The organism is Cryobacterium sp. TMT1-62 (assembly GCF_004403145.1).
In the GTDB taxonomy this organism is placed as follows: Bacteria; Actinomycetota; Actinomycetes; order Actinomycetales; family Microbacteriaceae; genus Cryobacterium; species Cryobacterium sandaracinum.
In genome coordinates this window covers 57,672-114,868 of sequence record NZ_SOGZ01000033.1, presented here as the reverse complement: position 1 = coordinate 114,868, position 57,197 = coordinate 57,672, and the positions used below count along the sequence as shown (strand labels likewise).

General features: G+C 66.4%; 52 protein-coding genes (2 of these 52 cut by a window edge). 22 read left to right on the top strand and 30 right to left on the bottom strand.

Features of this window, described 5'->3' with window-relative positions:
- Positions 1-1,736, top strand: the 3' portion of a protein-coding gene (locus E3T34_RS09520; protein WP_166785878.1) for a bifunctional diguanylate cyclase/phosphodiesterase. 604 nt of this gene lie to the left of the window's left edge; only the last 1,736 of its 2,340 coding nucleotides appear in the window; its start codon lies off the left edge, out of view; the stop codon is at positions 1,734-1,736.
- 120 nt (positions 1,737-1,856) lie between these two features.
- Here the strand turns inward: E3T34_RS09520 and E3T34_RS09515 are convergent, their stop codons facing one another.
- Positions 1,857-2,165 carry a hypothetical protein gene (locus E3T34_RS09515; protein ID WP_134342839.1) on the bottom strand — a complete coding sequence of 103 codons (309 nt, stop codon included), beginning with the start codon at positions 2,163-2,165 and terminating at the stop codon, positions 1,857-1,859.
- A 101-nt stretch (positions 2,166-2,266) separates the two neighbouring features.
- On the opposite strand from E3T34_RS09515, the gene E3T34_RS09510 reads away from it, so the two are divergent.
- The gene (locus E3T34_RS09510; RefSeq protein ID WP_104099239.1) at positions 2,267-5,110 is read left to right on the top strand and encodes a cation-translocating P-type ATPase; all 2,844 of its coding nucleotides are present in this window, start codon (positions 2,267-2,269) and stop codon (positions 5,108-5,110) included.
- Positions 5,111-5,173: 63 nt separating this feature from the next.
- Positions 5,174-5,674, top strand: a complete 501-nt coding sequence (locus E3T34_RS09505) for a DUF6328 family protein (RefSeq protein WP_104099240.1) — start codon at positions 5,174-5,176, stop codon at positions 5,672-5,674.
- 82 nt (positions 5,675-5,756) lie between these two features.
- Here the strand turns inward: E3T34_RS09505 and E3T34_RS09500 are convergent, their stop codons facing one another.
- Positions 5,757-6,422, bottom strand: coding sequence for a thermonuclease family protein (locus E3T34_RS09500; protein WP_134342838.1), 666 nt, complete (start codon positions 6,420-6,422; stop codon positions 5,757-5,759).
- A gap of 228 nt (positions 6,423-6,650) precedes the next feature.
- Positions 6,651-7,598 (bottom strand): DarT ssDNA thymidine ADP-ribosyltransferase family protein, encoded by a 948-nt coding sequence (locus tag E3T34_RS09495; RefSeq protein ID WP_104099242.1) that lies wholly within the window; start codon positions 7,596-7,598, stop codon positions 6,651-6,653.
- A gap of 187 nt (positions 7,599-7,785) precedes the next feature.
- On the opposite strand from E3T34_RS09495, the gene E3T34_RS09490 reads away from it, so the two are divergent.
- Positions 7,786-10,068 (top strand): FdhF/YdeP family oxidoreductase, encoded by a 2,283-nt coding sequence (locus tag E3T34_RS09490; protein ID WP_104099243.1) that lies wholly within the window; start codon positions 7,786-7,788, stop codon positions 10,066-10,068.
- Between the two features lie 138 nt (positions 10,069-10,206).
- Here E3T34_RS09490 and E3T34_RS09485 read toward each other — a convergent pair whose 3' ends face one another.
- Positions 10,207-10,485 (bottom strand): hypothetical protein, encoded by a 279-nt coding sequence (locus E3T34_RS09485; RefSeq protein WP_104099244.1) that lies wholly within the window; start codon positions 10,483-10,485, stop codon positions 10,207-10,209.
- A gap of 539 nt (positions 10,486-11,024) precedes the next feature.
- On the opposite strand from E3T34_RS09485, the gene E3T34_RS09480 reads away from it, so the two are divergent.
- Together E3T34_RS09480 and E3T34_RS09475 are read left to right on the top strand one after the other, a co-directional pair.
- Positions 11,025-12,119, top strand: a complete 1,095-nt coding sequence (locus E3T34_RS09480; RefSeq protein ID WP_104099245.1) for an S-(hydroxymethyl)mycothiol dehydrogenase — start codon at positions 11,025-11,027, stop codon at positions 12,117-12,119.
- Complete coding sequence (locus tag E3T34_RS09475; RefSeq protein ID WP_104099246.1) at positions 12,119-12,748, top strand: MBL fold metallo-hydrolase; 630 nt, start codon at positions 12,119-12,121, stop codon at positions 12,746-12,748. Before E3T34_RS09480 ends, E3T34_RS09475 begins: the two co-directional genes overlap by 1 nt.
- Before the next feature lie 452 nt (positions 12,749-13,200).
- On the opposite strand, the gene E3T34_RS09470 is transcribed toward E3T34_RS09475, so the two are convergent.
- Positions 13,201-18,066, bottom strand: a complete 4,866-nt coding sequence (locus tag E3T34_RS09470; protein WP_134342837.1) for an NAD-glutamate dehydrogenase — start codon at positions 18,064-18,066, stop codon at positions 13,201-13,203.
- 176 nt (positions 18,067-18,242) lie between these two features.
- Between E3T34_RS09470 and E3T34_RS09465 the strand changes: the two genes are divergently transcribed.
- From E3T34_RS09465 to E3T34_RS09460, 3 genes are all read left to right on the top strand, one after another.
- The gene (locus tag E3T34_RS09465; RefSeq protein ID WP_134342836.1) at positions 18,243-19,223 is read left to right on the top strand and encodes an NAD(P)H-quinone oxidoreductase; all 981 of its coding nucleotides are present in this window, start codon (positions 18,243-18,245) and stop codon (positions 19,221-19,223) included.
- A gap of 68 nt (positions 19,224-19,291) precedes the next feature.
- Positions 19,292-19,420, top strand: a complete 129-nt coding sequence (locus E3T34_RS16745; protein WP_255570929.1) for a hypothetical protein — start codon at positions 19,292-19,294, stop codon at positions 19,418-19,420.
- 423 nt (positions 19,421-19,843) lie between these two features.
- Positions 19,844-20,044: a hypothetical protein gene (locus E3T34_RS09460; protein WP_134342835.1), complete on the top strand. Its 201-nt coding sequence runs from the start codon at positions 19,844-19,846 to the stop codon at positions 20,042-20,044.
- A gap of 43 nt (positions 20,045-20,087) precedes the next feature.
- Here the strand turns inward: E3T34_RS09460 and E3T34_RS09455 are convergent, their stop codons facing one another.
- Positions 20,088-20,834, bottom strand: coding sequence for an endonuclease/exonuclease/phosphatase family protein (locus E3T34_RS09455; RefSeq protein ID WP_134342834.1), 747 nt, complete (start codon positions 20,832-20,834; stop codon positions 20,088-20,090).
- A gap of 118 nt (positions 20,835-20,952) precedes the next feature.
- Here E3T34_RS09455 and E3T34_RS09450 point away from each other — a divergent pair, with 118 nt between their 5' ends.
- A complete protein-coding gene (locus tag E3T34_RS09450; RefSeq protein ID WP_241976752.1) occupies positions 20,953-21,543 on the top strand; it encodes an MOSC domain-containing protein in 591 nt (196 codons plus the stop codon).
- Positions 21,544-21,609: 66 nt separating this feature from the next.
- Complete coding sequence (gene heR, locus E3T34_RS09445) at positions 21,610-22,410, top strand: heliorhodopsin HeR (protein ID WP_134342833.1); 801 nt, start codon at positions 21,610-21,612, stop codon at positions 22,408-22,410.
- Between the two features lie 175 nt (positions 22,411-22,585).
- Here the strand turns inward: heR and E3T34_RS09440 are convergent, their stop codons facing one another.
- Positions 22,586-23,419 (bottom strand): alpha/beta fold hydrolase, encoded by an 834-nt coding sequence (locus E3T34_RS09440; protein ID WP_166785877.1) that lies wholly within the window; start codon positions 23,417-23,419, stop codon positions 22,586-22,588.
- A 489-nt stretch (positions 23,420-23,908) separates the two neighbouring features.
- On the opposite strand from E3T34_RS09440, the gene E3T34_RS09435 reads away from it, so the two are divergent.
- Positions 23,909-24,919 (top strand): diacylglycerol kinase family protein, encoded by a 1,011-nt coding sequence (locus tag E3T34_RS09435; RefSeq protein ID WP_134342831.1) that lies wholly within the window; start codon positions 23,909-23,911, stop codon positions 24,917-24,919.
- Positions 24,920-25,074: 155 nt separating this feature from the next.
- On the opposite strand, the gene E3T34_RS09430 is transcribed toward E3T34_RS09435, so the two are convergent.
- From E3T34_RS09430 to E3T34_RS09420, 3 genes are all read right to left on the bottom strand, one after another.
- The gene (locus tag E3T34_RS09430; RefSeq protein WP_166785876.1) at positions 25,075-27,012 is read right to left on the bottom strand and encodes a DUF2207 domain-containing protein; all 1,938 of its coding nucleotides are present in this window, start codon (positions 27,010-27,012) and stop codon (positions 25,075-25,077) included.
- A 215-nt stretch (positions 27,013-27,227) separates the two neighbouring features.
- Entirely contained in the window at positions 27,228-28,157 is a 930-nt protein-coding gene (locus tag E3T34_RS16020) for a hypothetical protein (RefSeq protein ID WP_174722154.1), read from the bottom strand.
- Positions 28,158-28,290: 133 nt separating this feature from the next.
- On the bottom strand, positions 28,291-28,761 hold the full coding sequence (locus tag E3T34_RS09420; RefSeq protein WP_134342829.1) for a hypothetical protein: 471 nt from the start codon (positions 28,759-28,761) through the stop codon (positions 28,291-28,293).
- 291 nt (positions 28,762-29,052) lie between these two features.
- Here E3T34_RS09420 and E3T34_RS09415 point away from each other — a divergent pair, with 291 nt between their 5' ends.
- Positions 29,053-30,438: an LLM class flavin-dependent oxidoreductase gene (locus E3T34_RS09415; protein WP_134342828.1), complete on the top strand. Its 1,386-nt coding sequence runs from the start codon at positions 29,053-29,055 to the stop codon at positions 30,436-30,438.
- Between the two features lie 22 nt (positions 30,439-30,460).
- Here the strand turns inward: E3T34_RS09415 and E3T34_RS15850 are convergent, their stop codons facing one another.
- Positions 30,461-30,613 (bottom strand): hypothetical protein, encoded by a 153-nt coding sequence (locus E3T34_RS15850; RefSeq protein ID WP_166785875.1) that lies wholly within the window; start codon positions 30,611-30,613, stop codon positions 30,461-30,463.
- A gap of 22 nt (positions 30,614-30,635) precedes the next feature.
- Positions 30,636-31,049 (bottom strand): DUF2256 and DUF3253 domain-containing protein, encoded by a 414-nt coding sequence (locus E3T34_RS09410; protein ID WP_134342827.1) that lies wholly within the window; start codon positions 31,047-31,049, stop codon positions 30,636-30,638.
- 303 nt (positions 31,050-31,352) lie between these two features.
- Between E3T34_RS09410 and E3T34_RS15845 the strand changes: the two genes are divergently transcribed.
- Positions 31,353-32,180 (top strand): alpha/beta fold hydrolase, encoded by an 828-nt coding sequence (locus E3T34_RS15845; RefSeq protein ID WP_166784784.1) that lies wholly within the window; start codon positions 31,353-31,355, stop codon positions 32,178-32,180.
- On the top strand, positions 32,177-32,896 hold the full coding sequence (locus E3T34_RS09400) for a triacylglycerol lipase (protein WP_174843134.1): 720 nt from the start codon (positions 32,177-32,179) through the stop codon (positions 32,894-32,896). Before E3T34_RS15845 ends, E3T34_RS09400 begins: the two co-directional genes overlap by 4 nt.
- 114 nt (positions 32,897-33,010) lie before the next feature.
- Here E3T34_RS09400 and E3T34_RS09395 read toward each other — a convergent pair whose 3' ends face one another.
- From E3T34_RS09395 to E3T34_RS09370, 5 genes are all read right to left on the bottom strand, one after another.
- Positions 33,011-34,732 carry an iron ABC transporter permease gene (locus tag E3T34_RS09395; protein ID WP_166785874.1) on the bottom strand — a complete coding sequence of 574 codons (1,722 nt, stop codon included), beginning with the start codon at positions 34,730-34,732 and terminating at the stop codon, positions 33,011-33,013.
- A gap of 36 nt (positions 34,733-34,768) precedes the next feature.
- Positions 34,769-35,782: an ABC transporter ATP-binding protein gene (locus E3T34_RS09390; RefSeq protein ID WP_134342824.1), complete on the bottom strand. Its 1,014-nt coding sequence runs from the start codon at positions 35,780-35,782 to the stop codon at positions 34,769-34,771.
- 24 nt (positions 35,783-35,806) lie between these two features.
- Complete coding sequence (locus tag E3T34_RS09385) at positions 35,807-36,877, bottom strand: extracellular solute-binding protein (RefSeq protein WP_134342823.1); 1,071 nt, start codon at positions 36,875-36,877, stop codon at positions 35,807-35,809.
- A gap of 537 nt (positions 36,878-37,414) precedes the next feature.
- Positions 37,415-37,894: a hypothetical protein gene (locus E3T34_RS09375; protein ID WP_134342821.1), complete on the bottom strand. Its 480-nt coding sequence runs from the start codon at positions 37,892-37,894 to the stop codon at positions 37,415-37,417.
- Positions 37,895-37,921: 27 nt separating this feature from the next.
- Entirely contained in the window at positions 37,922-38,701 is a 780-nt protein-coding gene (locus E3T34_RS09370) for a hypothetical protein (RefSeq protein WP_134342820.1), read from the bottom strand.
- Between the two features lie 133 nt (positions 38,702-38,834).
- Here E3T34_RS09370 and E3T34_RS09365 point away from each other — a divergent pair, with 133 nt between their 5' ends.
- On the top strand, positions 38,835-39,032 hold the full coding sequence (locus E3T34_RS09365; protein WP_134342819.1) for a hypothetical protein: 198 nt from the start codon (positions 38,835-38,837) through the stop codon (positions 39,030-39,032).
- Positions 39,033-39,077: 45 nt separating this feature from the next.
- Here E3T34_RS09365 and E3T34_RS09360 read toward each other — a convergent pair whose 3' ends face one another.
- The 7 genes from E3T34_RS09360 to E3T34_RS09330 form a co-directional block, all read right to left on the bottom strand.
- Entirely contained in the window at positions 39,078-39,539 is a 462-nt protein-coding gene (locus E3T34_RS09360) for a nucleotidyltransferase domain-containing protein (protein WP_134342818.1), read from the bottom strand.
- A gap of 113 nt (positions 39,540-39,652) precedes the next feature.
- On the bottom strand, positions 39,653-39,919 hold the full coding sequence (locus E3T34_RS09355) for a type II toxin-antitoxin system RelE/ParE family toxin (protein WP_255453040.1): 267 nt from the start codon (positions 39,917-39,919) through the stop codon (positions 39,653-39,655).
- A complete protein-coding gene (locus tag E3T34_RS09350) occupies positions 39,916-40,137 on the bottom strand; it encodes a DUF6290 family protein (protein WP_104171445.1) in 222 nt (73 codons plus the stop codon). Before E3T34_RS09350 ends, E3T34_RS09355 begins: the two co-directional genes overlap by 4 nt.
- A 600-nt stretch (positions 40,138-40,737) precedes the next feature.
- Positions 40,738-42,264, bottom strand: coding sequence for a PTS ascorbate transporter subunit IIC (locus tag E3T34_RS09345; protein ID WP_134342817.1), 1,527 nt, complete (start codon positions 42,262-42,264; stop codon positions 40,738-40,740).
- Positions 42,265-42,306: 42 nt separating this feature from the next.
- The gene (locus E3T34_RS09340; RefSeq protein ID WP_134342816.1) at positions 42,307-42,579 is read right to left on the bottom strand and encodes a PTS sugar transporter subunit IIB; all 273 of its coding nucleotides are present in this window, start codon (positions 42,577-42,579) and stop codon (positions 42,307-42,309) included.
- A gap of 64 nt (positions 42,580-42,643) precedes the next feature.
- The gene (locus tag E3T34_RS09335) at positions 42,644-43,102 is read right to left on the bottom strand and encodes a PTS sugar transporter subunit IIA (RefSeq protein ID WP_134342815.1); all 459 of its coding nucleotides are present in this window, start codon (positions 43,100-43,102) and stop codon (positions 42,644-42,646) included.
- A gap of 196 nt (positions 43,103-43,298) precedes the next feature.
- Positions 43,299-44,483, bottom strand: coding sequence for an ROK family protein (locus E3T34_RS09330; RefSeq protein ID WP_134342814.1), 1,185 nt, complete (start codon positions 44,481-44,483; stop codon positions 43,299-43,301).
- Between the two features lie 94 nt (positions 44,484-44,577).
- On the opposite strand from E3T34_RS09330, the gene tkt reads away from it, so the two are divergent.
- The gene (tkt, locus tag E3T34_RS09325) at positions 44,578-46,665 is read left to right on the top strand and encodes a transketolase (RefSeq protein ID WP_134342813.1); all 2,088 of its coding nucleotides are present in this window, start codon (positions 44,578-44,580) and stop codon (positions 46,663-46,665) included.
- A 37-nt stretch (positions 46,666-46,702) separates the two neighbouring features.
- Positions 46,703-47,374 carry a deoxyribose-phosphate aldolase gene (locus E3T34_RS09320; protein ID WP_134342852.1) on the top strand — a complete coding sequence of 224 codons (672 nt, stop codon included), beginning with the start codon at positions 46,703-46,705 and terminating at the stop codon, positions 47,372-47,374.
- On the opposite strand, the gene E3T34_RS09315 is transcribed toward E3T34_RS09320, so the two are convergent.
- Positions 47,342-48,133 (bottom strand): GntR family transcriptional regulator, encoded by a 792-nt coding sequence (locus E3T34_RS09315; RefSeq protein WP_134342812.1) that lies wholly within the window; start codon positions 48,131-48,133, stop codon positions 47,342-47,344. The two genes, E3T34_RS09320 and E3T34_RS09315, sit on opposite strands and share 33 nt — an antisense overlap.
- A gap of 86 nt (positions 48,134-48,219) precedes the next feature.
- Here E3T34_RS09315 and deoD point away from each other — a divergent pair, with 86 nt between their 5' ends.
- Genes deoD through deoC form a run of 3 tightly spaced genes read left to right on the top strand, consistent with a single transcriptional unit; the run spans position 48,220 to position 51,104 of the window.
- A complete protein-coding gene (gene deoD / locus E3T34_RS09310) occupies positions 48,220-48,984 on the top strand; it encodes a purine-nucleoside phosphorylase (RefSeq protein ID WP_241977378.1) in 765 nt (254 codons plus the stop codon).
- A complete protein-coding gene (locus E3T34_RS09305; protein ID WP_134342811.1) occupies positions 48,984-50,390 on the top strand; it encodes an MFS transporter in 1,407 nt (468 codons plus the stop codon). The genes deoD and E3T34_RS09305 overlap by 1 nt, the downstream gene beginning before the upstream one ends.
- Before the next feature lie 9 nt (positions 50,391-50,399).
- Complete coding sequence (gene deoC, locus E3T34_RS09300; protein ID WP_134342810.1) at positions 50,400-51,104, top strand: deoxyribose-phosphate aldolase; 705 nt, start codon at positions 50,400-50,402, stop codon at positions 51,102-51,104.
- A 52-nt stretch (positions 51,105-51,156) separates the two neighbouring features.
- Here the strand turns inward: deoC and E3T34_RS09295 are convergent, their stop codons facing one another.
- On the bottom strand, positions 51,157-52,191 hold the full coding sequence (locus E3T34_RS09295) for an NADPH:quinone reductase (RefSeq protein WP_134342809.1): 1,035 nt from the start codon (positions 52,189-52,191) through the stop codon (positions 51,157-51,159).
- A gap of 131 nt (positions 52,192-52,322) precedes the next feature.
- On the opposite strand from E3T34_RS09295, the gene E3T34_RS09290 reads away from it, so the two are divergent.
- Complete coding sequence (locus E3T34_RS09290) at positions 52,323-53,204, top strand: HNH endonuclease (protein WP_134342808.1); 882 nt, start codon at positions 52,323-52,325, stop codon at positions 53,202-53,204.
- A 48-nt stretch (positions 53,205-53,252) separates the two neighbouring features.
- On the opposite strand, the gene E3T34_RS09285 is transcribed toward E3T34_RS09290, so the two are convergent.
- The 4 genes in view from E3T34_RS09285 to drmA are tightly spaced (at most 34 nt apart) and all read right to left on the bottom strand, a layout consistent with a single transcriptional unit that may run on beyond the window.
- Entirely contained in the window at positions 53,253-53,714 is a 462-nt protein-coding gene (locus E3T34_RS09285) for a very short patch repair endonuclease (RefSeq protein ID WP_134342807.1), read from the bottom strand.
- Between the two features lie 34 nt (positions 53,715-53,748).
- Positions 53,749-54,441, bottom strand: coding sequence for a DISARM system phospholipase D-like protein DrmC (gene drmC, locus E3T34_RS09280; protein ID WP_206750600.1), 693 nt, complete (start codon positions 54,439-54,441; stop codon positions 53,749-53,751).
- Between the two features lie 17 nt (positions 54,442-54,458).
- Positions 54,459-56,564, bottom strand: a complete 2,106-nt coding sequence (gene drmB, locus E3T34_RS09275) for a DUF1998 domain-containing protein (RefSeq protein WP_134342805.1) — start codon at positions 56,562-56,564, stop codon at positions 54,459-54,461.
- Positions 56,561-57,197, bottom strand: the end of a protein-coding gene (gene drmA / locus E3T34_RS09270) for a DISARM system helicase DrmA (protein ID WP_134342804.1). The gene runs 3,116 nt beyond the window's last position; only the last 637 of its 3,753 coding nucleotides appear in the window; the start codon falls outside the window, past its right edge; its stop codon occupies positions 56,561-56,563. Before drmA ends, drmB begins: the two co-directional genes overlap by 4 nt.

The following is a 57,197-nucleotide window of genomic DNA, read 5'->3' as shown; positions in this document are numbered from 1 at the left end:
CGCACGGCCCGGATGCCGGGAAGCGCTGGATGCTCCTCGTCGCCGGCCTGGTGGTCTTCGCCGGCGCCGACACCGTCTTCGCGCTGCAGGGTGACCTGTACACGGTGGGCACCCTGCTCGACGCGACATGGAACATCGGGGTCGTACTGATTGCGCTCTGGGTGGACGGCACCTCCCTCCCGCGCCCGGTGCGGGATCGCAGGGCCACGGCCACAACCGTGTCCGCTCTGGCCGTGCCGATGGTGTCGACGATCGCCGGACTCGGGGTTCTGATCCTCGCCAGCCAGGTCACGGTGTCAAACCTCGCCGTGGCCTTGGCCGGGGCAACCATGGCGCTGGCGGTGGTGCCGCTGGTCGGCCGGCAACGGGTTCTGAACCTGCTGGCGCGAACGGACGACCTCACCGGTCTGCGCAACCGCCGCGCATTCAATGCGGACGTGCCCACCCGCCTGGCAGCGGTCGAGGGCCGGACGTGTGCCCTGCTGCTGCTGGACCTTGACCGGTTCAAGGAGGTCAACGACAGCCTCGGCCATGACGTGGGTGACCGGCTGCTGATCCAGGTCGGCATCCGTTTGAACCGGCAGCTGCGTGCCGGAGACCTCCTGGCCCGCCTCGGCGGCGACGAGTTCGCGATCCTGCTCACGGACTCCGCGCGGGAGGATGCCCTGACGGTGGCCGTCAAACTGCGCGCCGCGCTGGCCGAGCCGTTCATTCTGGAGGGCATCACGCTGCAGACCAGCGCCAGTGTCGGAATCTCCCTCTATCCCGACCAGGGCAAAGACCTGACGGCGCTGCTCCGCAAGGCCGACATGGCCATGTACAAGGCGAAAACGAGCCGCGGTGGCCACCACGTATACGACAGCGACGACGACAGCCACGGCGAGACCCGGCTGCGCACCCTGGCCGAACTGCGCCTCGCTCTCACCGATGAGCAGCTGGTGCTGCACTATCAGCCCAAGGTCGACCTCGGCAGCGGGGCGGTGCGGGGCGTCGAGGCCCTTGTGCGCTGGAACCACCCCGAGCGCGGTCTGCTGCTGCCCGATCAGTTCGTGCCGATCATCGAGGAGGCCGGGCTGATGCACACCCTGACGCAGGTCGTGCTGCGGCAGGCGCTGGACCAGGCCGTGCTCTGGCAGGCGCAGGGGCATCCGCTGACCATCGCCGTGAACCTGTCGGCCAGCTCACTGGTCGACACGGAACTGCCGGACCGGATCGGTGCCATGATCGCCGCCCGCGGTCTGCCCTCGTCGATCCTGGCCCTGGAGATCACCGAGGAATTCCTGCTCAATGACCGGGGCCGGGCCCGAGGCATCCTCACCCGGCTACGCGAGCAAGACATCCGCATCTCCGTCGACGACTTCGGCACCGGCTACAGTTCGCTCGCCTACCTGCGCGATCTGCCCATCGACGAGCTCAAGCTCGACCGATCCTTCGTCTTCCCGATGGCCGGCGATGCCCGAGCCGCGACCCTGGTGTCCTCGACGATTGCGCTGGCCCACAGTCTGGGGCTGCGCATGGTGGCCGAGGGTGTGGACAGCGGCGCCGCCTACGACCAGCTGGTCAGCTTCGGCTGCGACTTCGCGCAGGGCTTCCACCTGTCGCAGCCGCTTTCCGCCGCCGAGCTGGACACCTGGCTCGCCGACCGACGAGTCGCAGATACCGCGTCGGCGCACGCGTGTGAGGTCGCACCCGCCGTGCCGCCCGGTGACCTTGTCGCGGAGCCGGCCGAGGTGTAGACCTCCCCTGCAAAGCGCGCCCTGTTCCCGTGGGGAGACCACCTGGACGCGGATTGGGGATCATCATGACGCGGCGACGTTCACCACTGCGACGGATGCTGGTGGTCCCTCTTCTCCTGATTACGGGTTCGCCCGCTTGCTGGGGAGTGCGATCAGGGTCTGGTCCGGATTGAATTCGACTGGTGGTCGAAGCCAGTAGTCCGTTTCGGTTCGGATGATGCTCCATTGCTGGTTGTGCAGGAGCAGGTGGTGTGGGTGGCAGAGCAGCACTCCGTCGGCGAGGTCGGTGTAGCCGTTGTCGTTCAGCCAGTCGTTGATGTGGTGGGCTTCGCTCCAGGCGGGATCTGTCGCAGTCGACCCAGCGGCATCCGCCGTCGCGAACCCCCATTGGGGAAGGTACGCCGGGACGGACGGGATGCCGAAAGGCACCGACGCAGCACCGACGCAGCGCCGGCCGCGGCCCGGTTCTACACTGGATGGAGCCGCGGGCCAGACCGACCCGGCACTCCCGGAAACGAGGAACCCACCCGATGGACGCGTCTGCTCAATCGGAGAAATCAGCTCAATCGGAAATATCGGACCCGATCGACCGTCTCGCAGTCGATCCCGCCGTTACCGATGCCGCCGAGATCGCCGGCCGGCTCGAGACCGACGCCGCCCGGGGCCTCACCGGCTCCGAAGCCGCGCGTCGCCTCGCGGCCGAGGGCCCGAACGAGCTGCGCAGCGTGCGCCCGGTTCCGTTCTGGCGCCGGATCCTGGCCCAGTTCAACGACCCTCTGATCTACCTGCTGCTGGTCGCCACCGCGGTGTCGCTCGGCGCCTGGCTGATCGAGGGGGCACCCGGCCTGCCCGTGGACGCCATCGTGATCGCCGTGATCGTAGTGCTCAACGCCGTGCTCGGCCTGGTGCAGGAGGCGCGCGCCGACAACGCCGTGGCCGCCCTGTCCACCATGACAGCGGCATCCTCGACCGTCATGCGCGACGGCCTGCTCGCCACCGTGCCCAGCACCGAGCTGGTGCGCGGCGACCTGCTGGTTCTGGGTGAGGGCGACAGCGTGGGGGCGGATGCCCGCCTCACCGAGGCGAGTTCGCTGCGGATCGCGGAGGCCTCCCTCACCGGCGAAAGCGAGGCCGTCACCAAGAACCCGCGCACCCTTCCCGCCGCGGCCGCCCTCGGCGATCGCCTGAACATGGTCTTCAAGGGCACCGCCGTCAGCCAGGGCGTCGGCCGCTGCATCGTCACCGGAACCGGCATGAACACCGAGGTCGGCGCCATCGCCACGATGCTTGACCGCACCGAGGCGCACCCCACCCCGCTGCAAACCGAGATCGGCCACATCGGCAAGCTGCTCAGCGTCGTCGTGATCGCGATCGCCACGGTCGTGATGCTCACCATCGTGCTCGTGCAGGGCGTGTCCACGCCCGCCGACTTCGTGACCGTGTTCCTGCTCGGGGTATCCCTCGCGGTCGCAGCCGTTCCCGAGGGGCTGCCGGCAATCCTGTCGGTGATCCTCTCCATCGGGGTACAACGGATGGCGCGGCAGAACGCCGTTGTCAAGAACCTGAAATCCGTGGAGACCCTGGGCTCCGCATCCGTGATCTGCTGCGATAAGACCGGCACACTGACCCGCAACGAGATGACGATCCAGCAGTTGCTGACCGCCTCCGGCCGGGTAGATGTGACCGGGGTGGGCTACCGCCCCGAGGGCGAACTGCGCCAGGGCGCCGAACCGCTCACAGACCCGGCACTCCGCTTTGAGGCCCAGCTGGTGCTGGGCGTCGGTTCCCTCGCCGGCAACGCCCAGCTGACCGAGCAGGACGGCGAGTGGGAGATCCAGGGTGACCCCACGGAGGCCGCGTTCCTGGTGGCCGCGGCCAAACTCGAGGGCACCACCGGGCACATGGCCCGGTTCGAACGTCGGGGTGAGATGCCCTTCACCTCGGAACGCAAGATGATGTCCACCCTGCACCAGGAGACCGGCGACGACAGCCTGCGCATCTTCAGCAAGGGCGCGCCCGACGTGCTCCTCGAGCGCTGCGCCTACGTGCAAGTCGGCGAGACGGTCGTACCTCTGACCGCCGAGCAGCGGCCACGGATGCTTGCCGACATCCAGGCGCTCTCGGCCCAGGCCTTCCGCACCCTGGGTGTCGCCTACCGAGTCGCCGACGAGAACACGGCGCCGCTCGACGAGGCCGACGAGCAGGGCCTGATCTACGCCGGGGTGGTCGGCATCATCGACCCGCCCCGCGCCGAGGTGACGTCAGCCGTCCAGGAAGCCCACCGGGCGGGCGTGCGTGTGATCATGATCACGGGCGATCACCCCGCCACGGCCGCGCGGATCGCGAGTGACCTGGGGATCGTCGAACCGGGGGCGACGGCGCTGGCGGGAGCAGACCTCGACCACCTCGACGAGCCGGGGCTGCGGGAGGCGGTGCGCGACACATCCGTGTTCGCCCGCGTCTCCCCGCGGCACAAGCTGCGGATCGTCGACGCCCTGCAGGCCAACGGCGACATCGTGGCGATGACCGGCGACGGCGTCAACGACGCCCCGGCCCTGAAGTCCGCCGACATCGGCGTGGCCATGGGCATCACGGGCACCGAGGTGACCAAGGAGGCCGCGAAGATGATCCTGGTCGACGACAACTTCGCCACCATCGTCGCCGCGGTGCGGGCCGGCCGGGTCATCCTCGACAACATCAAGAAGTTCCTGCGGTACCTGCTGTCCTCGAACATGGGCGAGGTGCTCACCGTGTTCCTCGGCGTGCTCCTCGCCGGGGCGCTGGGCCTGACCGGCTCCAGCAGCGAGACCGTGGTGCTGCCCCTGCTGATCACCCAGATCCTCTGGATCAACCTGATCACCGACTCCGGCCCTGCCCTGGCGATGGGCGTCGACCCGGAGATCGACGACGTGATGGCCCGCCCCCCGCGCGGGATCAACGACCGTATGATCGACCTGCGCATGTGGGTGGGCATCATGTCGACCGGCCTGGTGATGGCGGTGGTCACCCTCGCCACGATCGACCTGTTCCTGCCCGGCGGGCTGCTGCCGGCGCTGGAACCCGGCACGGACGGCCTCACCGTGGCGCGCACCGCGGGGTTCACCACCCTGGTCTTCGCCCAGCTGTTCAACACACTCAACGCGCGCTCCGAGCTGACCACCGCGTTCCACCGGCTGTTCGTGAACCCGTGGCTGTGGGGGGCGATCCTGCTCGCGATCCTGTTGCAGGTGGCCGTGGTCGAACTCCCGCTCCTGCAGACCGCGTTCGGCACCACCTCGATGGACCCTCTGCACTGGGCCGTCTGCGTGGGCATGGCATCCGTCGTGCTGTGGGTCGAGGAACTGCGCAAGTGGATCCTGAGGGTGCGCGCCTGACCTCTCCCGTTCCGTGCTCGACGCGTGCGATCTCGTTTCCGCAAAGCGCATTACGATCGGGGCATGAGCCTGTCAGGAACACCGGAACCCACCGCGACGGAGCCGGTATCCGCGCCCCGCCGCAACGAAACGGATGTCCAGCGCCTCGACCGCAATTGGCTCTCGCTGTTGCAGGAGCTCAGAGTCACCCAGACGGGCACCCAGATCGTGGGTGGTTTTCTGCTCGCCCTCGCCTTCCAACCGCGGTTCACCGAACTCGACCTGTACCAACTGACCGTGTATCTGATTCTTGTCGCCACGGCCACCACCACCACCGTTCTGGCGCTAGGGCCGGTCAGCCTTCACCGGCTGCTCTTCGGGAAGCATGCGATGAAGCAGATCGTGCGGGTCGCCGACGTGCTCGTGCGGGCCACACTGGTTGGTGTCGCCGTGATCCTCGCCGGCACCACCCTGCTGGTCTTCGACGTGGTGCTGGGCCGAACGGCCGGTCAGGTGGCCGGGGCCGCGGTGCTGCTGGTCATCGCGGCGGTCTGGCTGGTCCTGCCGCGCCGGGCGAAGCGCTGAGGACGACGCGCGGGGGTCGACTGGCGGCGGACGCCTGGCGGCGGACGACGCGCGGGGATATCGGTGGGACGGCTTCGCCGCATCAGCAGGCGCCCCACTGGCCCGCGCCTGCCGTCGTTGCGGCGTCCTCGGCCGTACGCAGCAGCGGGTAGTGCGCGTCGTTCGGCGGGATCATCAGCGACTCGGCGGCGCCGCCGGCGACGAGCTCGTAGTTGACGAATCGCCCGTCCCCGGTCCAGAGATAGAACAGGCTACGGCCGTATCGGTCAGTCGGGTCCTGGTCGGCGGTGACCCAGGTGCGGCTGCCATCGGGGAGGAGCGCCCGCAACTGCTCCGCGGCCTGATCGCCGAAGCATTCGGCGCTGTCCCCCACCTCCGGCGTATCGATTCCGAGCAGTCGTACCTTGACGGCATCCGTCGTCGCCACCAGGGCGTTCGGCTGGTCCGTTCGCAGAAAGAGCGTGTCGCCATCATGCACATGCTCCACGGTCATCGGGACGGCTCCGCTCGGTCGTGCGGGGATGCCGCCGACCGCTGTCTCGACGGTGCCGTCCGCGGCGGTCGCCACCGGGCCGGTGCTCTCGCCGGAGCTCTTGCCGGAACTCTGGCCGGAGCCTTGGCTGGCCGAGCTCAGCATGCTCTCGAACTCGGTCACCAGAAATCCCGACTGCTGGACCCAGGCGAAGCCGAGTACTCCGAGAACGAGAACACCGATCGGCACGCGCGAGCGGCCCTGTCGTCTACCCATTCCCCGAGACTAGGGCAGAGCCAGGCAGGCACACGCCACCCGCCGTGTCTGACGAGTCCGAGGCCCGGGAGCACCTCCGTCCCGAACGAATTCGACGGAGATTTTGCCGGAACCGGCCCCGAAAACTCCGAAAAAGCTGCTTTTCACGAGAATCTCCGTCGAATTGGTTCGACGCCGGACAGGGCAGGCCGGGCACGTGGCGAGAGGGCGCTCCGGACGTCTGACCGGCTAGGGCGCTGCGGTTTCCTCCACGGCGTGGAACCACGGCGGGTACACGACGACCTTGGGCTTGTGCGCCTCGGCGGCGAAAATGCTGCGCACCGCGTCGCGCACCTTGTCGTTGGCGACGCCGACGAGCGTGACCAACTCGAACGGGAACGACTCGGTGACGAGCAGTTCCGCCTCCCGGATCTTCTGCGATTCCTGATCGGCGCGCAGCGAACGCAGCATGCGGTCGGCAGTCTCGGGAGCAGAGCCGAACCTGGTCAGGGCCCCCGCGGCATCCCCGTTGGCCACCGCGACGCTCGCTGCGACGGTTTCCTCGGCGCCGGCCTGGGCGTCGAGGAGCTTCTTGACCGTGCTGACCAGAATGACGAAGTCGTACGTCGGAGAGCGGTGCGCCTCCGGCGACAGGCGCGGGTCGTTGGATTCGGTGAGGAGGCTGTCCCATAGGCGCGCATTGGGCGAGAGGAAGAACGGCACGTAGCAGGCGACGCTCGCGCTGTCGTCTCCGGCGACGAGCGCGGCACGCCGGGCCGCGCGCTGCGGTGCCGACGACAGGTCGACGACCGGCCGGGCGGTCCAGGCGTCGCTCGCGTCGGCAAGCAGGCGCCCGCTGTTCAGGATGCCGGCGAGGTTGCGGATGTGGGTGACGTGGTAGATCCGCTGCTCACCGACGTTGTCGTGGGAGGATTTCGTGCTCCTGACGGGCTTCACGGTGCTGGCGGCCTTGGCGGTGGCCGGCTTCGCGGTAGCGGTCTTCGCGCTCAGGGTGGGGTTGGGTCCGCCCAGGGTGACGGTGCGCGGTGACGGCGAACTGCGAAGCGACGGTGCGCGGCCCGTCGACTTGCTCCGGCTGGCGCGGGTGGCCATGCCGGGCACGATTTCGGGAGCGGCCTTCGGGAAGCAGCTGGCGCAGAGGCCGCCCTCGAGTCCATGGATGCATTCGTCGCTCAAGCTAGAAAAACCTTTCGTGTGCGTGGCCCCCACACTCTTCAAGTCCGATGCTTGAAGACCACATATCAACGGTACGGTCATTTCTGACCTCGTGGTGACCGATGGCGGGATCCGTTCGGCGCATTTCGGCCTGAGGGTGAGTCGCACATGCCTTGTCGGCCCCGGCGAAGGGTGCTACTACCGACGTATGAGCAGCGTTGACGATATCGACGAGGACAAGATCGAGGTCGGCAAGCCCAGGGAATGGGCGGCGGGGGTGCCAGGCGTCACCCATGCACTGGGGCCGGCCTTCCGGCAGATGGGTGTGCCGCGCAGCCTGAAGGCACTGACTGCGATGAACCAGCGGGACGGTTTCGACTGCATGAGCTGCGCCTGGCCGGATCCCGATCGGCGCAAGACGTTCGAGTTCTGCGAGAACGGCGCCAAGGCGGTGACCTGGGAGGCAACGCCGATCAGGATCCCGGCCGAATTCTGGGCCGAGAACCCGATCAGCGAGCTGCTCACGAAGTCGGAGTACTGGCTCGGCATGCAAGGCCGCCTCGTGCAGCCGGTGCACAAGCCGGCCGGGTCCGAGCACTACCGGCCGATCACCTGGGACGACGCGTTCAAGCTGATCGGGGACACCCTCCGCGGACTGGACTCGCCCGACCAGGCGACGTTCTATACGAGCGGCCGCACCTCCAACGAGGCGGCCTTCCTCTACCAGCTGTTCGTGCGCGCGCTCGGCACGAACAACCTGCCGGACTGCTCGAACATGTGCCACGAGTCGACCAGCCACGCGATGGCGGAGACCGTCGGGATCGGCAAGAGCACCGTCACCTACGCCGACTTCGCCCGTGCGGACCTGATCATCATCATGGGGCAGAACCCGGGCAGCAACCATCCGCGGATGCTCACGGCGCTGGAAGAGGCGAAGGAGGCGGGCGCCGCCATCGTCGCCGTCAACCCGCTCTTGGAGGCCGGGCTGATGCGCTACAAGAACCCGCAGAAGGTGCGGGGCGTCGTCGGGGCCGGAACCGTGATGGCCGACCAGTACCTGCAGATCCGGCTCGGCGGCGACATGGCCCTCATGCAGGCCCTCTCCCGACGGGTGCTCGACGCCGAGGCCGCCCGGCCCGGAACCGTGCTCGACCATGCGTTCCTGCGCGAGAATTGTGTCGGGCTGGAGGAGTTGCGCGAGCACCTCGCCCACCAGGATGACGGTGCGGTCCTGGCGGCCACGGGGTTGCGCGCGGCCGAGATCGACGAGCTGGCCGACCGGTATCTGCGGGCGGACCGGGTCATCATCACCTGGGCGATGGGCATCACCCAGCACAAGAAGGCCGTTCCGACAATCCGAGAGATCATCAATCTGCTCCTATTGCGCGGCAACATCGGCAAGCCCGGCGCGGGGGCGTCCCCGATCCGCGGGCATAGCAATGTGCAGGGCGACCGCACCATGGGCATCTGGGAGAAGATGCCACCGGCGTTCCTGGACGCCCTGGAACGAGAATTCGGGTTCGACCCGCCCCGCGTGGACGGCCTGGACAGCGTCGACTCCATTCGCGCCATGCGCGACGGCCTGGTCACGGTCTGGATCGCCCTGGGCGGCAACCTGGTCGGCGCGATATCCGACACCGTCGTCGCCGAGGCCGCAATCCAGAAGACGGTGCTGAGCGTGCAGATCTCCACCAAACTGAACCGGTCCCACGCTGTGGTCGGCGACCAGGCGCTCATCCTGCCGACCCTGGGCCGCACCGAGATCGACCTGCAGGCCACCGGCCCGCAGTTCGTGTCGGTTGAGGACACGGTCTCCGCGGTGCACTCGTCCACCGGCCTACTCCCACCGGTGTCGGATCAGCTGCTCTCCGAGGTGGCCATCGTGTCGCGCCTCGCCCGGGCCGCCCTCGACGGCACCGCCTCGATCGACTGGGCCGGTTTCGAGAGCGACTACGACATCATCCGTGACCACATCTCGCACGTCATTCCGGGCTTCGCCGACTTCAACCAGCGCATCCGCCAGCAGGAAGGTTTCTCCCTGCCCCATGCGCCGCGCGACCTGCGCACCTTCCCGACCCCCAGCGGCAAGGCCCTGCTTACGGTCAACGAACTCGAGCCCCTCGAACGGCCGCCGGGGCGCCTGCTCCTGCAGACGCTGCGCTCGCACGACCAGTTCAACACCACGATCTACAGCCCCAACGACCGCTACCGGGGCATCAAGAACGGCCGCCAGGTCATCTTCGTCAACCCGGAGGATGTCGCGGAGCTGGGTTTGATCAGCGGCATGCTCGTCGATGTGCACAGCGAGTTCAGCGACAACGTCGACCGGGTGCTGCGGCGGTTCCGGCTCGTCGCCTACCCGAGCGCCCGCGGCTGCGCCGCCGCCTACTTCCCCGAGGCCAACGTGCTGGTGCCCCTGGATTCCACCGCGGAGGGCAGCAACACCCCCGTCTCCAAGGCGGTGCTGGTGCGGCTGGAACCCTCGCGCTGACCAGATACACACCCCGACCAGAACGAAAGCAGGGCGCCCGATCCGCTGCGGCCCGGCGGCGGAGGGCCGCACGTCGAAATCGAAGATTGCCGTGGGATGTACACGATAGAGCAGGATTTTCGGGCTGGTCGTCGAGGCTCACCTCGAGTCCGGCCGCGAGGCGGATGGCGACGCGAGGCGGATGGCGCCGCCGCGGGGCGCCGACAGGTGCGTGACGCTCACGGTGCGCGCCATCATCACCGCGCGCAGCACGAGCGGCTGCCAGGTGAAGATCGTGCCACCGAAGTCGAGCACGCCGCTGACCTTGAGCAGCTCCGGCGGCAGGGAGGCGGCCGTGGCCTGCAGCAGAGCCGCGGACGACGACAGCCCGAGCGCCCCCCGATCAGAGGAGGCGTTCACCGGCATCGGGCCGTCCATTGCGGAGATTTTTCTGTGGGAGGTGTCGGAGCGCGTGCTGCCGCGCTGAGCGCATCCGTTGCCGCGCTAGAAAGTACGCAGAATAATCAATTTTCCTAGACATCCGAGTCGAGGTCTGCCTACACTCAAAATTCGCGAATGCCTTTCTCTGGGCTGGGGAACTCGTTTTCAGAATCGAAACTGAGCTCCGAATGAACGACGACAACTTGCTTCCCACGCCGGCCTGCGCTTCCTGCTACGACCCGATGGCGTCGGTCGGCGGCGGCTGGTGGTGCGATCACTGCCAGGAGTTCGCGTAACCGGTCGCGCCTCGGCCGGTCGCGTTCTCGGCCGGTCGCGTGGCTCCGCGCGCGGCATCCGCACCCTGAACCCCTAACGAATTCGACGGAGATTTTGCCTCTACGAGCCTGTTTCGGGCCAAAACGGGTTCTCTCTGGCAAAATCTCCGTCGAATTGGTTGGATAGGGCAGGGCAGGGAGGTTGGGTAGTGTGGTTGGGTTCCACCACCGCCTGTCCGGGCACCAACCCAGAGGAGTCCCATGTCGATCACCGTCAAAGGCGTCATCGCTCGATCGAAGGGCGCGCCGGTGGAGCTTGTCGACATCGTCATCCCCGACCCTGCACCCGGTGAGGTCGTCGTCGACATCGAGACCTGCGGCGTCTGCCACACCGACGTGCACTACCGTGAGGGCGGCATCAACGACGAGTTCCCATTCCTGCTCGGCCACGAGGCCGCCGGCCGGGTCAGCGTCGTCGGCGAGGGCGTCACCCACGTCGCCGTGGGCGACTTCGTCGTGCTGAACTGGCGCGCCGTCTGCGGCGACTGCCGCGCCTGCAAGCGCGCCGAGCCCTGGTACTGTTTCAACACTTTCAACGCCACCCAGAAAATGACCCTCACGGACGGCACCGAGCTCAGCCCCGCCCTCGGCATCGGCGCCTTCGCCGAAAAGACTCTTGTGCACGAGAAACAGTGCACCAAGGTCGACCCTGTCGCCGACCCCGCGGTCGTCGGACTGCTCGGCTGCGGCATCATGGCCGGCATCGGGGCCGCCATGAACACGGGCAACGTGACCAGGGGCGACTCGGTCGCCGTGATCGGATGTGGCGGCGTGGGTAACGCGGCGGTCGTCGGGGCCCGGCTCGCCGGGGCATCCGTCATCATCGCGATCGACCGCGACGCGAAGAAGCTCGCGACCGCCCAGACGCTGGGCGCCACCCACACCATCGACTCAGCCGGCCTCGACGAGGACGGCGTGGTCGCGGCCGTGCAGGCACTGACCGGCGGGTTCGGCGCGGATGTCGTGATCGACGCCGTCGGGCGTCCCGAGACCTGGCGGCAGGCGTTCTACGCCCGCGACCTGGCTGGCACCGTCGTGCTGGTGGGCGTGCCGACCCCCGAGATGATGCTGGAGATCCCGCTGCTCGACGTGTTCGGCCGGGGCGGTTCTCTGAAGTCGTCCTGGTACGGCGACTGCCTGCCGGAGCGCGACTTCCCGATGCTGACCGACCTCTACCTGCAGGGCCGCCTGCCGCTGGACGAGTTCGTCAGTGAACGAATCGGAATCGGGCATATCGAGGAGGCATTCGCGAAGATGGCCCGCGGCGACGTGCTGCGCTCCGTGGTCGTGCTCTGATGACGGCGCGGATCGAACACCTCGTCACCTCGGGCAGCTTCAGCCTCGACGGCGGCACCTGGGACGTGGACAACAACGTCTGGATCGTCGGCGACGACGACGAGTGCGTTGTGGTCGACGCGGCCCACGACGTCGACGCCATCCTCGCCGCGGTTGGCGACCGCAAGCTGGTGGGCATCCTCTGCACGCACGCGCACGACGACCACATCGGTGCCGTCGCCGGGGTGCAGGCCGCGCACACCGCGCCGACCTACCTCCACCCCGACGACATGATGCTGTGGGACCGGGTCTACCCGGATGCCCCGCCGAGCCGTCCGCTCGAGAACGGCCAGCGCATCCGGGTGGCCGGTATTGAACTCGAGGTGCTGCACACGCCGGGGCATTCTCCCGGCGCCGTCTGCTTCTATGCGCCCGCGCTCGGCACGGTCTTTAGCGGCGACACCTTGTTCCATGGCGGACCCGGCGCGACCGGCCGGTCGTTCAGCGACTTCCCCACGATCCTCGCCTCGATCAAAGGCAAGCTGCTGATGCTCCCGGCGAGCACCGTCGTGCTCACCGGCCATGGCGAGTCGACGACAATCGGCGCCGAGGCCGGGCACCTGGATGAATGGATCGCCCGCGGCCACTAGAGCGTGACCCCGGAAGACTAGCCGGGAAATCCGTCGAGCGGCGCCGCCGATGTGGTCAGAATCCGTTTCTGGCGGCACGGACTGTGGCTAACTCAGGAGATCCCCGCACGCCGGGGACGCCCACCGCGTGATGCCGCGGCACGTGTGCGGCCAAGAGGCATTGCGTTGTCAGATCTCCTGAGTCAGCCACACTGCGGCGGAGGCTGGTTCGGGACACCGGCTGCCCGCGGGCGACCCTGACCGGGCTCAGGCACCCGTCGGTTCGGGCCATCCCCTGTGGCTAATTCAGGAGATCCCCGTGCCCGGCCGGCACCCGCCTCGTGATTCCGCGGCCGATGCCGGCCCACACTCATCAGGCTCGCCATTCTCCTGAGTTAGCCTCAAACGGCCGGTGGCAGCAGGCAGTAATAGTGGGCAGCAGCGCGCAGCGACGGATGTCCGCAGCCGGCAGGTCAGCGGCGCACGATCGAGCGCAGCAGCCGCACAACCACGGACAGGGACGCCATGTCGTCCTGACCGAGGGCGTTGACCTCCTCGAACACGCTGCGAGCCCGTCCTAACTGTTCCGCGTTGAGCGCCTCCCAGGCGAGCAGTCGGGCGTCGGCGTGGCCGGCATGTGTTTCCTTCAGCACCGCCCGCGTCATATCGGCGACCGTCGAGTACAGGTCGTCGCGGAGGGCGGCGCGGGCCAGGGCCTGCCAGCGGTCCTTGCGCGGCAGCACGGTGATGCGCTCCAGCAGGTTGTCCACCCCGAACCGGTCGTAGACCGTGTAGTAGACGCCGGCGACGTCGGCCAGAGGCTCATCGACCTGCGCGGAGATCTGCGCCACATCCAGCAGGGCGAAGGCCTCGAAGAGTTCGGCCCACCGGCGACCGAGGTTCTCCGGAACGCCCCACTCCTGGGCGGTCTCCAGCAGGGACTGCACGCGTTTGAGGTCGCCGCCCTTGAGGTAATCCTCCAGGTGGGCGCGCATCAGGTCCATCTGCGGTTTGTACTGGGCCACCACCTCGCCCACCGGTCGCGACGCCCCCTGGTTGACCTGCCAGCGCACGGCCCGGTCGAGCAGGCGACGGATGTCCAGGTGGATCGACGTCCAGTGCTTGGTCGGGAACGACGACGGCAGGGCGTTGACCTCGGCCACGAGCACGTCGATTTCGAAGATCTCCCGCAGCGCGACGAAGGCTTTCGCGACCGTGGCCTGGTTCGCCGAGGTCTCCTCCATAGCCCGGAACGCGAAGGTCACGCCGCCGAGGTTGATCATGTCGTTCGCGACGACGGTGGCGATGATCTCGCGGCGCAGCGGATGCGTGTCGAGCTCGGCATCGAAGCGCTCGGACAGCTGCACCGGAAAGTACCGGCGCAGGGTTCGGCCGAACCAGGGGTCGTCGGGCAGGTCACTGTCCCGCAGCGTGGTCGCCAGATCGATCTTGGCGTAGGCCGCCAGCACGGACAGCTCGGGTGAGGTCAGGCCCTGGCCCGTTTCAAGGCGCTCCCGCAGCGTCGCCGTGGTGGGCAGCGCCTCCAACTCGCGCTTGAGGTCGCCCGAGGCCTCCTGCCAGTCCATCAGCCGTTCGTAGCTGGGGCTCCAGGTGGTCACCTTCGCCCGGTCGTTGAGCAGCAGGATGTTCTGGTCGACATTGTCTTCCAGCACCAGCCGCGCCACCTCGTCAGACATGGAAGCAAGGAACTCCGACCGCTCCGACTCGGCCAACTTGCCGGCGGCCACCATCCGGTCGACGAAGATCTTGATGTTGACCTCGTGGTCGGAGCAGTCCACCCCGGCGGAATTGTCGATCGCGTCGGTGTTCAGGATCACGCCGGTGAGGGCCGCCTCGATCCGCCCGAGCTGGGTCATCCCGAGGTTGCCGCCCTCGCCGACGACCTTGACCCGCAGATCCCGGCCGTCGACCCGGATGGCGTCGTTCGCTTTGTCGCCGACCTGCGCGGCCGTCTCGCTGCTGGCCTTCACATAGGTGCCGATGCCGCCGTTATAGAGCAGGTCGGCCGGGGCGGCCAGGATGGCGCGGAGCAGTTCCGGCGGGCTCAGCCGCACCGTCCCGTCCGGCAGCCCGAGTGCGGTGCGCACCTCGGCGGAGATCGGCACCACCTTGGCCTGGCGCGGGAAGACCCCGCCGCCGGCACTGATCAGGCTGGTGTCGTAGTCCGCCCACGACGACCGTGGCAGGGCGAAGAGGCGCGCTCGTTCCTGGAAGGAGCGCGCGGCATCCGGATTCGGGTCCAGGAAAATGTGCCGGTGGTCGAAGGCCGCCAGCAGACGGATGTGCTCCGAGAGCAGCATGCCGTTGCCGAAGACGTCGCCGGACATGTCGCCCACGCCGACGACCGTGAAGTCCTCGGCCTGCGTATCGACGCCCAGTTCGCTGAAGTGGCGCTTGACCGACTCCCATGCGCCGCGGGCGGTGATACCCATTGCCTTGTGGTCGTAGCCGATCGAGCCGCCGGAGGCGAACGCGTCGCCCATCCAGAAACCGTATTCGGCGGCGACGCCGTTGGCGATGTCGGAGAAGGTGGCCGTGCCCTTGTCAGCCGCGACGACCAGGTAGGAATCGTCGTCGTCGTGGCGCACCACCCGGGCGGGCGGCACGAGCCGCTCCCCCTCCGCCGTGGTCACCAGGTTGTCGGTGAGGTCGAGCAGCCCCCGGATGAAGGTCTTGTAGCTCCCGATGCCCTCGGCCATCCAGGCCGCGCGGTCCAGCGCCGGATCGGGCAGCTGCTTGGCGAAGAACCCGCCCTTGGCGCCGGTCGGCACGATCACCGCGTTCTTGACCGTCTGCGCCTTGACCAGGCCGAGCACCTCCGTGCGGAAGTCCTCCCGCCGGTCCGACCAGCGCAGCCCGCCGCGGGCCACCTTGCCGAAGCGGAGGTGTACGCCCTCCACCCGCGGGGAGTACACCCAGATCTCGTACTTCGGCCGCGGGAACGGCAACAGCTCGATCGTGGTCGGGTCGAGCTTGATGCTCAGGTAGGGCTTGTCCTGGAAGAAGTTCGTGCGCAGCGACGACTCGATCAGGTTGATCAGGGTGCGCAGCACCCGGTCGGCGTCGAGCGTGGTGACCGCTTCCATGGCCGCCGTCAGCTCATCCTTGACCTGCAGGCTGCGACGGATGCGCTCCGGCTCGGCCAATTCCGGATCGAACCGGGCCTCGAAGAGCGCCACCAGCCCTCGGGTGACGGCCGGATTTGCCAGCAGGGTATCGGCGATGAAGCCGTAGGAGTTGGTGTTTCCGGCCTGGCGCAGGTACTTGGCGTAGCTGCGCAGGATGACGACCCGGTGCCAGGGCATGCCCTCCCGCAGCACCAGTCGGTCGAGGCCGTCCGATTCGATGGCCCCGCTGACGGCGGCGCCGAAGGAGTCGGCCAGGAGTGCGCCGGTCGCGACCGGGTCCACACCCTCGGGGTAGCTCAAGCCCAGGTCGTAGAGGTAGAACGCGCGGCCGTCGGCGGTCTCGATCTCGAAGGGCACCTCGTCGAGCACCTCGATGCCGAGGTTCTGCAGGAACGGCAGGATCTGGCTCAGGCTCTTGGGCTCCATCATGTAGAGCTTGATCCGGGCATCCTCCGCCGTGACGCCGCGTCCTGCGGTGCTTCCGTCGTCGGCGTCGATGACCGTGTCACCGGCGCCCGTGCCGGTCGGAAGATACACGTTCAGCGCCGGCCGGATCGGCCCGGTCCCGGCGGCCGCCGCCGCGGCGGCGGCCGCGGCGCCGGCCTCGAATCGCCCGATGTCCTGCACGGCCTCCTCGAGCTCGTAATCCACCCGGTAGCTGGCGGGGAACGCCTCCGACCAGAGTTCGGAGAGGCGCTCCGCCTCGTCCAGCGGGTGGCTCTCGCGCAGTTTCTCGCCGATCCCCTCGGGCCAGGACCGCACCGCCATCACCAGCCGGTGCTCCAGCGCGACGGCGTCGACGACGCCGACCGTGTCGTTCTTCTGCAACCGGATGCGGAAGAACAGCCGGGCCAGCGCGGACTCGGTCATCCGGGCCTCGAAGTCGACGGACTCGGCGTGGAAGGTGTCCCGCAGCTCCTTCTCGATCCGCAGCCGCACGGCCGTGGTGTACCGGTCGCGGGGGAAGTAGACCAGCGCGGTCATGAACCGGCCGTAGACATCCGGGCGGAGGAAAAGCCGGGTGCGCCGCCGCTCCTGCAGACGCTGGATGGCCAGCGTGGTGGTGAACAGGGTGGGCACGTCGATCTGGAACAGCTCGTCGCGGGGGTAGGTTTCCAGGATGCCGAGCAGCTCCTTGCCGCTGTGCGACCCTGGCGGGAACCCGGCCTGGTCCATCACGGCGTCGACCTTTTCGCGCAGGATCGGCACGTCCCGCACCGAGCTCGTATACGCCGTGGCGGCGAACAGGCCGATGAAGCGCTGCTCCCCCCGCACGTTGCCGTCCGCATCGAAACTCTTGATCCCGATGTAATCGAAGTACGCCGGGCGATGCACGCTGGAACGCGAGTTCGCCTTGGTGATCACCAGGGCGCTACGCTCGCGCGCCTTGAGCCGGCCGGCATCCGTCAGGTGCTGAATCTGGTGCCCGTCTTCGGTGGAGCGCAGCAGCCCCAGGCCGCTGCGGTCACGGATGCTCAGCACGTCCTCTCCGTCGACGGTCTCCAGGTCGTACTCCCGGTAGCCGAGGAAGGTGAAGTTGTCGCGGTCGAGCCAGCGCAGCAAGTCCTGCGCCTGCTTGATCTCCTGGATGCCCTCGGCGTGGGCGACGTCGCCGAGCGCGTCGGCGATCTCCACGGCCTTCGTTCGCATGGCTTGCCAGTCCTCGTTGGCGGCGCGAACGTCGCCGAGGACCGTGGCCAGCCCGGCGACCAGAGCAGCCCGCGCCTCGTCGTTGGCGGTTTCGATCTCGATCGCGATCCACGACTCGACCTGGGTGACGGTCTCGTCGACGTCACCGGGCCGGGCGCCGTCGCCTCCGTGCACGCGGGTGACGCCGAGGAGCTCGTTGGTGTTCCGGTCGCGGGTCACGACGAGGAGCGGGTGCACTTCGAGGTGGATGGCCGAGTGCTGGCGCACCAGCTCGGCGGTCACCGAGTCAACCAGGAAAGGCATGTCGTCGGTGACGATGTAGACGATGCTGCGGCCGGCTTCGTTCCGGATCTCGATGTTCGGGGTGCTGGGGGTGCGGCTCTGGGCGACCTGCCAATGGTGGACGGCCCGCTCGCGGAGGGTTCCCCCATCGGAGTTCTGCCGGTCTTCCCCGGCCAGGTGCTCGTAGTAGTCGCCCAGGAAAGCGTCGAGTGTGCTGCCTGCCGGTGATTTCCCGGTGCGGGTGGACTCAGACGTCATTGAAATAAGCCTCCATCAGAAAATCTCCGCGTCATTGCGGATCACGTGCGTACGACCCAAGGCATGCAACAGCCACGCCCCTGTCTACCATCGTAGATTCCGTGGCCGGGTTCCACAGACCGAACCACCGCGCAGTCGTGGATCAGTCGCAAAGTGCACGCGCGTAGGCTGACCCGATGCGCGCGATCATCGTAGACACCCCCGGCGGCCCCGATGCCCTCACCCTCACAACGGTGAGCGACCTGCCCGTCGGGGCCAGCGACATCCGGATTCGGGTCGCCGCGGCCGGCGTGAACCGGGCGGATGTCGCGCAGCGGCTGGGCAGCTACCCGTCGCCGGCCGGGGCGCCGCAGTGGCCCGGGCTGGAGGTGTCCGGAGTCGTCAGTGAAGTCGGCGCCGAGGCAAAACGGTTCGCGGTCGGCGACCGGGTGTGTGCCCTGCTGGCCGGCGGCGGCTACGCCACCGAGGCCGTGGTGCACGAAGACCTGGCCCTGCCCGTGCCCGAATCCGTGGACCTCGTCGAGGCGGCGGGCCTGCCGGAGGCGCTGGCCACCGTGTGGTCGAACGTGTTCCTGAGTGCGGGGCTGGCCGCCGGGGAGACGCTGCTCGTGCACGGCGGCGCCAGCGGCATCGGCACCACCGCGATCCAGCTGGGCGTGCTCGCCGGCGCGCGGGTGGCCGCGACGGCCGGCTCAGCCGAGAAGCTGGCGGTGTGCCGCAGCCTGGGCGCGGAGATCCTGATCAACTATCGCGAGCAGGATTTCCCCACCGAAATCCAGGCCGCTACAGAGGGGCGCGGCGCCGACGTGATCCTCGACATCATCGGTGGCTCCTACGCGGCCCGCAACGTGGCGGCACTGGCGGTCGACGGCCGCATCATGGTGATCGCCAACCAGAGCGGCGAGAACGCCGACTTCAATCCGTTCCATCTGATGCAGAAGCGCGGCCGGTACTGGGGTACCACCCTCCGCTCCCGTCCGTTCGAGGAGAAGGCGGCCATCATGCGGGCCCTCAGGACGGATGTCTGGCCCTGGCTCGAGTCCGGCCGCTTCCGCCCGGTGATCGACAGCATTTTCCCGTTCGAGAAGGCCGCCGAGGCACACCGGCGGCTGGAGGCATCCGTTCACGTGGGCAAGATTCTGCTGGTCGGTGATTGAGCCCGTCGGGACTCGGGACTCGGGACTGAAACATGCGCTGGAAAAACAATCTGAAGGGAGGATGAGTTTTGAACAGCATCAGTCTGTTCGTGCCGATCCTGCCCGGCAAGCTCGACGCCTGGAAGCAGTTCACCAGGGAGTCGAACGCGCGCATGGGCGAGCACGCGGAGTCGCGCCGGCGGGCCGGCATCACCTGAGAAACTGGCACACCGAGAGCCAGTGGGTGGCCACGGCTAGTTCCGACACCGAGTGAGGATGCCGCCGTGGGTCCAGAGCTGCTCCACGTTGGTCGGCTTCCACTCTGTCGGCGACCTCCGGCGACACGAGGTCGGCCAGCCATCCGTCCCGAACGAATTCGACGGAGATTCTGCCGAAATCTGCCCTAAACCCAGTCTGGAAGGCGATTTCACCCAAAATCTCCGTCGAATTGGTTCGACGCCGAACCCGGCGCTCGCCCGTGCTGAACAGCGTCCGCGCGGTGCAGTCAGCTCTGCCAATCCGGGAGCGATGCAACCAACCGATTCGGACTCACTAGTTCTGGGCAGGCAAGGCACGGTATGCGCCCCGCGGGCCTGCTACCGTAAACGCTGTCGAATCCCCACCCGATTGGAACCACCCGCATGAAGAACTGGTCCTTCACCACCTGCGCCGTCGCCGGGTTCAGTTTCAGTGCCTTCGGGGTGGCCCTGATCATTCTCAACGCCGTGACGGCCAACGCGTTCCTCACCGTCCTGCTCTGGATGGCGGGCGTGGCCCTCCTGATCGGCGGATCCCTGTCGGTGCGTGCCCACCTGCTCTGGACGCGCGGCGACACCCAGTAGACGGGGCCCCGCCCTCGACGCTCAGTAGTCGAGGCCCCGCCCCTTAGATCGCGAATTCGCCGCCCGGAGCGCGCTCGGTCTCGGCGAGGCTGGCCGGCACATTCGTGGCGTTCACCGACTCGTCGCTGTAGGTGGAAGTGACCAGGATGGGCAGGTGGTCGGAGGTGCCGAGGGGCAGCGTCTCGACACTGTCGATGGTCAGCCCGATGGAGGTTGCCAGGTCGAAATGCCCGCGGAAGAACTTGTAGCGCGTGTACGTTCGGGTGTCGCTCAGGGTGAGGTCGTAGCCGGACTGGGTGATGTGGTCGCCGAGGCGCCCCTTGAAAATCGGGTAGTTGTAGTCGCCCACCATCAGGGTCGGCAGGCCCGGCCCGAGCACGTGCAGTTCTTCGTGCGCGGTGCGGATCTGGTTGCGCCGCAGGGAGTTGAGCGCGGTGAGCGGCGCGGCGTGGAACGAAGCGACGACGATTTCGCGGTGGGCGGCGAGGTCGGTCAATCGGGTGCCGATCAGGCGCTCATGCGCGGGGGTCAGCACGCGGTCGTGCAGTGACTTCTTGAGCGCGAAGGTCTGGGTGCGCTCGTTGGTGAACCGGTCCATGCGATAGTAGATCGCCAGGCCGAGTCGGTTGCGCACAGTGGAGTCGGCGAGGTGCAGGAGACCGATCTCCTCGGGGAGCTCGAGGGTGTCGCATTCCTGCAGACAGAGGACGTCGGGATCGTAGTTCTCGGCCAGGGCGATGAGCTCACCACTGGCGCGATTCTTGCGGAGGTTATAGCTGATGACTTTCACGACTGACCTTTTTCGACTCGACTCGGCTCGCTGAACACCCACCTAGCCTACGTTTGCGACGCAGAAATGCTATATCGGCTGGGTGAATTCTCGGCGGCCCTCATGCGAGACTCGGGGCATGATGCAGGATGCGACGGCCACAGTGACGGCCACAGTGACGGCAACGGTGACGGCCACGGTGGAGTCGGTCAGCCGAGACGAACGGCACGCGTTCAGCAAGCCGACGGTCCCGGACATCCGTTTGATCGCGGGATTCGGGGTGGAGGGCGACGCTCACGCCGGAGCCACGACGCAGCACCGCTACCTGATCGTGAAGGATCCGACCAGGGCGAACCTCACCCAGGTGCACTTCATGCCCGCCGAGCTCTTCGACGAGCTGCGGGGGGCCGGCTTCGAGGTCTCCCCCGGCGAGCTGGGCGAGAATATCACGACCCGCGGGCTGGATCTGTCCGGCCTTCCGCGGGGTGCCCGGCTGCGGCTCGGCACCGACGCGGTCGTGGAGATCACCGGGCTGCGCAACCCGTGCTCACTGATCAACGGGTACCAGAAGGGGCTGATGAAGACGCTGATCGACACGGATGATGCCGGTCAGGTGATCCGCAAGGCGGGGATCATGGGAATCGTCGTCACCGGGGGAAGCGTCGCTCCCGGGGACCCGATTCGGGTGCGGCTGCCGGCCGGGGAACACCTGCCGCTCGGCGTGGTCTGACGCTTGGGTAACGGCAGTCGGCGACCCTGCTAGTCTCGGCCTCACCTGACCTGTGGAGGAGCCCCGATGGCACGCAAGAACTACACCCCCGATCAGAAAATTTCCCGCCTCCGCGTCTACAACATCGTGGCCGGCTCACTGCACCTCGTGCAGGCCCTGGGCTTCGCATACGTGCTCACCCTGCTCAGCACCCAGGTCACCTTTGCCGTCACCGCCGACTATCTGTCTGCTCCTCCCGGCGTGCCGCTGCCGCCCGAGCGGGTGACCCTGTTCGACGTCAACGTGGGCATCGGCGTCGTCTCGTTCCTGGCGCTCTCGGCCTTCTTCCATTTCCTGATCTCGTCGCCGAAATTCTTCCCCCGCTACGCGGCGGGGCTCAAAGCCAACCGAAACTACTTCCGCTGGGTCGAATATTCCCTGAGCTCCTCGATCATGATCTGGCTGATCGCCCAGATCACCGGCATCACCGACATCGCGGCCCTGTTCGCGATCTTCGCCGCCAACGCCGCCATGATCATGTTCGGGGCACTGCAGGAGAAGTACGAGACACCCGGCAACGGCAAGTTCCTGCCCTTCATCTTCGGGTCGATGGTGGGCGTGGTGCCGTGGGTCGTCATCCTGACCTACTTCATCGCCCCCGGCTCGAACACCGAGGCCGCACCGCCGGCTTTCGTCTACGGCATCATTATTTCCCTCTTCCTGTTCTTCAACACGTTCGCCGTCAACCAGGTGCTGCAGTACCGTCAGGTCGGCGGCTGGCGCGACTACCTCCGCGGCGAGCGCGCCTACATCACGCTGAGCCTGGTCGCCAAGACCGCGCTGGCCTGGCAGGTGTTCTCCGGCGCGATCATCCCGGCACTCACCTAGGGCAATCGTTTAGCCGACCAGCTCGGGCCCAAGCTGGTGCCGGGCACGGCAGAAGCACCACCCCCGTGCTTCGAAGCCGGTCCGCAGCGCCACCTCGTAATCGTCCCGGGCGAAGCCAGGGACAGCTGTCGTCTCACCGACGTTCCGGGTCAACAACGACCCCGCCAGGCGACGGCTACAGCGTCGACGGACGAGTGCCCGCAGAGCGCGCACTCGGGGAGTGGGCACCCGTAGCGCGGCCGCCCGCGTCGGAGCCGTCGAGGAACTCGAGGACGTCCGGCAGGAGGCGTGGGTCTGAGATCGCGGCCATGTGCCCCTTGCCGGGGTAGAGGATGAGGCGGGCGTTGGGGATGCGCGCCACCGTCTCGCGGAACAGCTCGGGCGTGTAGAAACCGTCCCGGTCACCACCGATCAGCAGGGTGGGCGCTTCGATCTCGCCGAGCCGGTCGCGCAGGTTGAAGGCGTCTTCGGCGCGAATGGTGGTGATCAGGTCGGGGCTGGCCTTGCCGAACGTGCGGGGTCCGAGCATCCAGCCCATGCCGGCTGCCAGCCGACTCGGGGGCTTGTCGCCGAGGACACTGAACATCTCCCGGCTGGCCTGCCGCGGGCGCCCGGCAAGAACCACTTCAGCGACCCGACGCTGCACCTTCTTGCCGTTTGGCCCCAGGGTGTAGGCCGCGCAGACCACGACGAGACGCTGCACCACATCGGGATGGTCGGCGGCGAGTTGCAGGGCGATGCTCCCGCCGGTCGACGTGCCGATCACGTCGATGGGCCCCGGAAACTCCAGGCGCAGAGCGTCGGCGTAGTCCCGGGCGATGTCGGCCATGCTGGCGTTCGGGTCGAGGCCCGGGCGCGGGGTCAGCCTGAGCACGCGATGCCGGGCCGCCACCGGAGCCAGCATCCGGGTCACAAGCATGCGCTCGACGCCGACCGTCGGTTCAAAGTTCTGGGTGAGGCCCGGGATGGCCACCAGCGGTGAGCCCGTGCCGAACCTCAAATAGGGCATCCCTCCGAGGAGGGTGCCCGTTCGCCGAGCCATGGTGCGCGCATCGGTGACATTCTGTGTTTGTGTCGCGGGGGGCATTGAATTGACCCTTTCGTTTCATCGACGGTTCCGGATGCCGTCAGCCGGCTCCGCGGAGAGCGGTGCGGCAGAGAGTGGTGCGGCAGAGAGCGGTGCGGCAGCGATCGGCCCGGCAGCAACCGGCTCTGGCGTGGCCGGCTGGGCAGAACCGTTGGTGACACTACCCGCGCCGCGGGACCCCCGAAAGCGTCCCGGCAGATTCGGCCGGGGTTCAGGAGAGTCTTCCCACCCTGAAGCGAACGAGAGGAACGTGATTTTCGAGCGAAGTGGTGCCAGCATAAGGAGTGGGTCTGCACCTGGGAAGGGGCGCCCGACTGCGGGGTCGCGTGACAAATGGGCAGCGGCATCCGTCTAGATGAGTGAGAACCCATTGACGGAAGGCACCAGCTTCCACCATCGAACGGACCCCACATGACGAGCACCGATCTGCACCACGACGACCTGACCGATGACGTGAGCGCACCCCGGCTCGCCGCGGTCGTCTACAACCCCATAAAGGTTGACGTCGACGAGCTCCGGGACGCCGTCGAGGCCCAGCAATCGGCCGCCGGTTGGCCGGAGACGCTGTGGTTCGAGACGTCAGCTGAGGACCCGGGGCAGGGACCGGCCCGGAAGGCGATCGAAGCCGGGGCCACCATGATCATCGTGGCCGGCGGCGACGGCACCGTGCGCGCCGTCGCGGAAGCCGTCCACGGCACGGAGTGCGCACTGGCGCTGCTGCCGTCGGGCACCGGCAACCTGCTCGCCCGCAACCTGCAGCTGCCCCTCGCCGACACCGGGCTGGCCCTGCAAGCCGCGTTCGCCGGCCAGGACAAGGTGATCGACGTGTGCCTGATCGACATCGAGCGGGCCGACCGGTCGGTCGACCGGCACGCCTACCTGGTGATGGCCGGGCTCGGCCTCGATGCCAAGATGCTCGCGAACACCGACGACGACCTCAAGGCGAAGGCCGGCTGGCTGGCCTACGTGAAAGCCATGATCGCCGTCGGCAAGGACGACAGCGATCTCCGGTTCCGGTACCGGCTCAACGCGAAGCCCGAGCAGGCGATGCGCGCGCACACCATCATGGTCGGCAACTGCGGGTCGCTTCCGGCCAGCATCGAGTTGATTCCCGACGCCGCCCTCGACGACGGACTCTTCGACGTGGTCGTACTGAAGCCGGAGGGCTTCGGCGGCTGGCTGCAAATTCTGTCGAAGGTGCTGTGGGAGAACGGCGTGCTCAGCCGAACGGTATTGGGCCGCAAACTGCGCACCAATGATGTCGACGCGCTCAACTACGCCACCGGCACGAAGCTCGTGCTGCGGCTCAACCGTCCGGAAGAGATCGAACTCGACGGCGACGGGTTCGGCACCGCCGTGGCCTTCAAGACCTGGGTGGATGCCGGTAGCCTCACCCTGCGCGTGCCGAGCGACGCCGCGTAGGCGGCGCGGACATCCGTCGCCCTTTCCCGTTCCACTCTGCTCGACGGGCGGGAGGTGCGCCGCTCTGCGGATGGCATGCCACCAGCGAAGCGGCGCGGCATCCGCGCCGGCACGACGGGACACGGATGCGTTGACGGCTGCACACCCGGTAGCAGTCAACGGCCGCCGCCACCGCCGCCGGAGTATCCGCCCCCGCTGCCGGAGCTGACGGGAACCGTGGCAGAGGTGAGGACCGAGGCGACCCAACCGTTCATGGCGACGCCGAAGCCGCTCGCGGTGAAGCCTCCCTGCGACACGATCCAGCCCGGCGCCGGCGCCCCGTGCTCGTAGAGCACGACGAGCTCCTTCGCCCAGTCCCGTTCGACACCCCAGAGCACCGCGAAGGGGAGCAGCTCCTCATAGAGCTTGACCAGTTCGACGGTGTCGGGTGTTTCGACGGTGTCGGGTGTTTCGACGGCATCCGTCACCGGGCTCGGCAGCGCCCCCGAAGCGACACCCGGCATGGCAGGCATCGTGACCCGCAGCGCGCCGTCCGGGCTCTGCAGCATGCGGAAACGCTCCTCCTCGGCGAGCTCTAGATAGACCTTCAGTCCCTTGAGGTAGTCGCGCTGATCGGCCCCGGAATCGGTGAGCTGCACCGTGCCCTGGGCGAGGTAGAGGGCCAGGTAGAGGAACAGCGCTGCGATGACGGCGACCGTCATCACCTCGCCGAACTTCGGGGAGCCGTCGATCAGCGCCACCGCACCGAGGATGGCCAGGGCCGGCAGCAGCACGACGGCCATTCCGATGGCGATCCACCTGCCGCCGCGGCCGGTCACCTTGGCCCGCCAGCCGCGCTCGATGACCGACGCTGTCGCGGCGGGGAGGAACGCGCTCAGTTTGGCAGCGAGTGTGCTGTCGGCGACCCCCAGTTCCCGCGTCGCTCCGATCGTCAGGCGGGGGAACAGCGTCTCCAGCAGCTTTCGCTCCTGAGCGTCCACGCCTTCCACGGTCAGCAGCTGCAGCGTGTAGTCGCCGCCGCCGGCGCTGACCGGATAGTCGAGGATGCGCACCGTGCCGCGCACCGCCAGGCTCACAAGCTCTGCGGCGATAGCCGTCTTCGACCGATTCGCAAGGTCTCCCGCCTCCAGCAGGTTGTAACCCTTCGGCACGCTGTACTGGGCGATGATGGTGCCTCGGCCGCGGGCGTCGCGCTGGCCGAGTCGGCGACGGATGAAGGCGAGCACGACCCCGAGAAAGCCGACAGCCGCCACCAGGAACAGCAGCCCGGTCGCCGGTTCTCCCCCGCCGTTGTCCGAATCGCTCGCACTGTAGCTGGCCGAGGCCGGCACCGACACGAAGGTGCCGGGTGCAAAGCCGATGGCCACGGTCAGGTTCTGCCGCGGACCGAGACCCTGCACGGACGAGGTGAACAGCTGGCCCGTGGATCCGGGCACTGCGGCATCCGTGGTCTGGCTGATCTCGCACCGGGCGCCGTCGTCCTGGGCCCCGGAATAGCAGGCGGTGTCGCCGGTGAGGAACTCGGCGACGCTCGGGTCGACGTGCACGCGCGCGGTGACGGAGCCGAACGACTGGTCGAACCCGGTGCCGTTGGTGTCCCAGTAGAGCTCGTCGTCGTCGGTGTCGGCGAACGCGCGCACCACGTTCTGCTGCGTGTAGGTGATCGTGTAGGTCTGCTGGCCGCGCACGAACTCATCGGTGCCGAGCGGCACCTCGGTGACGGAGCCCTGGTCATAGGTCTCGAAGTAGACGGGGGCTCCGGTGGCGTCGGTGACCGATTCGACGGTGGTGTTCAGCGGCACCCCGTTGTAGTCGTTGGGGAGGAGGCGCACCATGCCTCGGTTCTGGTCGAAGTTCGGAAACTGCGCCACGAACGTCTCGACCGTGCGCAGGGTGGAGTGCCCGGCGTCGTCACGGGAGAGGTAGTAGTCGGCCTCGAAGGAGGTGAATGTGAAGTCACCGGTGTCTGCCGACGCGGCCAGGGGCGTCCCGACGGCCGGCATCCCGAGCTCGAGCGCCGCCGAAACCGCGAGCGCGGCGATGACCTGCACGAATCGACGTAACGGATGTCTGGACGGTGCGATCCCGTGCATATTGCCGCTCCCTGTTTCTGTCGGAGCCGGGAGCCTCGATGCGGCGTCGACCGCGCCGAGCCGTGCTGTCCCCACAACATCCGCCCTTCGAAGGCTAGTGCAGCACGGGTCCCTTCGGTGCATGCGAACCGACAGCTGAGAGCCCGGCAACGAGAAAACCGGTCGGCCCCTCCACGAGGGGACGACCGGCTTTGGTGCTACGGGTAGTCAGGGCATCAGTACCAGTTGTTGGCTTGCGAGTGAGACCAGGCGGCGCACGGGGTGCCGTAGGAGGAGGCCTTGATGTAGCCGAGGCCCCATGCGATCTGCGTGGTCGCGTTGGTGGCCCAGTCGCTGCCGGCCGTCGCCATCTTGTTGCCGGGCAACGCCTGCGGGATGCCGGTGGCACCGCCGTTGGAGTTCACGGCGTCGTACTTCCACTCCGATTCCTTCTGCCACAGCTGGTTCAGGCAGGAGAACTGGTCGGCGCCCCAGCCGTACTGGGACGCGGCCATGGCCTGAGCCGTGGCGCGCGCGCCGGCAGGAGTGTTGCCGGAGGCCAGCGACTGGGCACGGGTGGCTTCAGCGGCGGCGGCCTGAGAAGCGGCCTCAGCGGCGGCGGCGGCCTCAGCGGCGGCCTCAGCGGCGGCGGCCTCGGCGGCGACCCGATCGGCTTCGATCGACGCCGCGGTGACGGCGGCAGTCTCGGCCTTGGTCTGGGCGGTCAGCGAGGTGATCTCGTCGAGAGGGAGGATCTCGTAGCTGGCGAGCGAGCTGGCGACCGCGGCGAGGCCGGAGGCATCCACCTTGTCCTGGGTGGCGGCGATGACCTGATTGGCCTCGTTCAGGGTGATGGATGCCGAGTTGTCGACGTGCGCCTTGGCGACCGCGCTGTAGGCGCCGAGCTGTTCACGGTGCAGGCCGGTGCTGTCGGCGAGTTCGGTTGTGGCCGAGACACGGTCCTGGGTGGCGGAGGCGGACTGACCGGCGAAGCCGGCGCCGACTGCGAGGCCGGTGACGGCGAGCACACTGGTGGCGATGAGCACGATGCGGTGCGGACGGTTGATCTTGGTGGGGCCGGTGGTGCTGTTGCTGCTGGGAATGCTGTTGCTTCGCTTATTTTGGGCAGCGAATCGGATGCGGATTTCTTCGGGTGTTTCGGGCATGTATGTGCGCTTGACTTCCGTGTTACGCAAGCTCGCACGCGTGCGCGCGCCAACTCACTGAGCAGCGGGCCTGCGCTTTCGGGGGACGGCGCAGACGAAACTTATACTCTGTCTCATGTTTCTGAACAAACGCTCAGTATTCTGTGAAAGTCATGGGTAGCCGGGCCGGGACACCGGGTTCGGCGGGCCCCGCGCGGCGGCCCTGGTCTCGCTGTGCGCGTGCTGCGCCGCTGCGCCGATGGCGTGCCACGCGCGGAACGGCGCAGCTACCGCGCCCGCGCGGCGCAGCTGCCGCGCGGCGAATGAAGAACGCCGCGGGGATCGCGAACAGCGAGATCACGGCGCCGCACAGGAACGCGGCTGGAGCCCGTGATGAGCAGTTGGGTGGGCCCGGAGCGGTCGGCAGCCAGCCCGCAACCGAGCCGATGCCGCCGGATTCCGCATTCAGGTTGCTGAGGCCGTAGACGAGCTTGCCGAAGCCGGGCGCCGAGAGGATGACCAAGACCACATCGATCGGCGTCTTGCGCGGAGTGGTGACGTTCTTCAGCCCCAAGCCGCCCACGACGAGCACGCTGAGGGCGATCAGGAGCACGAGGTTGAACATTTAGCGCCAGCCGAGCACGCTGAGAATGGCGCCCGAACTGCTGGAGCCGATACAAGGGCGACCGAGAAGACGATGGTCAACAGCAGCGCGAATATGGTCGTCGTGCCGGTGGCCCGTACGATTCAGGCGGCCAGCAGCGTCGGCGGCAGCGTGGCGGTCTCGTGCGCGGCGAGGGATTCAAACCGCGCCGCTCCGGGCGGATCTGCGGGATTCAGCCCGTCGCTCCCCGTGTGTTACGCCAAATGGCGAGTGCTGTGGCGCCGTCAACGACCGCGCCGCAGGATGGGTGGCATGCCCAGACAAATTCGCTTCAACGCTTTTGACATGAACTGCGTCGCGCACCAGTCCTCAGGAATGTGGCGGCATCCGCTTGACCAGTCCTGGCGATACAAGGACCTCTCCTATTGGACCGACCTGGCCAGGCTGCTCGAGCGAGGCACTTTCGATGGCATTTTCATCGCCGATGTGCTCGGAACGTACGACGTCTATGGCGGTTCGAACGAAGCAGCGATCCGGCACGGGGCCCAGGTTCCCGTGAACGACCCGATTCTGCTCGTCTCCGCCATGGCGGCGGTGACCGAGAACCTCGGGTTCGGCGTGACCGCGGGTACAGCGTACGAGCATCCGTACCCGTTCGCACGACGGATGTCGACGCTCGACCATTTGACGAAGGGTCGCGTCGGCTGGAACGTCGTCACCGGTTATCTGCCGAGCGCCGCCCGCAACATGGGGCATGAAGACCAGTTGGAGCATGACGACCGCTACGACGTCGCCGACGAATATCTCGAGGTGCTGTACAAGTTGTGGGAGGGCTCGTGGGAAGACGATGCCGTCATCCGCGACCGGGAGACCGGGGTGTTCACCGATCCGAGCAAGGTGCATGAGATCGGGCATTACGGCAAGAACTTCACCGTGCCGGGGATCCACCTGTCCGAGCCGTCGTTGCAGCGCACGCCGGTGATCTATCAGGCCGGGGCATCGCCGCGCGGTATCGCCTTCGCCGCCGGCAACGCCGAGGCGATCTTCGTGGCCGCTTCGACCAAGTCCGGCCTCACCGCGACTGTGAGCAAGATCCGGGATGCGCTCGAGCAGGCCGGTCGAGACCGGTACTCCGCGAAGATCTACACGCTGCTGACAATCATCACCGACGAGACCAGCGAGAAGGCGCACGCAAAACATCAGGACTACCTCTCCTACGCGAGCGAAGAAGGCGCCCTGGTGTTCATGTCGGGCTGGATGGGCATCGATCTCTCCCGGTATGACCTCGACGAGCCGATCGGCAACGTGAAGAGCAACGCGATCCAGTCGGCGGTGGCAAATTTTCAGGCCGCGAATGATGACGGCTCCGAGTGGACCGTGCGTGACATCGCGAAGCTCGGCGCAATCGGCGGCCTGGGGCCGTTCATCGTCGGCTCACCGGAAGAGGTTGCCGATCACCTACAGGAGTGGGTCGCCGATACCGATGTTGACGGGTTCAACCTCGCCTACGCGATCACACCCGGAACGTTCGAAGACGTGGTCGAGTTCGTGATTCCCGAGCTGCGTCGTCGCGGGGCCTACCCGGAGGAGTACGTCGAGGGCACTCTACGCAACAAGTTGCACGGGCGCGGCGACCGTCTGCCCGAGGAGCACCACGGAGCCGATTATCGACTCGGGGAGAACCAATCCGTTAGGTGACGAGCGGCGACCGCCGCTCGCCCTATGCAATCCCCGACTGCACCAGCAGCCGGGGGAAATCCGTGCGGCGGCGACCGGCCAGTTTGAGCACCTGCTCACGCTCGCGCCGCAGCACGACCGGCGGCCGCGCGGTGGCGGCGGCCAGAATGCGGGCAATGGTCTCGGGCCACGGCACTCGGTGAGCGCGGGTACTGCGCCTATGTCCGCACCCGCCGCAACCGGATCGGACCCTTCGCCGTCGACGGATCGACCACGGCCCCGCCCTGCGTGATCTGCAGGTCACCGCGGGCGACCATGCGGCGTGCGGCGCGTCGGGCCGGCTCCATCAGGTCGTTCCAGCCGTCACCGCCGACCACTTTCGCCGCCTCGGACGGGCAGATCGTGGCATCCGTCGCCCGCGCACTGAGCAGTGTCGCGATAGCCTCTTCCAGCTTGAGGTCGGTCGCCGTGACCCCATGTGCGCGGCACGCGGTCGAGCAGTACTTCACCGACTCCCAGTTGTCGGCCCACTTCATGCGCCACTCGATGCGCCGCCCACACGAGGCACACGTCTTGTCCGCCCGGTCACGGGCGGGGTCAGAATCGGCGGGTTTTCGTTGACGGTGGGCCATGCCTTCTATCCTGCGGGATGGCGCGGGTCGCCGAGAGCCGCCGAGAGTCGCCGTTTGCGCCGAGCGTCGCCGTTCCAGCGGCGATTCTCGGCAGAATCGGCGACTCTCGGGGCTGCAGGGCGCCGGGCAGGGCGCCGGGCAGGCCGCCAGGCAGGGCGCGCCCGACCCATCGGCGCCGCGGGCGTGACGAATTCGGCCCGCATCCGTCTTATCAGTGACGGATGTCTCAGCCCCCGTGAGCGCCCAGGCCACCCGACACTGCCGGAGGCTAGGATTTTTGCACCTGAACCCGAAGGAAATCCCGTGACGAGCACCGACCGAGCGCGTGTCGAACGATGGCGCGCAGCCGCTGTTCCTGCCCGTAGCCGCAGCATCGAGGTTGATGGGCATCAATTCACCGTGCACTCCCTGAAGAGCACCTCGCCTTCGCCGGACGCGCCGACCTACCTGCTGGTCCACGGCATCGGGGCGTCGCACCGCTACTACCGCCGGGTGCAGAGGAGCCTGGCCGCCATCGGGCATACCCATTCGCTCGATCTGCCCGGATTCGGCGGCACCCGCCGGCCCGTTCGGCCGCTCGCTGTCGAAGAATACGGCGCCCTGCTCGGCCGGCTACTTGATCGACTCGAGGTGCCGCGGGCGGTCCTGGTCGGCCATTCGATGGGCGCCCAATTCGTCACCGAGGTGGCCCGGCAACGCCCCGATGCCGTCTCCCACCTGGTTCTGATCGGCCCTGTCACCGATCCCCGCCGGTCGACAGCCGTGCAACAGGCGCTGGGCCTGACCCGGGATGTGGCCAAGGAGTCGCCGTCGGGCAATCTGATCGTGTTCCGTGACTACCTCGAGTGCGGCCCGCGCTGGTTCTCCACCGAGCTCGTCCCCATGCTCGGCTACCGCACCGACCTGGCCCTTGGCGAGGTGCACTCCCCCATCCTCGTGATCCGAGGCACCAACGACCCCGTCTCGGGCAGCACCTGGTGTGCATCGCTGGCCGCCGCCGCGCCGGACGGGCATGTGTTCGAGGTCGCGGGGCACCGCCACCTGGTGCACCACAGTGCCGCCGTGCAAACCGCCGCCATCATCGAGGGGCACGCCCTGCGGCTTCCGTCGGTCGCGCACCCGGCACAATGATTCGCCGTCTCCTGAACCCCCGTCTGCTGAGTCGCCATCTGCGCGAGGCCTGGTGGTGGCTGCTCGACTATGTCTATGCGGCGACCGGCCAGACCCGTGCGTTCCTCTCCCGCGCCCGGCCCACGGACTTTTGCTCCGGTACCAAAGCCCCGATCGTGATCATCCCCGGGGTGTATGAATCCTGGCAGTTCATGCGACCGTTGATTGAGATACTGCACGGCCACGGGCATCCGGTGCACGTGGTGGCGAAGCTCGGCCGCAACCGGCGTTCTCTGGCGGATGCCGCCGCGACCGTGGCCGCCTACCTCGAGCGGGAGAACCTGAACGGCGTCGTCATCGTGGCGCACAGCAAGGGCGGCCTGATCGGCAAACTGCTCATGACGACGGATGACCCGGGCCGCCGGGTGAGCGGAATGACCGCGATCAGTGCTCCCTTCGGCGGTTCCCGCTATGCGCGCTACTGGGTCGTGCCGAGCATCCGTGCCTTCGCTCCCGCCAACGTGGCCCTGAACGACCTCGGCCTGGACCACCGGGTCAACGACCGCATCACGTCTATCTACGGCGTGTTCGACCCGCATGTCCCCGAGGGCAGTGAACTCGTCGGCGCCCGCAACATCCAGCTCAGGGTCGGCGGGCACTTCCGCATCCTCGGCGACCCGGCGGCCGTGTGTGCCGTGCTCGACGCGGTGACGGATGCCGCGGAGTCGGCAGTCTGACTCCGGGTCGCAGATCGACCTTCGGTTAGCGCGGGGAAGGTGCTTGCCCTGCTGCACGCGGAGCCTGACCGCTCGGGCTGATGTTCAGGCGCAGGGAGGACTCCGCCGCCCCGACTACTTCGCCGCGACAGTGCGGGCGCGGCGCGTATGGCGCTTCGTCGACGAGCCTCCTCGCCCGTAGACCAGGTACATGGTGAACCCCATGATGATCATGAGCAACACGGTGTAGACGAACGTGATCGACATGGAGTCGAGGTTGTTCTCCCCCTCCGTGCTGGCCTTGATCGCAACACCGAGGGGTTGGTAGAGCGGGTGATACAGGAACACCGCGGCGTCATAGTCGTCGAGCAGGCTGTTGAAGTTGAGTGCCGTGATCGCAGCTGCGGTCGGGAGAACCAGCGGAACCAGAACCGTGCGAAGGGTGAACATCGACCCGGCACCGAGGATGCGGGCGGCATCCTCGAGCGACTCCGGCACCGATGCGAAAGCCGCCTTGAGCAATCGCAGGGTGAACGGGATCTTCACGATCACGTAGGCGATCAACAGGAGACTCGTCGTTCCTGTGAGCACCTGGCCGCCGACCATCGGGTTTGGGCGGTCGAACGTCATGACGAGGGCGAGGGCGATGAGAATCGTCGGCAGGATCCAGGGGATGTGCAGCAGGTACTCCAGCGTGGCGGTCAACGGGTTGCGGTGTTTCTGCAGCAACCGTGAGACGAACAGCATCCCGCCGACCACGATCACCGACGCCAGCGCGCTGTAGACGACGCTGACCACGAAGGGTCGGAGCACTGCGGGTGTGCCGAAGACCGTGGCGTAGTTGTCGAGCGTGAACGAATCCCAGCTGATGCTTCCCGTGACGATGGCACTCGAGTGCACGAAGGAAAACAGCACGATCAGCAGCACCGGCGTCGCGTAGACGACGAAGAGAGCGTAGGCGGCAACGTGCACGGCAGCGTTCGCCACTGGGTTCGGGATTCTCTGCTTCTGCAGCGGGGTCGCCACCTTCGCCACCGAGAAGTACACCCCCGACTTTTCGACCCGGTTCATCATTGCCAGCAGCACGATGGTCGCCAGGCCGAGGATCACGGCGAGCAGCGCGGCGAGGTCACGCGACCCGGTGCTCTTGGAGAAGGTGAGGATCATCGGGGCGATCGTTTGGAAATCGGTGCCGCCCAACACGAGCGGCGCTGTCAGTGCGCCGAGACCGGTCAGGAACGTGAGAACTGTCACGGCGAAGATCATCGGGCGCAGGGCGGGCAACACGATTCGCCAGAGGATGCCCATGGTCGACGCGCCCATATTGCGTGCCGCCTCGATGGTCTGGTAGTCGATCTTCGCCAGCGACGATCCCAGGAAAAGCATATGGTTCGTCGTCGTGGCCAGCGTCATCACGACGACGACCGCGAAGTAGCCGGAGAACCAGTTCGGGTCGATCTCAGGAAACCAGTTGCGCACGGCGTTGGTGACGAATCCGTAGCGGCCGTAGATGAAGTTGTAGCCGGCGGCGAGCACGATGCCCCCGTAGATGAGGGTGGTGGCGTAGCCGAGCCACAGCATCCGTGCGCCCCGGATCTTGAAATAGTCGGTGACGAGAACGATGAAGATGCCGACGACATTCACCGTGACGGCCAGCGTGGCGGCCAGCGCGAAGCTGTGCCAGAGGCTGTTCATCGCGCGTTCGGAGCTGACCAGTTTCTCGACGGCCCGAAAGCTGAACTGGCCCTCCGGAAAGAAGGTTCTGATGAGCAGGTTGGCGTTCGGGAAGACCAAAAACGTCGCCACGAACCACAGCGTCACCAGGGTGATGATGACGACGAACGGGGATCGGAACATTGAAGCCCACGACGAAGTGCGCACGGATGCCCCCCTCTAGTACTGCAGGATCGACGACGGGTCGATATACAGCTGCGCCGCAGAACCCGGTTCCAGCGCAGATCCGCCGCCCTCGGGCACCAGGGCACGAATGCTGCTGCCATGACTGTCGATTGTGTAGGTGCTGTGCGAGCCGTGGTAGGAACGGCCGGCGACGACGCCGTCGAGCCGGATCGCATCCGTGTTGCCCGGGGGCGCCTGCAACGACACCTTCTCCAGGCGCAGGTACGACGTTTTTGCTGGTGCAAGACCGGTGCCGCCGCGCTGGCGCAGCTGGTGCACGACGTCGCCCGAGAGCTTGTTCATCGCACCGACGAAGGTGCACACGAACTCGGTGCCGGAGCGGTTGTAGATCTCCTCCGGGGTGCCTACCTGCTCGACCACGCCGTGGTTGAACACGGCGATCCGGTCGCTCATGGTGAGGGCTTCTTCCTGGTCGTGCGTGACGTACACCGTGGTGATGCCGAGTTCCCGCTGCAGGTTTTTCAGCTGTTCGCGCAGCTGCACGCGCAGCTTGGCGTCGAGATTGGAGAGGGGCTCGTCGAGCAGCAGGATGCGCGGCTTGAGCACGAGAGCCCGGGCGATGGCGACCCGCTGCTGCTGGCCACCGGAGAGTTCGGACACGTTCTTCGCGAGCTGCTCCTCGGTGAGCTCGACCTGCGCGGCGATCTCGTCGACGAGCAGCGCCGTTTCGGCCCTCCTGGTCTTTCGCACCCGCAGGCCGAACGCGATGTTCTCCCACACGCTCATGCTGGGGAACAGCGCGTAGTTCTGGAAGACCATGCCCACGCTGCGTTTTTCACTCGGCAGCCGGGTGGCCACCTTCCCGTCGATGTAGATCTCACCCCGGGACGGTTCGATGAACCCCGCGAGCGTGCGCAGGGCCGTCGTCTTGCCGCACCCGGAGGGCCCGAGCAGGGTGAAGAACTCACCCTGCTCGATCTCGAGGGTCAGGTCGGGGATGGCGATCTTCTCGCCGAAGCTCACTTCGACATTCTCGAATCTGATCATGACTGTTCGTGCCCGGGCCGAGACTTAGGGCAGGTACTCGAGCTCGGTCTTCTCGACCCACTCGGAAATACGTTCGCGGGTCAGCGACCAGTCGATGTCCTGCTTGGGGAGGGACTCGATCAATTCGACGACCGCGGGAAGCGCCTCTGCGCGAGCCTTCTCATTCACCGGGTAGGACGCGAATTCGGCGGCGAACTCGCCCTGCACCTCGGCGCCGCCGAACCAGTCGATGAACTTCTCGGCCTGCTCCTGGCGCGGCGTGCCGTTGATGACCGCGATCTGTTCGGTGACGTAGGGGACACCGTCTTCCGGGCTGATCACGCCGGTCTTGGTGGCGTATTCGGCGTCGCGGCTGGTGATTCCGCTGCTCGGAAGCACGCCGTAGTCGACCTCGTCGCGGGTCAGGCGCGCATACAGGTCGGTGCCCTCGACGGCTGGCGAACCGTGCTCGTAGTAGTCCTGCACCTGCTTCCAGCCGGCATCCGAGATGCCCAGGTCACCCTTCTCGTCGGCATAGGGCGCGAGCAAGCCGGCGAGCACCAATTGCGGGGTGGCCTGGCCGAGGCTGGTGTTCACTTCGTATCGGCCGTCGTATTCGGCGTCGTCCCACAGGTCGCTGACCTGTTTCGGGGCGTCTGCGCTCTTCACGGTGTTGGTGTCGTAGACGGTGACGATGGCCTGTTCGACCAGGGGCCAGAACGCCCCGTCCTTGGCGTCGCCGGCTTTCTTGTCGACATCCCCGGACCACTCCGGCGTGTAGGCGGCAACGGCATCCTCTGCCTTCAGCGTTTCGAAGAACATATTGTTCAGGCCGAAGACAACATCGCCCACCGGGTTATTCTTCTCGGCGACGATGCGGTTGGCGAGGTCGGCCCCGCCCAGCCCCACGATCTCGATCTTCATCCCGGCCTCGGCCGCCTTCGCCGTCACCCATTCCCCACGCCCATCCGAATTGGAGTTCGTGTAGACGATGAGGGTTCCGGAGGATTCCCCCGACGACGACGCCTCGCCTGCCGTGCTGCTGCATGACGTCAACGCAACGGTGCTGAGAAGCACGGTCGCAAGGGTGGCCGCGGTGAGGGTGCGCTTGTGCAAGAGTCAGTCCTTTTCTGGGCCGCGAGAGGGCAGATGGCCACTCACCGGCCGAATCAAGTTTTAGCAACGGTTCGTTCACACTAAGGCGCAGCAAATCCAGCTCCAGGCCATCTGAACGAAAGTTCGTCTGGCGTTAACTGGCTGTACTGACGCCGTTGGAAGCGATGCCGCAGTTGATGTCTTGCGCACGCAGCTGATACAGAAATACCCGGGTTTAACTTGGCGCTCGTTCCCCGAAGCAGGCCCAGGCGCACTAATGCCAACGCGTCACGCGGCCCCGGCCTCGGCAGGGCCGACCTCCCCGAGATAGCCCTTCGACCATACGTAGAGCAAGAGCACACGATGGGCTCAGACCGCGATCGAACCACGATTGCTCGCGAGAGCGATGGACCTGCTCGCAAAGAATGACCAGGACTGGCAGCATGCCTCCACCCTCAATCCGCAGATGAAGCGCATGGACCCGTCATTCCAGGAACGAACTTTGGGATTCCGGCCCTGACCACCCTGGTCGACGTTCAGTCGACCAAGCACGTCTGGTCAGCAGAGGGTCTCGTCGAACGCCACTATTGCCGCGGCCAGGGAGGCCGATTGGTAATCCTCGATCAATGCAGACGCCGTCGTATCCCGCAGGTTTGTCACTTCAGCCGTGGGATTCGTGATGGCGGAGGTAAGTTGCAATAGCTGCTTGAGATCGGCCTGAGTCTTCGGTGTTCCGGAACCAGACATCGCCAGGGCAAGGTTGCAGGCGGCTCGCACATCGCTGTCACCATAGGCCTCGATCTGCTCGAGCCAACGGGCGGCATTCTTCTCCGCGGCAGCAGAACCGCCTCCTACGATGAGTTCGGTCTCGTTTGCAGATCGGCCGAGAATGCGCCCCAGATCATCCAGGCTGCTCGTGCCACTCCGAGCGCAACTGGCGCCCGTGAGGAGAAACCCAGCAAGTACGAGCGCCAAGAACGTCCGGGCTGAGGCGTGCGGCCCCCTGGCCGATGGTAAGCGGATGCTGTCATGTGTCATGTCGATCCCACTCCAGTCAGATGCGATTCAAGCTCCTGGTTTCTCCGGCGGCGCCGGTGTTCGCTCTGTGGCCAGGCCGTCCGAAACGGGTCCGGAACCCGGTTTTACGACGCCGGCTCCCGCTCCGGCAATCGGCACCCGTGTCGTCTGCATTTCCCGCTCTAGCTCAATCTTTGAACGAGTCAGCTCGGCGTTTGTCTGTAGGTCTTGTACGGCTTGAACCCCCGAGGTAGCGGCCCGCTGCCCGAAGTAGAAGCCGACGATTGCGATGACGACCGTCGACAGTGTGGCGAAGATCGTCTCGGCGAAGTCAGTGCTTGCGCCAGAAGCCGGCGCCAGCACCACATCGTAGGTGCGCCCGGTCCCGTCGGCGGCGCCAGCCTCGGCAACATTGACGCTGATGACGCGTTCAGACGGAAAGCCCGCGAGTGTGCTTTCCGAAACTCCGGTGGATTTCGCGCCCCGCGATTCGCGCAAGCTGAGCTGACTGAACAGGTAGATCGACGAAAACGCGAAGAGGAGCAGAAGCAAGAGCGCAATCACCGCGCTGATGCTGCCGTTCGGAAGATTGAGCGCACCACGGTTTGCCGTGCCATCCATAACTCGGGAAATCCAGGCCACCAGCGTGAGCAGGACGAGGAGCGCTGATAGTCCGAGGAGGATCCAGACGGTGAGCGCGATCTCGGCCGGTACACCCACAGGCTGCTGAGCAAGCACTGTGATCAGAACCGTCAGAGCGGCCAGGACAACAGTGAGCACACCGCCCGTGACGTAGAGGGCGGTGTTGCTCGGTTCGCTTGCGCCCACTCTCGGCATCATCACAGCTCCCATCCGAATCGTTGCACGCAACATACACCTGGGACTCAGGTAGCGCTCATCTGAACGTGGCCCGGCACACTGAGACACGGGCGGTCTTCGCCTCAGTGTTGTTGTTGGCATCATGCACCCCGAGTTCAAGCAGGTGCTGCTGCCCTGGCTCACCGAACGCCTGATGTTCCCGGGCGTCACTGGAGCGGGGTGGACCGATTCGCAGATCGAACGCGACGAGCGCGACCGCCGCAAACTGTTCGTGGGCATCACCCGAGCTCGCGACGAAGTGTGGGTCGGCTGCATCGCGGCGCAGGGATCGTCTGCGTGACCTACCCAATCCCCAGCTGCACCGGCAGCGGAAAGTGATCACGCGTTACTCATACACGTCCCGACGATGGCCGACGGTGACCACGACCACCACGAGGATGTCGTTGCGAATGATGTAGATGATCCGGTAGTCACCCACCCGCACCCGATAACCGAGTACGAGCCCGGCCGCATCGAGAAGGGAAGCGTCGGGGGCGAAGGTGACGAGAAGGTCGATGTCGCTGCCGGCGGCATCCGTGCCCTGGGCGATGCTGCCGAAGACTCGCACGGCGCCGGCACCGCGGTGGCCGGCCAGTTCGAGCACACGGCGCCGCTCGCGCGCCAGCACGAGAGACGGCCGCTCAACGGCGGCAGCCAGGATGCGAGCGAGAGTTTCCGGCCGCGGCTGCACCCGACCAACCTCGTAGGCGGAGCGGTTGGGCTGCGGAAGTCTGGCACGAAGGGCCAGCTGGCTCTGCGAGAGATTGGCCCGTAAACGAGCCTTAAGAATCCGGGTGGACGCACTCATGCCGAGACTATAGCTGGAGGCCGTGCGAACGAGTTGATCGCAACCACGCCCCACGCTTTTTTGAATCACCGCAGACAAATTTGATGCGATCCCGAACCCCGCCCACGGTTGGTTCAGTATGCGTTTTTGCGGTGGTCGACGTTTACGGCCAGGAAGACCAGAGTCTCGTCCATGATCTGAACGAGGACGCGGTAGTCCCCTACTCGGTATCGCCACACGCCGGAGTGGTTTGCGGTCAAACCCTTCCCGCGTTGGCGAGGATCGTCGAGACGTTCGACGTCCTCGAGGTATGACAGGACTCGTCGCTGCACAGCGCGGTCCAGCTTCCTGAATTGGCAATCGAACTGCTCGGTGGTCTCAACGCGCCACCGGGCGATCACAGCTCAGACTCGGCTTTCAGCGCCGAGAGCGGCCGGGAGCGGCGGCCTGCGGCTTCAAAAGCGTTCAGCGATTCGTCGGCCGCAAAGGCGTCCTCCAGATCGGTCAAGTGCTCGCGGAGGGCAGCTCGAACGTAGAAGCTCTTCGAACGCCCCGTGCGCCTGGACAGCTCCTCCAGCCGCTCCTCTTCCTCGGGGGTGAGACGGATTGAGATCGTCACGCTGCCACCTTCCAAAGTAAGACATGTTTACAAAATGATACATCCGTCCTGAAATTGCGTCCAGCCTCAGCCTCAGCCTCAAGCCCAATAGACCCGACAACGCTTTGCATTCCTATCCAATGCGCACGCCGAGGCTCGCCCTGGTCGAAGCTGGCCTTCGCCGGCAGTGGGAAGACGCGCTCGGCGGGAAGCATCGAGCACTCCTGGGCCGTACCGCTGTGCCCGCTGGTACGCGGCGACCGCCAACCACACCAGTTCGCCCACCCGCACGTGCTGCGCGCCGTCGCCGGCCGCCTCCACGATCCTTGCTCCGGGGTCGGTCAGCAGCAGATCGACAAACTGAAGAACGGACTGTTCACCGCTCTTGCTGTACACAATTCGCTTCAGGTCGGAGGTAACGCTGACGGGGGCGGAAAGTTCCTCTCTGCGCCCCAGACGGCCCCACGGTCTAGACCCTCCTGCAATTGCTCACCATGCCGGGCCAACGAGCGAATCTCACTGCTGATGACTGGGGCGTCAGCCGCGAAGCAGCCCCCACACACGATGAGGGCGACCCCGCACCGCGGGGCCGCCCTCTGGCGAAACGTCGAGCCGGTGAACCTAAACGGCCTCGGCCGCCGCTTCCTTTTCCGCCTTGCGACGAGCCTTCTCGGCGTCGAGAACGGCCTTCTCGGCCGCCTTCTCTTCGGCGATCCAGACGTCACGCTTGGCCCCGGGCACCCAGCCCTTGTCCACAACGTGGATCTGGTAGACGATCGCGACGCTGACGAGCACCACGGCGATGAGGATCGCAAGGACGACCCCGAGTCCGCCGCCCACACCGACGCTGACACCCACGAGGGTGCCGAACCAACCGAAGTCGGCGTCGCCGAAGGTGCTGTTGGCGAAGCCGAAGTCGCCGAGAACCAGTAGCAGGATGGCGGGCAGGATGGTGATGATCACGCCGTTGACGAAGCCACCGAGCATGGCACCGAGGCGTCCGCCGGTCGCGTTGCCGTAGACACCGGCTCCACCACCGGTGAAGAAGTGCGGCACCATGCCGGGGAGGATCAGTGCGAGCCCGAACATCGGGTTCAGCCAGATTGCCAGCACACCCAGCGCAAGGAGGCCACCGGCGAACGAGCTCAGGAAGCCGATGAGCACGGCGTTGGCGCCGAACGGGAACACGATCGGGATGTCGAGCGCGGGACGCGCACCGGGCACAACCTTTTCGGCGATCCCCTGGAACGCGGGGACCAGCTCGCCGAGCACGGTGCGCACACCGTAGAGGATGACCGCGACACCCACACCGAACTGCAGGGCCTGGGCAAAGGCCGCCATGATGAACGCGCCGGCGTCGGCGGAGCCGAAGATGTCGAGCGCCTCCTGCAGCGGCAGGGCGATGAGGCCCCAGATGGCGAAGACCAGGTAGATGAGAACCATCGACAGTGAGGTGGCGACCATCGAGTCGCGCAGGAATTTGAGGCCCTGCGGAAACTTGATCTCTTCGGTCGACTTGCTGCGGTGACCGACGGCCTGGCCGGCGGCACCGGCAGCGATGTAGCCGAGGGTGCCGAAGTGGCCGATCGCGATGGTGTCGTTGCCGGTGATCTTCTTGGTCCAGGGGTGCGCGAACGCGGGCATGACCACCATGATCACGCCGAGCAGCAGAGCGCCGATGACGACCACGAGCCAGCCGGCGCCGTCTCCGAATCCGACGGAGAGCACCACGGTGAGCATCGTGGCCATGAAGACCATGTGGTGCCCGGTGAGGAAGACGTACTTCAGCGGGGTGAAGCGGGCCAGGGCCAGCATCACCAGGAACCCGAGGGTGAGCACGTAGGCGCTCTGGGCGCCGAACTCGTCCTGCGCGATGGCGGTGATGACCTCGTTGGTGGGAATAACACCCTGGGCGCCGGTGACCGCGAGGATCAGTTTGCCCAGCGGGTCGAGGGAGCCCACCACGACGCCGGCGCCGGCACCGAGGATCAGGAAGCCGAGGGCCGCTTTGAGGGAGCCGCCGATCACCTGTCCGGCGTTGCGCTTGAGTGCCATAAGTCCGATGGCGGTGATTATGCCGATCAGGTAAGCCGGAACGTTGAGGATCTGTTGACCGATGAAGTTCAGTACGACGACGAGCCACTCCATTGTGGGAGCTCCATATTCTGTGAGAAGGGAAGGTGAAAGGGGTTACTCGACGGCGGCGGTGAGCTTCTCAGTGATCTCCTCGAGATCGAAGAAGTTGTTGATGACGATGACCTCGGCGGGAACATCGCCGAGTTCTTCGGCCAGCTCCGCCGAGGTGAGCACGATCTCGGCCGTCTGAGCGGCACCGCGAGCCACGCCCATATCGGCGGCCTCGACATCCGCATCGATACCAAGCTTCGCGAGAACCTTCTCGGCGTTCATTTTCAGGAGCACGGACGTACCGATGCCCATTCCACAGACGGCGACGATCTTCATGGGGTGCCTTTCGATTGGGTGAGATCAGAGAGTAGAAGAGTGGGGTGGATGCGTGTGCCGCGCGTTACGCGACTGCGGCGAACCCGCCGAGCACGGCGCGAACGTCGGCCGGACTGGTGGCCGCGGTGAGGCGCTCCATGGCCGACCTGTCGGAGAGAACACCGGCCAGTGCGCGCATCACGGCGAGGTGAGCGTCGTGGTCGACGGCGGCGAGCCCGATCACGAGGTTGACGGGGTCGTTGGCCTTGTTGCCGAATTTGACGGGGGTGGCCAGGCTCACCCAGCTGAGTCCGCCGGTGAGAACCGCCGGAGACGGCCGGGAGTGCGCCAGGGCGATGCCCGGGGCGATGACGATGTAGGGGCCGTGCTTTTCGACAGCGTCGATCATCTCGTCGGTGTAAGCATCCGTGGTTGCTCCACCCAACACGAGGCCGTCGCCGGCGAGACGGATCGCGGCACGCCAGTCGGCTGCATCCGCCTGGGTCACGATGGACGACAGTGCTTCGGCGAGGTTGAGTGCCACGAATGAACTCCGTTGTTTGGATTCGATCCACCCCTGATTGCGAGGGCGATTGGGATGATTGTACAAGCCTGAGCGACCTTTTGTCTATAAATGTACTAAAGTTTTTGAAATTGACTCTCTAGCGTCGCCAAATGGCGTCGTAGGCAACGAATGGCGGGCGCGGCCAGTGTGGGAACTGCCGAGGCTCCAGCGCGAGTTAGATCGACGGAACGAGCGGGGAGAGACCGGGCAGGGCGCCACGGGTTAACCGGCTGATGCGGTCGGCCTCGAAGAGTGCGTCCTGGGCGATGAGCGAGGCTCCCGTGATGCCGGCGATGTGGCCGAGCCGGGATTTCTCCACCACCAGCCCCTGCAGGGCGAAGTCCCGGGCGCCGGCGAAGATAGCGTCGCGGATGGCGCCGAGGAAGGGCTCGCCGGCCTGGGCGAGGTTGCCGCCGACCACCACGGCCTGCGGGTTGAGCAGACCCACCACGTGCGCCAGGCTCTGCCCGATGGCGGTGCCGGTCTCGCTGAGCAGCCGCCGCACCTCGGGGTCGCCCTGGTTGGCGAGGCCGACGATGTCGTTGCTGGTGCGCACCCGGTAGCCCCGGCGCTGCAGCTCGCGGCGGATCACCGCACCGCTGGCGCTCGTCTCGAGCCGTTCGGTGCGGGCTCCGCCGGAGCGCACCGGGCTGAGATCGCCCGCGCCTCCTCGGGAGCCGTGGTAGATCGAGCCGTCGAGCACAAACGCCAAACCGACCCCGATGCCGGCTTTGAGCACCGCCACGTCTCGGTATTCGCTCCAGCCTCGCCGCGCCTCGGCGAGCGCCATGATGTTCACGTCCCGGTCCACGGCGAATACGGCATTGTCAAAGCGGCCGGCGAAGTAGTCCTTCACCAAAACGCCGTCCCACTGCGCGTCCACCTGCCCGGTGGCGAGCCGCCCGGTCACAAAATCGACCGGGCCGGGCACGCCCACGCCGATCCCCACCACGTCGGCGCGGGTCTTGCCGAGCCGATCGAGCATGTGGTCGAAGACCTGGCCGGCCCATTCGAAGATCTTGGCCGGCCCCTCGCTCAGCCCGATGTCGGCTTCATCCTCGCTGAGAATGGTGGAGACCAGGTCGGTGATGGCCAGCCGGGTGTGCGATCCACCAATGTCCACGGCGAACAGCAGGCCGGCGTGCGGATTGACCGCGAACTCCTCGGGCGGGCGGCCGCCGCGGGAATCGAGTTGCCCCACACTCACCACGATCGACGCGAGCAGCAGTTCGTCCAGGCGCCGCGCCAGGGTGATCCGCGACCAGCCGAGCTGGTCGATGAGGCCGCTGCGGGTGGTGGCGAGGCCGGACCGGATCAGACCGAGCACCACGCCCGAGCCCGTAGATAAAGTGTGAGCCATCGAATCCTTACCCCTCCGACGCATCCGCGGGTGCACTGCACACTCGCCGGATCCGTTATTGACTTAAGTACATTTGTATACCAAAGTGTCTCCCATGGCTACCGAATCAACAAATCCCACGTCAACGACGACGCAGCCCGAGCTCGACACCCGCGCTGTCGCGAGTGCCCAAGCCCTGGCCGCCCACATCGTGCAGGCCAAAGGACATGGACACGGCGGCACCGCCATGGCATTGGCGCCATTGTCCCACGTCTTGTTCTCCCGAGTTCTGCGTCACTCCCCCGCCCACCCCGACTGGCCCGCCCGCGACCGCTTCGTTCTTTCCGCCGGTCACGCCAGCCTTCTGCTCTATACCCAGCTGTTCTTCACCGGCTACGGCCTCACCCTCGACGACCTCGCCAAGAGCCGCTCCCTCGGCTCCAAGACGCCCGGACACCCCGAGGTGCACCACACCGTCGGCGTGGAGATGAGCACCGGACCGCTCGGCCAGGGCGTCGCCTCCGCCGTGGGCATGGCCATGGCCGCCCGGCACGAGAGCGCCGTGTTCACCCCCGGCTCCACCCTGCTCGACCACACCACCTGGGTGCTGGCGGGCGACGGATGCCTGCAGGAGGGCGTCTCCGGTGAGGCGTCGAGCCTGGCCGGCACGCTCGGTCTCGACAACCTGGTTCTCATTTGGGACGACAACGGCATCACCATCGACTCCAGCACCGCCGACACCTTCACGGAAGACGTGCGCGCCCGGTACCGGGCCTACGGATGGCGCGTGCTCGAGATCGACACCCCCAACAACCTTGATGCCCTCGAGGCCACCCTCCGCGCGGCGGCGGAACGCACCGGCCGCCCCACCCTGGTTGCTCTCCGCACGGTCATCGGTGCCCCCTCCGCAAAGTTCGGCGGCAGGTCGGCCGCGCACGCGGGTGGGTTCGGCGCCGACGAGCTCGCCGCGGTGAAGACGACACTGGGCTTCGCCCCCGATGCTCCCCTGCAGGGCCTCGTCGCCCCCGAGACCCTCGAACACACCCGCGGGGCGCTCACCCGCGGCGATGAACTGCACCGCGAATGGGAGGCCGACCTGGCCTCCTGGAGCACCCTCGACCCCGAGGCCTCAGCGCGCTGGATTGCCTTCCGCGGCGGCGAGTTCGACACGTCTGCTCTCGACTCGGTCAAGGTCGGCAGCCCCGGCGACCTGATCGCCACCCGCAAGACCAACGGCGCCGTGCTCCGCGCCCTGCAGGGCGCAGTTCCCCTGTGGGGCGGCTCCGCAGATCTCGCCGGCTCCACCACCGTAGAGGTCGACGGCGACCGTTTCTCCGCAACCAACTCGGCCGGCGAGTTCATCCGGTTCGGCATCCGGGAACACGCCATGGCGGCCATCATCAATGGCATCGCCCTGCAGGGCCCGTGGCGCCCGTTCGCCTCCACCTACCTGGTCTTCAGCGACTACATGCGCCCGAGCATCCGTCTCGGCGCCCTGATGGGCCTCGGCGCGGTGTACGTCTTCACCCACGACTCCGTCGCCGTCGGCGAAGACGGCCCCACCCACCAGCCCGTCGAGCAGATCGCGTCGCTTCGCACCGTTCCGAGCCTCGACGTGGTGCGCCCCGCCGACTCCATTGAGGTCGTCGCCGCCTGGCGTCGCATCCTCGCCTCCCCCGACCGGCCTGTCGCGCTCATCCTCAGCCGGCAGGATCTGCCGGTGCTCGAGAGCAGCGACACAACTCCTGCAGGCGTCACGGCCGGCGGCTATGTGCGCTGGCAACACGGCGACGGTGACGACCTGGCCATCCTCGCCACCGGCAGCGAGGTCCACCTCGCGATCGATGCCGCCGCCCGCTTGGCAGAGGAGGGCATCTCCGCCCGCGTGGTCTCCCTGCCCTGTGCCGAGTGGTTCGCGGAGCAGAACGCCGACTACCGCGAATCGGTGTTACCGACCGCCCTGCGCGCCCGCGTCGCCGTCGAGGCGGGCCGCGGCGACGCCTGGTACCGCTGGGTCGGCCTCGACGGGTGCGTGGTGTCGATCGAGGAATTCGGCGAGTCGGGCAGCGGCCCCGAGGTGCTGCGTCGCCGCGGCATCCACCTCGACGCGGTCATCGCCGCCGCGCACGTCACCCTCGGCGCGCACCCCGGCACGCCGCAAGGCACCTCCAAACCCCTCACCAACGAAGAACGCACCTCATGATCACTCTCGCCCCGACGCCACAAGCGTCGCCCGCCAGATCGACCACACCCTGCTCACGCCCGAGGCCACCGCCGCAGAGTTGACGGCCCTCATCGCCGAGGCGATCGAGCTCAGCACCTACTCCGTCTGCGTATCACCGTCGATGCTGCCGCTCTTGATCCCCGCAGGCGCCGACCTCAAGGTCACGGTCGTCTGCGGCTTCCCCAGCGGCAAGCACCACAGCTCCGTCAAGGCCGCCGAGGCCGCGCTCGCCATCGAGCAGGGCACCGACGAGATCGACATGGTCATCGACATCGGTGCTGTCAAGCCCGGCCGGTTCGCCGACGTGCAGGCCGACATCGCGGCCGTGCGCGCGAGAACCCCCGCACCGAAGGTGCTCAAGGTCATCAGCGTGCGCAGCTTCGACGATGCCCGAGCTATGATCGCTGCGGGCGCGAGTCGCCTCGGCGTCTCCGGCAGCGCCGCACTGCTCAGCGGCAGCACGCACGCCGTCCCGACCGGCACCTACTGGGCGTCCGTGCCGGCCTCGCCGAACTCGATTGGGCGGACAGGTCTGCTCGCCTGGAACCGTCGCATCGTTCCGCGCGCGTTCGCACTGCATGCGCTCGACAAGGGGCCGACGTGGCCGCCGACAGGGTCGCCCGCATTCAGCCTGATCCCCCGCCGAAAAGCACCCCTAGTTCGGGTTATGTTGCCTGACCGACAGTGACCCGTGCCCGGGCGCGACGACACATTTTGCGGCGTAGATCGGAACTCCGCCGTGCTCCGCTGTCTGGGTCAGAACGAGGACCGCCGCTGCCGGCTCTATGTTCAGCAGTTTCCCTCGCGTGGGGCCAGCGTCGGTTGCGACGATCTGGCACACGCTGTTTGTGAAGACGTGGCCGTTGGCCTGCATGGATGCGAGGAGTGTCCGTGGTTCGGCGGCGATCTCCGAGAGTTCGGATGCGATTCGCGCGCTCACATCACTGAGGTAGCGCCCAGCGGGGAGATGCTCTTGAACAGTGGCCACGGGAACGCCATCCTGCAGCAAGACGCTCTCGCGGATCCAGGCGTTGGCAGCCGGGTCGAGCGAGAGCCGGTGGGACACGAAGTCTGTAACCCCTTCCAACTCGAAGCGCACCGGCTGAACAGTCAACGTCATGTTCGGGTCGGCTAGAGCGACCTCAAATGGCCGCAGCTGCTCCAGTCCGCCGTGCGGGATGAAGTCCGTTACGAATCGTCCAACTCCGCGACGGGTGACCAGTAACCCGTCTTCTTCGAGGAGCATCAGCGCCTCGCGTACGGGTGTGCGGCTGACGCCGAGCATTGCCGAGAGCTCTGTTTCCCTCGGCAGCATTTCGCCGAGCCGGAACACACCAGAGCGGATTCCATCTGCGAGCCGCGTGTAGACGGCGACTCGAATCGGCTGGCCGACGGTGAGGTAGAGCTGCTGGTGAAAGAACGGGTGCGGTTCCAAACGGGTCGTCACGAGACCTCCTTGTCACCCCGAACGTATCACATTTGATATGCTACCTGAGAGGTATAACTTCATACTATTCAGACGAAGGGGTCAACATGAGTTCAACCACCACGAGGGTCGGATCACCGTCAACGATGAAGGGTCTGTATCCCCCCACGAGCAGCACGCCGCACATTGATCCGAAAGGGGTGGACATCGCCGAGACGATCCTCCTTCCGGGGGACTCGCTACGAGCAAAATTCATCGCCGAGACCTACTTCGACGACATCCGGTGCTTCAACGAGGTTCGTAACATGTTGGGCTTTACGGGCACTTACCGCGGGCGTCCCGTGTCCGTAATGGGCACGGGTATGGGCATCCCCTCCATCTCGCTCTATAGCTATGAGCTGATCCACTTTTTCGGGGTCAAGAACCTGATCCGGGTGGGCACCTGCGGCGCCATGCAGAAGAACATGGAGCTCTACGACGTAGTTATCGCCCAGGGCGCGTCGACCGACTCCAACTACCTGCACCAGTTCAACCTGCCCGGTTCATGGGCGCCGCTGTCGTCGTACAGGCTGCTCGAGCACGCCAAACGGACCGCCGACGAGCGCGGTCAACGCACCCACGTGGGCAATGTGCTCTCGTCCGACCTGTTCTACGGCGCCGATCCAGACGCCATGGGGAAGTGGATGAAGATGGGCATCTTGGCCGCCGAGATGGAGTCGGCAGGTCTGTTCGCCAACGCCGCGGCCGGGGGCGTCGATGCGCTTGGCATCTTCACTGTTAGCGACCAGCTCGTCACCAACGCCAAGACCACCCCCGAGGAACGGCAGACCGCCTTCACAGGAATGATCGAGATCGCGCTGGAACTGATCTGATGAGCAACGCGACTCACGCCAAGCGTCCAACCCCGGTCTTCACACCGACCCGGGCCGTTCCTATCCTGCTGTTTCTCTTCGTGTTTTCGCTGGTGCTGGACAACGGCTTCAAGTTCATGTCGCCGGCGCTGGCGCAGGACCTCAACCTGCCCGTCAACACCGTCAGCCTGCAAGCCACGCTGACCGGCATCCTGATCGGTATCGGTGCCGTCGTCTACGCCGCGCTGGCCGACTCGATCAGTATCCGGAAACTCATCATTTTCGCGATCCTCGTGATGACGATCGGGTCGATCGTCGGCTTCATCTTCCAGGCCAACTTCTGGCTGGTCCTAATCGGCCGGCTGATCCAGACCGCCGGTCTGGCGGCCGCCGAGACCCTTTACGTGATCTACGTCACCAAGCACTTCAGGGGCGACGAGCAGAAGAAGTACCTGGGCTTCAGCACCGCAGCCTTCCAACTGTCGCTACTGATCGGCACCGTCGGCAGCGGCTTCATCGCCACCTACATCGGCTGGGCGGCCTTCTTCCTGGTCACGTTGCTTTCCCTGCTGACCATCCCGCTCGTGCTCCGCACGGTTGCTGCGGAGGAAACGAACGACAGCCACGTGGACGTGCTCGGGCTTTTCCTGATCGCGGTGTTCGCCACCGGCATCATCCTGTTCATGCAGAACTTCAACCCCTGGTACCTGGTGCCAGTCGTCGCGGGGCTGATCCTGTTCATCTGGCACATCCGAACCAACGACAACGCCGTGATCACCATCGCGTTCTTCGCCAACGCTCAATACTCGCTGATGATCATCGTGGTATTCGTCATCTACTCGGTCCAGCTCGGCTACACCTTCCTCTTCCCTTTCCTGGTATCCGACATCTACGGCTACAACCTGGGTGAGGTCTCCCTGCTGCTGATCCCCGGCTACATCGCCGCAGTGATAGTCGGCTCGGCCACCGGCAAAATCGCCCGGTTCCTCACATCCAAGCAGGCCATCACCACGGCGTTGATCGTGATCACCGCCTCGATGCTGATCCCGGCTCTGGTGGTGGACAAGTGGATCGGGATCTTCGTGATCTCGATGATCTTGTTCGGGATGGGCTTCGCGTTGATGTACGGCCCCCTCGTGTCGACCGCCATTGGGCGGGTGCCGGTCGAGAACTCCGGTATCGCCATCGGCTTCTACAACCTCACCATCAACATGGCAGTGCCGATCGGCATCGCCTACACCGCAACCCTGATGAACCTGAAGCCCAACCTGCTTGGGGGGATCGCCGGCACCGACCAGGCGGCCTCTTACGGAACGGTGTTGTTGATTCTCGCGGCGGTCGCCGCCCTCGGCCTGGTGCTCTACCGCGCCTTCGTCGCGGTCCTGGAGCGCCAAGGCGAACCCGAACCCGCACCCGTCACCAACTAAGGACACACCATGATTTCGACCCCCACCGTCCCCCTCAGCGCCGCCATGGTCGCCCAGCACATCGACCACACCCTCCTCAAGCCCGAGGCCACCGCAGCCGACGTGACCGCACTCATCGCCGAGGCCATCAGGCTCGGCACCTACTCGATCTGTGTCTCCCCGTCGATGCTGCCGCTCACGATCCCCGCCGGCACCGACCTCAAGGTCGCGGTCGTCTGCGGTTTCCCCAGCGGCAAGCACCACTCCGCCATCAAGGCCGCCGAGGCCGCCCTCGCCATCGAGCAAGGAGCCGACGAGATCGACATGGTCATCGACATCGGTGCCGTCAAGGCCGGCCGTTTTGAAGACGTGCAGGCTGACATCGCGGCCGTGCGCGCGAGCGTTCCGGCACCGAAGGTACTCAAGGTGATCATCGAATCCGCTGCGCTGACCGATGCCGAGATCGTCGGCGCGTGCCAGGCATCCGTCGCCGCGGGAGCCGACTTCGTCAAGACCTCCACTGGTTTCCACCCCGCCGGCGGAGCGACCGTGCACGCGGTGCGCCTGATGAAGCAGACCGTGGGCGACCGAGCCCAGGTGAAGGCCTCGGGCGGGGTACGCAGCTTCGACGATGCCCTGGCCATGATCGAAGCCGGCGCGACCCGGCTTGGTGTCTCGGGCAGCGCGGCACTGCTCTCCGGTGCGTCTTCGGCCGAAGGCGCTGGCAGCTACTGACAACCGGCCGGGCTCGCACATTCCATCTTGTGTAAGCCCGGCGCGCATGTTCTTACCGGCCCGCCGAGACGTCGATCAGCACCTTCCCGACAACGCCGCTCTCGACCAGGGCATGGGCATCCGCCGTGTGCGCGAGGTCGGTGCGGTGCAGGGGCAGCCCCGCCGCCTCCCCCACAGTCAGTGCGCCATCGACGAGGGCCGCGGTGATGTCCTCGGCCGCCGCCCGAATCACGTCGGCACCCACCGTGTAGAGCAGCACGAACTGGTAGCGCACGTTGAGGCTGAAGTGCTGGCGCACGTCGAGCGTCACCTGGTCGCCACCGTTGTTGGCATAGACCGCGATCGACCCCCGATTACAGATGACGGCCAGGTCGAGCCGCGCATTCTGGGCCGGCGCGACCTCCACGATCAGGTCCACCCCCTCCGGCGCGATCGCCCGGATCTGGGCGACGACATCCGGGTCGGTGTAGGTGAGCACGTGCTGCGCGCCGGCCGCCGTGGCGAGCGCCGCCTTCGCCGGACCGCTCACGGTCGTGACAACGGATGCCCCCGCCCACCGGGCCAGCTGGATCGCCGCGTGCCCGACCGCACCAGCTCCGCCGGCCACGAGCACCACCTTCCCGGCTAGGGCACCCGGGTGCAGGCGCCGCGGCCCGTCTTCGGCCACCGTCAGCGCCCGGTACGCCGTGATTGCCGGCACTCCGAGGCTCGCGCCCTGGTCGAAGCTCGCATTCGCCGGCAGCAGGAAGACGCGCTCCGCGGGTAGCACGGCGTGCTCCTGGGCCGAACCGCTATTCGCGCGCTGGTACGCGGCGAGCGCCAGCCACACCCGGTCGCCCACCGACACATGTTGCACCCCAGCGCCGACCGCCTCCACGATGCCGGCACCGTCCTGGCCCGGCACCACGTCGTCGAACGCCAGCGCCTGGCCCGGTGCTGAGCCGAGGCGCGACTTCCAGTCGGTAGGGTTCACGCCGCTGACCACGATCCGCACCTGCACCTCGCCGGCTCCGGGTTCGGTCACCGGCCGATCGACGAGCTGGAGCACGGACGGGTCACCGGTCTGGCTGTACACAATGGACTTCATGTCAGGGGTAACACGGGCGAGGGTGGAATGTTTCCCTAGCGCTCTGTGCCTGAGTAATAAGAGTTGTTCACCGGCACAAAGAGTCTCCGCCAGGTACCGGTTCAACATGAATAACCTGGTAGACCTGCTATGTGTACTCGCCCGAAATCGAACAGGATCTTCGCGTCGCCATCTTTCGCTGGCTCGATGATCGTCAACTCTGCGGGCAGTGCGAGTTCACCCGCGATGAACTCTTCAACTTTTATATCGGTGACATCCGCCTCCCGCTGATCGATCGCGGGAGGGGAATCCGAAACCCAGTCGACTTCGAATCCACGTTAAGCATAATGACGAGCGTGGACAGCCCTTATTCCGATGAACTCGACACGGCTGCGTTCGTCAAATATGACTACCGAACTGCGGAGCGCAGCGACAACACCAAGCTGAAGAAAGCGTTTCAGGTCCAGGCGCCCCTCATTTACTTCGAAGGCATTCGCACCAGTGTTTACGTCGCTCATTACCCGGTGTACGTCGTTGCGGATGACCCGATAAAGAGGGTCTTCACGATCACCATGGATGAATCACTTCGCTTCTTCGGCGATCCCGCCACGCTACCGCCGGACCAGCGGGCGTATGCAGAACGGACCGTCAAAGCCCGTCTTCATCAGCCGGCCTTCCGAGCAAAGGTCATGCACGCCTACGCGAACACCTGCGCCATTTGTTCGCTCAAGCACGTCGAACTCCTGGATGCTGCCCACATCATCCCTGATGCCGATCAGGACGGATTCGCCAATGTGACCAATGGCCTGTCTCTCTGCAAAATCCACCACGCTGCCTACGACCGCAACCTCCTGGGGATTACACCGACTTACGTCGTTCGCATCAATAACGCTCTCCTCGACGAAGTCGACGGGCCGATGCTCCGCTACGGGTTGCAGGACATGCATGGAAGGACGTTGACGCTTCCCCGCCGTCGCGTCGATCGGCCGGCTCCCGATGCCCTCGCAAGACGGTACGAGGAATTCGCGGCCTGACAATCCTTGGATGTGCACACTCGATAAAGTGCAGTGTAGACGCTAGGCCTACGCCTCGGGCTCAACCGTCGTATTCGAGCGCCCTTCGAATACCGCTGCAGCAATCGTGTCCGCGACTTCTGCGGCTCCTTCGTGCGCCCAGAACCGCAGTACCCTCCACCCCGCCGCTTCGAAGGCGCGAACGGTATCGGCATCTCTCACCTTGTTCCGCTCCACCTTGGCATCCCAAAACTCCCGGTTGGCGGCGGGACGCGTGTAATGCAGCGGGCAGCCGTGCCAAAAACACCCGTCAATAAGTACCGCGATCTTCCGGCGCGTGAACACGATGTCTGCGGTGCGGCGCAACTCCGGTAGCGGCCGGTAGTTCACGCGGTAGCGCAGCCCTCGCGCGTGCAGCAGCCTGCGGACGGCGAGTTCAGCACTCGTGTCCCGCGCTTTGTTACCTTGCATCGATCGGCGCGTCGCCGGACTCGACGCCCAAGACATCGGCCTCTCATTCATCACATCCATCGTGACACTCCAGCGCCGACAAAGGAGACTCCGGTCAGTCGATATCCATGAGTGTGTTGAGCGCCGCGAGCGACCGGAACCGTTGCCGCAGCTTCGAAGCGAATTCAGGATCACGAACCAACACCCCCACCTCGAGGTTGCGATGAGCGGCTGCCTCGCTGAGATTCGCGCTGGTGACAAATGCGGCGGCAGAGTCAACGATTACTACCTTGGAGTGCTGCAATCCGAATGACCCGTCCGGCACGTAGGTGAGGAATCGAGCCCCCTCAAGCCTCTTCAGCAGCTTCGCCGCAGTACCTGACATCTTTTCGCTGCCATCCACGAGGACCGTGACCGTCACTCCCCGGGCGATCGCACGCCACAGTGCCTCGACGAACGGTGACCCCAGCGTCGCAGAGTAGGTCGACGCGAAAACGTCCTCTGTCGCCTCGTCGATCAGGTGGGCGACAGCCGCGGTCGTGTGGTCACTGTCGCCGTCGAATGACGGCCCGCTCCACACCGCTCGCGGCGGGTTCGGAGCATTCGCCCCCGCTGCGGCGAATCCCCGCAACGCGGAGGCGAGCACCGCAGAGTCTCCCAGACGCTTCAGCGCAGCGCCGAGAAGCGGCGCTGCTGGGTGCGATGTACCCGGCAGCGTCGCGATCGCGTAGTCCAATCGGCCGTCGATATCCAATGACGCAGCAACGCTCGTCGCTTGTGTCGGTGACAACACCTTCGCGAGCTGCACCAACGCATCTGCCACGGCTATTTCGCCCCGAAGGCTGCCAGCACCGGCTGGAAGAGCCCGTCGACCACATGCTCGGGCCCGGCATTGAGCGTCAGCGCGAAGCGGCGGTCGAGGAACCGGTTCGCCTTCTCGCACGATGTCTCCGACACGAACACGCAGAAGTGGCAGGCCGCTCCGTGCAGGAAGTCCTCCTGACCGCTCGGCACTCGGTGCGCGCAGATGGGGTCAGACGAGCACCGTTCTGCCCGCCGCAGGGCGTCTTGGAACACGCTTGCCAGCCGCTCGGTGCGAGCCAAATCCACCAGGCCCCCGAGGGTGCCCTCGCTGTCGGGCGATGTCGTCGCGATCAGGATGCCGGCCGCCGGCTTCCTCTCGTCGGTCTCCCGCCAGGCGTAGAGGCGCTCGGTGAGTGAGGCCGACCCGTACCCGCTCGACATCGCCATCTCACGGATGAGCAGGTGGGACATCGTGTGCAGCGCCCAATAGCGAGGCGGAGGCATCCGATCGGCCGCGATCATCTCCACCGCAGTGAGGCTCTGGCGACGCTTCACATTGCGCTCGTTCGCTGCCATGTGGGCCTGCCACACCTTGGACTCCAGAACTTCGCTCTCCCACGCGCGGACCGCATCTTCATCGAACCGGAGGAACACCCCCTCGCCGCGGTCTTCCGTCGCCGGCACCCATGTCGGCTTGCCCGACTGCACCAGAGGAGCAATCCGACTGGGGGCGTCCCCCACACGGTCGAGAGCGTCGATACGGGTGAATCCGATGAAAGCGTTGGCCTTCTTGACTCGTTCAACGGCGACCACATGCGAGGTCACCGGCTGCAAAGCGGATGCCACGTCTACCGGCCGCACCCGGAATCCAGCCTTGCGGTCTTCGCTCTCGAAGTCCTCAGGGTGCACGAGTGTGTCCCACTCCGGCTCCAACAAGGTGATCGGGTCGAAGCTCAACGGCGTCGCAGCCGCGTCTGCACCGGCGACCGCCTGTCCGCGAGCGACCAGAATCGCCTGCCAGAGCGCATCATCTGAGACCCCCTCGAAGAGCGCGCGGACGTCCTTGGGCCCGTACTTGCGCCATCCGATCAGGTCCTCGAGCGACTGCACGTCGATGAATGTCGGGGCGGGCAGCCCCTTAACAGTCACTGCGATGTCGGCCGGGGTGAGGTGCTTCCGGGCAGGCAGGACGAGCACGCTCACAGACGCCGGGAACCACTGGTTCGCCGCTCCAAGCAGCATGAGGCGCACTTCGGCCTCGCACGGCTTGTTCTTGGGAGCGTATGTCGGAAGGTGCGGATGCCGCCCCCGGCAGTTCGGCAGCATCTTTTCGCCACCGGCGCGGGTGAGCTCCGCAATGTTGCGGCTCAGGTCGCACGCCACGCATCTGATGGTCACCTGCGGACCCAGGTTCGATCTCCACTCGACCATCCGCAGCTCCGGCTTGGGTGCCTTCGAGCACTTTCCGCCCCCCTCGTCGGCTCGGTGCAGCCACTCCACGTAGGGGAACTCGTCAAGGTGCCCATCGGTGCATGCGATCAGGTATCGGGCAGGCACCGCCAAGCGCGGGCGCGCGTCCAGCGTTCCGAGCTTTTGGCCCTTCTTGGGTCGTCCCTTGCAGTCCTTGTGCACGAACTGTGCTTTGTCGGGGCGGTGCTTGCTCTTGTTCACGAACTCGAACTTCTTCGATTCCGAGATGGGTGCGAGCAGGTCGCACCCCGTGCAGCGCAGCCACTGCGGGAATACTCGCGTCGGGATGCCGATCGGCGTACCGCTCTCGTACGCCTTCTCCGGAACCCAGGGCGGCTGTCGCAGCTCATCCACTTGATGCCCCAGCTGGCCGCGCACGGCGGTCAGTAGGCGTTCCACCAAGACCAGCTGGGGCTTGCCCTGCCGGGAGTAGGCGAGCTCCCACGCGTCGAGGCCCTGGGGCATGACCGCAAGGTGCGGCATGTCGACGGTTGCGCCGATGCCTGATGTGTAGAGCAACGAGCTCGGGCGGACCGAGCCGACGCGACTGTTGTTCTTCGAAGGGATGTCGTCGAGGTCGCCGAACGGGTCTGCGACTTCGCCGGCCACAGTGATCGGCTCCTGCACTACAGCGGTCGTTTCCCCCACCTCGGTCATTTCGATTCCTTCTTCGCAAATACCCATTTCGGTGCGGCGGCCGTGATCGGCTCCGCAAGCTTGCCGGCGAAAGGCGTGACCAGCAGGTTGATCTCCGGCTGGACCTCGCGCATGGAGTTCGCCACTTGAAATAGCCGACTGTGCTCGTCAGGTACGACCGTCTCGGGGCTTACGAGCAGTGGCGAGACGATCTGACCACCAGCCACCGTGTCCCTCTGATAAGTGAGCGCGCCCGACCATTTGTCTGACTCGTCGGTCCATTTGTCCAGGCGGAGGATCAGTTTGCCGCGTGCTGCCTCCGCCACGAGATCATCCTGGCTCGCGACCGCTATGCGTTTGACGATCCGGTCGACTAGCTGGTCGACGAACGGCCGCCGGATCGCGATGGAGCCTGCCCCAGTTTCCGACGACAGCGAGGGAATGTTCCGCTCGTCGGCGACGCGCGCCGCCGAGACCAACAGGCCCGTCAGCCCACGCTCAAGGGCCGCATCGGAGAACGGCGTCACCGACAGAGCTTCGACGTGAGCATAAAACGTCTCGTGGTAGTGCTGGAACTGCTCATAGTGAGCCATGTCTCGCGGCCGGGAACGGTTGGCGAGTGTCACCACGAGGCCGGGCTTGGAGGCTTCACGA

Coding starts and splice junctions, on each gene's coding strand:
- E3T34_RS09510 (WP_104099239.1), top strand. CDS start 2,267: ATGGACGCGTCTGCTCAATCGGAGAAATCAGCTCAATCGGAAATATCG.
- E3T34_RS09505 (WP_104099240.1), top strand. CDS start 5,174: ATGAGCCTGTCAGGAACACCGGAACCCACCGCGACGGAGCCGGTATCC.
- E3T34_RS09500 (WP_134342838.1), bottom strand. CDS start 6,422: ATGGGTAGACGACAGGGCCGCTCGCGCGTGCCGATCGGTGTTCTCGTT.
- E3T34_RS09490 (WP_104099243.1), top strand. CDS start 7,786: ATGAGCAGCGTTGACGATATCGACGAGGACAAGATCGAGGTCGGCAAG.
- E3T34_RS09485 (WP_104099244.1), bottom strand. CDS start 10,485: ATGGACGGCCCGATGCCGGTGAACGCCTCCTCTGATCGGGGGGCGCTC.
- E3T34_RS09480 (WP_104099245.1), top strand. CDS start 11,025: ATGTCGATCACCGTCAAAGGCGTCATCGCTCGATCGAAGGGCGCGCCG.
- E3T34_RS09475 (WP_104099246.1), top strand. CDS start 12,119: ATGACGGCGCGGATCGAACACCTCGTCACCTCGGGCAGCTTCAGCCTC.
- E3T34_RS09470 (WP_134342837.1), bottom strand. CDS start 18,066: ATGACGTCTGAGTCCACCCGCACCGGGAAATCACCGGCAGGCAGCACA.
- E3T34_RS09465 (WP_134342836.1), top strand. CDS start 18,243: ATGCGCGCGATCATCGTAGACACCCCCGGCGGCCCCGATGCCCTCACC.
- E3T34_RS09460 (WP_134342835.1), top strand. CDS start 19,844: ATGAAGAACTGGTCCTTCACCACCTGCGCCGTCGCCGGGTTCAGTTTC.
- E3T34_RS09450 (WP_241976752.1), top strand. CDS start 20,953: ATGATGCAGGATGCGACGGCCACAGTGACGGCCACAGTGACGGCAACG.
- heR (WP_134342833.1), top strand. CDS start 21,610: ATGGCACGCAAGAACTACACCCCCGATCAGAAAATTTCCCGCCTCCGC.
- E3T34_RS09440 (WP_166785877.1), bottom strand. CDS start 23,419: ATGCCCTATTTGAGGTTCGGCACGGGCTCACCGCTGGTGGCCATCCCG.
- E3T34_RS09435 (WP_134342831.1), top strand. CDS start 23,909: ATGACGAGCACCGATCTGCACCACGACGACCTGACCGATGACGTGAGC.
- E3T34_RS09430 (WP_166785876.1), bottom strand. CDS start 27,012: ATGCACGGGATCGCACCGTCCAGACATCCGTTACGTCGATTCGTGCAG.
- E3T34_RS16020 (WP_174722154.1), bottom strand. CDS start 28,157: ATGCCCGAAACACCCGAAGAAATCCGCATCCGATTCGCTGCCCAAAAT.
- E3T34_RS09420 (WP_134342829.1), bottom strand. CDS start 28,761: ATGTTCAACCTCGTGCTCCTGATCGCCCTCAGCGTGCTCGTCGTGGGC.
- E3T34_RS09415 (WP_134342828.1), top strand. CDS start 29,053: ATGCCCAGACAAATTCGCTTCAACGCTTTTGACATGAACTGCGTCGCG.
- E3T34_RS09410 (WP_134342827.1), bottom strand. CDS start 31,049: ATGGCCCACCGTCAACGAAAACCCGCCGATTCTGACCCCGCCCGTGAC.
- E3T34_RS09400 (WP_174843134.1), top strand. CDS start 32,177: ATGATTCGCCGTCTCCTGAACCCCCGTCTGCTGAGTCGCCATCTGCGC.
- E3T34_RS09395 (WP_166785874.1), bottom strand. CDS start 34,732: ATGTTCCGATCCCCGTTCGTCGTCATCATCACCCTGGTGACGCTGTGG.
- E3T34_RS09390 (WP_134342824.1), bottom strand. CDS start 35,782: ATGATCAGATTCGAGAATGTCGAAGTGAGCTTCGGCGAGAAGATCGCC.
- E3T34_RS09375 (WP_134342821.1), bottom strand. CDS start 37,894: ATGACACATGACAGCATCCGCTTACCATCGGCCAGGGGGCCGCACGCC.
- E3T34_RS09365 (WP_134342819.1), top strand. CDS start 38,835: ATGCACCCCGAGTTCAAGCAGGTGCTGCTGCCCTGGCTCACCGAACGC.
- E3T34_RS09360 (WP_134342818.1), bottom strand. CDS start 39,539: ATGAGTGCGTCCACCCGGATTCTTAAGGCTCGTTTACGGGCCAATCTC.
- E3T34_RS09345 (WP_134342817.1), bottom strand. CDS start 42,264: ATGGAGTGGCTCGTCGTCGTACTGAACTTCATCGGTCAACAGATCCTC.
- E3T34_RS09340 (WP_134342816.1), bottom strand. CDS start 42,579: ATGAAGATCGTCGCCGTCTGTGGAATGGGCATCGGTACGTCCGTGCTC.
- E3T34_RS09330 (WP_134342814.1), bottom strand. CDS start 44,483: ATGGCTCACACTTTATCTACGGGCTCGGGCGTGGTGCTCGGTCTGATC.
- tkt (WP_134342813.1), top strand. CDS start 44,578: ATGGCTACCGAATCAACAAATCCCACGTCAACGACGACGCAGCCCGAG.
- deoD (WP_241977378.1), top strand. CDS start 48,220: ATGAGTTCAACCACCACGAGGGTCGGATCACCGTCAACGATGAAGGGT.
- E3T34_RS09305 (WP_134342811.1), top strand. CDS start 48,984: ATGAGCAACGCGACTCACGCCAAGCGTCCAACCCCGGTCTTCACACCG.
- deoC (WP_134342810.1), top strand. CDS start 50,400: ATGATTTCGACCCCCACCGTCCCCCTCAGCGCCGCCATGGTCGCCCAG.
- E3T34_RS09295 (WP_134342809.1), bottom strand. CDS start 52,191: ATGAAGTCCATTGTGTACAGCCAGACCGGTGACCCGTCCGTGCTCCAG.
- E3T34_RS09285 (WP_134342807.1), bottom strand. CDS start 53,714: ATGGATGTGATGAATGAGAGGCCGATGTCTTGGGCGTCGAGTCCGGCG.
- drmB (WP_134342805.1), bottom strand. CDS start 56,564: ATGACCGAGGTGGGGGAAACGACCGCTGTAGTGCAGGAGCCGATCACT.